The following is a 57,671-nucleotide window of genomic DNA, read 5'->3' as shown; positions in this document are numbered from 1 at the left end:
AATAAAGAATAACGATACCTTTGCAATTTTTTAGATAATATTTTTGCACTTTCTAATTTTTATATAATTTTAGGGGCACTTTATAAAAAGTGTACTAACTAATTAACTATAGCTAATAACATGAGAAAACTAATCAGAACCTTAGCATCCATTTTATCTTTGGGTGTGTTTATGACTTCTTGTACATCTGAGATTATTGAAGTTTCAGATTCTAAATCTTCATCAACTACAAATCAAAGAAGTGCCGCCAGAACAACTGCCCAAAACTTCGAACCAAATGAAGTATTAGTAAAATTTAAAACTGGCGTTTCAGAGTCAAAAAAATCAGAAATTTTAGACAAAATTGGTGGAAAACTGAAAGAGAAAATCTTAACCAAACTCATGGAAAGGTTTGGAGATAATGATGGAATTCAACTCGTACAAATACCAATGAATGCTTTAGAAGCAATTGCACGTGTAAAAGGCCTTGGTGAAATTGAGTATATCGAACCAAACTATATTTACACACACGATGCTGTTTCAAACGACCCATATTTTACTAATGGTTCATTGTGGGGTATGTATGGCTCAACTACCTCTCCTGCCAACCAATTTGGCTCAAATGCTGCTGTTGCTTGGGCAAATGGCAAAACGGGGACTAATACTGTCTATATAGGTATCATTGACGAAGGGTATATGTACACACACGAAGACTTAGCTGCCAATGCTGGAGTAAATCCTGGAGAAATTAGCGGTAATGGTCGAGATGATGATGGTAACGGTTTGGTAGATGATGTCTACGGCTGGGATTTTGATGGAAATAATAATACAGTTTTTGATGGCACTGGCGATGACCACGGTACACACGTGGCAGGAACCATAGGCGGTGTTGGTGGCAATGGAATTGGTGTTGCTGGTGTATGCTGGAACGTTAAACTTTTAAGTGCTAAATTTCTAGGAAGTCGTGGCGGTACAACTGCAAATGCTATCAAAGCTGTTGATTACTTTACTGATTTAAAGATTAGAAGCGGCTTAAATATTGTAGCTACTAATAACTCTTGGGGTGGAGGTGGCTTCTCGCAAGCATTACAAGATGCCATTACACGTGCTAATAATGCAGGGATCTTATTTATTGCAGCTGCAGGTAATAATAGTAGTAATAATGATGCTACGGCTAACTACCCTTCTAATTATAACGTACCAAATGTTATCGCTGTTGCTTCTATTACAAACACTGGTGGATTATCAAGTTTCTCTAATTACGGTGCTACTCAAGTTGATTTAGGAGCTCCAGGTTCAGGAATTTTCTCAACAGTGCCTGCAAGTTCGAAAGGAAAAATAATTTCGAGTTATGCTAGCTATAATGGAACCTCAATGGCTACTCCTCACGTAACAGGAGCAGCTGCTCTATATGCTTCTGTTAATGCAGGGGCATCGGCAGCAACTATCAAAAACGCCATTTTGTCTTCAGTAACGCCTACGGCATCACTTTCTGGTAAATGCGTAACGGGTGGAAGATTAAATGTAGGTTCTTTCTAAATTATTTTGAAATTATAAAATTTAAAAGGCATCAATTATCTATTGATGCCTTTTAAATTTTCACTATTTTACTTTTTCTACTTTCTTTCAATCGAAATAATTTTAAACTCAGTTCGGCGGTTTCTTTGATGCTCCGCTTCTGTACATTGTACACCATCACCACATGAATTTACGGGTTCGGATTCTCCTTTTCCTACCCCACGCATGCGTGCACGAGCAATACCTTTATCTGCTAAATAATCAACTACCTCATTGACTCTTCGTTGTGAAAGCATGAGATTATCAAGAGCATTCCCGCGGGTATCGGTATGTGAACGAATTTCAATAATCATATTCGGATTTCTCTGCATAGTTCGTACTAATTTCTCTAATTCACGTGCAGCATCACTTCGAATCTTATAACTATCAGAATCATAATAGATATTATCCAGTTTTACTATATCGCCAACTTTATACAGTTTCGTATCAAAAAACGAACCCGTGGCAGGTACTACTGGTTTCTTTTTCTTGAAAATACTTGTTATGATACTACGTTTTTCTTCAATTTTGGGAATCGTTTCTGAAGATTTTCCGAAGTTTTCTTTGAAAGACTCTAAAACATAATCACAATTAAGTTCACGTTTGAACTCATAGGAACCATCGGCACCTGTAGTCATTTCTTGAGCAATACCAGTGCATTGATTGATAAATCTTACACGAACACCTGCAATTGGCGTACTATCTTTCCCTGCGGTAACGATACCTCTAAAAATGCTTGAACTTATATTATCGTTTCTTCGAGAAACCAAGGTTTCACTCACAGAATCAACTTTTTCTACTTTCTTATCTAGTTTACTTTTCTCTATAATTATTTCTTTTTTCAAATAAATATCCAACTTTGAAACCTCATAATCTGAGGCATCTTTGTTAGAGAAACTAATACTTTCCGCTTGATAACCATTTTGTTTTATTAAAAAATTAAAGTCGTTATCAGCTTCTAAGCAAAGTTTTATCGTACCAATATCATTTGTTATAGCACTTTCTCTGGTAGTTACATTGTCTTTAATTTCATATTCAAACCTTATTTTATCAAATGGCTTTTTGGTATCATTATCGAAAATATTTACAACCACTTCCCTACAACCATAGAGGGTGCCAAGGCGAGTAAATTTATAGATATCATCATCTATTCCGCCACGTTTTCGATTACTACTAATAAATCCTGTTCGGCGTTCACTATCAGTAATAATACCAAAATCATCTCTACTCGAATTGAGTGGAGCTCCTAAATTTCTAACCTTTCCACTTGGCATACCAGCCGCCGTACTCATCGGAACAAAGAAAATATCTAAATCGCCCAAACCTGGGTGGCCATCAGATGAAAAATAGAGATTTCCTCTTTCATCAACAAATGGAAACATTTCATTGCCTCGTGTGTTGATACTACCCCCTAAATTCTGTGGCTTTGACCATTCGTCGTTCTCATATCGAGTCATCCAAATATCAGTACCACCATATCCCCCCGGCATATCCGAAACAAAATACATGGTTTTATCATCGATAGTGAGGGTTGGGTGGGCACAAGAATAATCATTACTATTGAATGGAATTTCTTTTATCTTACGCCAATCATTATTTTCATAGTCAGCTGTATAAAGCTTCAACCGACTGATTGCTCCGTTCTTCTTCTGACCCAAAACGCCTCCACTCCCAATTAGTGTATTTCTGGTAAAAACTATTTTCATTCCATCATGAAAAAAAGCACACGGACCTTCATGATATTTCGAATTGAGATTCTTGCTAAATTTTTCGGTTTGAATTGAAGGCTCTTCTTCGTAATCTAGGTACTTACTTCCTGTAATATATTCGGTTCCCTTACGACCCACAGTTTTAGCATCGTTGGCTGTAGGTGGCGTGTAATAGTCGGTTCCAAGTTTTTTTGAAGGCTGGGTATTTTTTTGAGTAACCATTTGGCTACTTGAACCAATAGCAGAAGCCCCCGATTCTGTTCCAAGTGCTTTAAGGTCTTCGAGATAAAATAAATCAAGGAAAGAAGAAGCATCCCAATTAAAAACACGGCGTATTTGTGAGTTTTCGGTTCGACCTGAAACAAATACTAAGCCTTTTTTATAATAAACAGGGCTAAAATCAGCACTACTTGAATTGATACCTACGTATTCGATTTTATAACTACCAACATTACGTTCTAATGCTTCGCGGTTGCTGTTGAGTTTGATAAATTCGATTCCTCTTTTATCTTGTTCCTGCAATTCATTAAACTTTTGCCAGTTTTGATTTGCCTCCAAAAACTTACTATTACTGGTAAGCACTTGAGCAAAATGTCGGTAGGCTTTAATATCTTCCCCCTTGAGTACTGGATTTGCACTTAAAGTTTCTCGATATACCCGTTCGGCATTTTGATAATCCTTTACTAACTTATAACTTAATGCTAAATTTAATTTTGCCTTTAGAATTTCCTCATCAGTAGCACCCTTTGGCTTTCTCAATGCTATTTCATACAATTCAATTGCTTTCGCATAGCCTAAAGTTTCGAATTGGGTATTCGCTTTTTGAAAAACCTTTGAAGAACTTTGGGCCACAGAAGCAAAAGTAAATGTTATGAGATATATCAAACTTATGATTATCCTTTTTGGCATTACTTGAAGATTACTGTTTTAAATTAGACATAAGCCTTTGTCAAAAACCATGCCTTTAACTATTATAATAATTTTAATATTTATTTATTGAATTGATAACTAACCGATCAATTCAAATGCAGAGGGTTATTGAAATACCTATTTTAAGCAGAATTGAAGTTGGTTATTTATAATTAGTCAGGCTAGAATTTTTATTGGCTTAGGAAAAAGTTTAAAAATTTGCGAAATTGTAAAGATGTTACCACAAATTTTTAAACTCTAGATATCAAAAAATTTATCAATGCTAATTTTGCTGATATTATTTTACATTTTCTGCAAAACTAATCTTTTTATTATTTGAGTGTCATCTGAATGCCATCAGTTTTTACAGCGAGGGTCTCTTTATAATTTCAAAATTTCTATTCAAAATCGCTCAAAATTGGGCAAAAGATAATTAAGATTTTAACTTAAATACAAAAATTTGTATATAAGTAAAAGATGTCATTTGGGCATAAAGCCCAAATGACAAAGCAATAAACATAAAGTTTACTGCTTTTGTAAAGTACACTCAATAGTAATTGTTTCAGTTTAAAACTTTATAAAACGCTGCTCTAGCAATACTTATTTAATAAATAATTAAATATTATCTGTCTTTCACATTCCATAGAACTTTTAAACACTAATGTTAAGTGGCTTATTTTTTGCCAATACCCGTTGCACTATTTTAAATCTATGCTAGTTTTATTGGATGAAGCTTTTTAATACTTCAAGAAGGTGACTACTCAAACCTTTCTCGTCTTTGCTAAAATATCTTCATTGACACTCAATCATCAGTAATAAACTAAACAAAAATCATGCTAAAAAATTAGTAAGCGGATATATATTTATAAAATACATGGCAACATCTTTATTTTCATGGAAAATCGCCGTTATTTTGTAGCACAATAAAACAAATAAATAAGTGAAGCTCTGGCAAAAGGAAAGCATAAGTAAATCTGGAAAAGAGGCTGCTCTTCGGATTGAAAAATTTACCGTTGGACAAGACCGTGAAATGGATCTGTATTTGGCGGAATTTGATATACTCGGCTCAATGGCACATGCCATCATGCTAGAAAGTATTGGATTACTCAAAAACAATGAATTAGAGCGTATATTGAAGGAATGTCGAAAAATATACAATGATATATTAGAGGGTAAATTTCTAATCGAAGATGGTATAGAGGATGTTCACTCACAAGTTGAATGGCTATTGACACAAACACTGGGAGATGCTGGAAAAAAAATACATAGTGGCCGCTCTCGTAATGACCAAGTTTTAGTTGACCTAAAGCTTTTTATGCGTCATCAGGTACGTGTTGTCGTTGAAAAAATAAATACATTGTTTACGAAATTGGTCGAACTGAGCAATAAACACAAACATGATTTATTACCAGGCTATACACATCTCCAAATTGCCATGCCTTCTTCATTTGGTTTGTGGTTTGGAGCTTATGCTGAAAGTTTAATAGACGATACCATCGTCATGCAATCGGCCTATAAAGTTGTCAATAAAAACCCGCTAGGTTCGGGTGCGGGGTATGGTAGCTCATTTCCATTAAATAGAACACTCACAACAAAACTTTTAGGCTTCGATGAACTTAATTACAATGTTGTTTATGCTCAGATGACTCGTGGTAAAAGTGAGTATGTTGTTCTTTCGGCACTTACTTCATTAGCCAATACCCTTTCAAGAATGGCAATGGATGTGTGTTTATATAATTCTCAGAACTTCAATTTCTTGACTTTACCCGACGAACTTACGACGGGCAGCAGTATTATGCCGCACAAGAAAAATCCGGATGTGGCAGAATTACTCAGAGCTAAAACCAATCGACTAAAAGGTTTGCCTACTGAATTGGCATTCGTGACAAGCAACTTACCAAGTGGGTATCATAGAGATATGCAAATTTTGAAGGAAATCTTAATGCCTGCCTTCGACCAAGTTTTTGAGTGTTTGGATATTGCCCATTTTATGGTTTCTAATATTCAGGTAAAACCAAACTTATTAGCCGATGATAAATACGACCCAATTTTCTCGGTTGAACGAGTAAACGAATTAGTAATGCAAGGTTTACCTTTCCGTGATGCCTACTTACAAGTAAAAGATGAAGTATTTGGAGGAACTTACGTAGCATCGCGTGATTTGAACCATACTCTTGAAGGTAGTATTGGTAATCTTTGCAATGATGAAATTAGCAGATTAATGAAAGAAACATTATCTGGTTTTGGTTTTGAAAAAGTTGATGAAGCTTTAGATAAATTAGTAAACTGGAAATAATTAAAACAGGAGTCTTTCCGAAAGAAACTCATTGCCCTACATTGCCATCAGTTTTACCTTGCCGTCAGTTTTAACTGATGGAATCTAGTAAAATCAACACAAACTTGACTTTAATCTAAATAAATTGTTTGACTAAAGTCAAGTTTGTTAGTTGAAAAGTACCCATCAGTTAGAACTAATGGCAATAAATTAATTTCTATTGATAATTATAAACTATCCAATTCATTCTTTCGAACTTTATGACTTCACTTATAACATACTGCTAATGCAATTTTAGAATCGGCCGTACCGTAGTATAAGTACCACTGCTTCTTGAAATGAACTAATCCTTCTACAAAAACCACATTGTTTACTTGCCCTGTTAATTCGTATGGTTTATCGGGTTCAAAGAAAAATGTTTTCGAACGGTCAAGGATTTTAGTTGGGTCATTTTTATCAAACAACACTTGCCCTGCACGATAAGCATTTTTGGTATCAGTACTTTTGTTCTGAAAACCTTTATTGGCACTATTATAAATCAAAAATATACCTTCATCTTTGATAAAAGCTGCTGGACCCGACTCAACTAACCAACTATCAAAGTTATCATCACGGGGTTTTACAATTGGTTTAGGCTTACCCGTTTCATCTTCAAGAATCTTCCAATCAGTTAAGTTATCCGAACTTGCTAAAAATAAATTGGTGTCTCCCCAATACATCCAATATTTCCCTTTGATTTTTGTGGCCACAAACTTATCTCCTATTTGCTTACAAATGATAGCTCCTGATTTCGACCAAAGCATTTCATTTTTAGGCTCCTTAAAAGCTAAGCCTTCTTTTTTCCATGTTTGTAAATCAGTCGACGAAGCCACACATAAACGTGCCGTTTTTCCATCATATGCGGTATAAGTTAAGATATACTTCCCATCTTCGGTTTCTACCAAACGAGGGTCTTCGCAGCCACCCGGATACTCATATTTTTTCATGAAATCATTATCAGGATAGAAAACTGGCTTTGTTTGACGCTTGAAATGAACCCCATCTTCGCTTACTGCCAAACCCAGACGAGAGGTACCATCTACAACTTTAAGGGTATCTTCTGCACGATAAAGCATATACACTTTACCATCGCGTACAACGGCTGAAGGATTATACACATCTTTGGCTTCCCAGTTTATGCTTTTCTGTAAAATAGGGTCATTAAATGTGGTTGTATCATTAGGTAATAAAATTGGGTTTTCTACATCAGCCTTTATGAATGGCGTAAGCTGCCAGCTTTGCTCGGTTTTATTTTTACACGAAATTGCTAAAACAGCGAGTAGAACAAAGTATTTTTTCATAGGTTTGTATGAATATTTTTGGTTGAATTTTCAGCCCAAAGATATAGATAAATTATCAAAAACTACGCTTATGAAAAATATCAAAAGGTCATTTCAAATATTTCTACTTACCCTTATTTGTTCAAATTTATTATTCGCCCAAAAACAACTTATAATGATTGGGGGCGGCAAACGCACGCCTGATATTCTCACAAAATTTATCGAACTAAGCGGCAATGAAAAAGGAAATATATTGGTGATTCCGTGGGCGAGTGGCGAGCAAGAAGCTGCTTATTCCAATATTAAAAATGAGATTGGAGTTCTTTCAAAAATTGTGGTTGAAAAAGCTCCTTTGGCACCTCTTACCACTGAAAGTAAAGCTTTACTTTTAAATCAACTCAAAGCCGCTAAGGGGGTTTTCTTTTGTGGAGGAGACCAAAATCGAATCATGGATGTGTTGAAAGATGAAGAACTTTTTAAAGCGATGCACGAACGCTATAATAATCAAGTGGTTTTTGCTGGAACAAGTGCTGGAACTGCCATTATGTCGGAAATTATGATTACAGGCGAAGGTGATTTTAAAGTAATTGATGGAACAAAAGTAGAAACTAAAAAAGGGCTCGGCTTAATGAATGAAATCATCGTTGACCAACATTTTATTAAACGCCAAAGACAAAATAGACTTATTGGTTTAATTTTTCAAAATCCTACTTTATTAGGTATTGGTATTGATGAAAATACAGCCCTTTGGGTACAAGATAATCGAAATGCAGAAGTATTGGGCGAAAGTCAAGTGATGATTTTTGAAACAACCAAACAAGCCAAAGAAATGAAGTTTATTATACTCGAAAAAGGAGAAAAATACAATTTGAAAAAACGAAAGAAGAGGTAGTGTTTTTAAGCAAAAACGCACAAATTATCACTAATTTTCATTCTTTTTCGAGAAATTTCTTAATTCTTAATTCTTAATTCTTAATTAAGCCTTACCTTTGTAGCTCAATTATTAGATAAAAAATGACTGACCGTTATATGCAGCGTGGAGTTTCGGCTGCAAAAGAAGATGTGCATAAAGCCATCGAAAAACTCGACAAAGGTCTTTTTCCAAAAGCATTTTGCAAAATTTCACCCGATACATTAGGTGGAGATGCCGAATATTGTAATATCATGCATGCCGATGGTGCTGGAACAAAAACTTCATTGGCATATTTATATTGGAAAGAAACGGGTGATATTTCGGTTTGGCGTGGCATTGCACAAGACTCGATTGTGATGAATACCGATGATTTAATTTGCGTAGGAGCCGTTGGCCCGATGCTTATTTCATCAAGTATCGACCGTAATAAAAATAAAATTCCGGGAGAAGTCATTGCTGAAATTATCAACGGTACCGAAGAATGTTTAGAAATGCTTCGTAGTCATGGTGTGGAAATTTACAGTACTGGTGGGGAAACAGCTGATGTAGGAGATTTAGTTCGTACAATTGCCGTAAACAGCACTATTATTGCCCGCATGAAACGCTCAGATGTTATCTCAAACGACAATATCAAGGCTGGGGATATCATTGTTGGCTTAGCATCTTATGGACAATCAAACTACGAAACTGCCTACAACGGAGGTATGGGGAGTAATGGTCTGACTTCAGCTCGCCATGATGTTTTAGGTAAAATTTACGCAGAAAAATATCCAGAAAGTTTTGATGGGGAAATCAATAAAGATTTAGTTTATAGTGGAGCAAAACTTCTAACAGAAGAAATTGCAGGTGTTAATGTAGGAAAACTTATCCTTTCACCTACGCGTACGTACGCTCCAGTTGCGAAAGCATTTTTGGCCGAACTTCGTCCGCATATTCATGGCATGGTTCATTGCAGTGGTGGGGCTCAAACAAAAGTCTTACATTTTATCGAAAACTTACACGTAATTAAGGATAATCTCTTTCCAATTCCACCCTTGTTTAAACTTATTCACGAACAAAGTGGAACTTCATGGCAAGAGATGTATAAAGTATTTAACATGGGCCACAGACTTGAGGTTTATCTCGAAGAAGCATATGCTCAAAGAGTTATCGAAATAGCTAATTCTTTTGGCATCGAAGCTCAAATAATTGGTCGAGTTGAAGCTGCACAAAGTAAGAAGGTAAGCATCAATAGCGAATTTGGTGAATTTACCTACTAATCAAGACCTTCATTAAGAATTTTTCTAAATTTATTTGAATATAGCAAAGGAAGTGCAACTCGCACTTCCTTTTTTTTCGTCCTTAGAATTACAAAACCTATTTATTTATTAAACCGCATTTTCTTATAGATAGATTCTTTACAAATTTTCTATTATTCACTTTAAAAGATTCTATTTATGAAGAATTCAGAGGCTATCTCACGCAAAGATTTTTTGATGCAAATTGGTTTTAGTGGTGCTGCATTAATGGCTGCACTTACCTCATGCGGAGGTACGGATACTGTCACCCCAATTTCTGCTTTTACAGTAGATTTATCTACCACTACCGCCCTTAATAATGTTGGTGGGTACATCAAAACAAATGGCGTAGTTTTAGCTCGAATCGCCTCAGGTAACACAAGTTCAGCGTTTGCTGCCATTGCTCGTACTTGCCCACATGAAAAGAAAGACCAAATAGTTTATAATTCCGCAAAAGGTCAATTTCAGTGCACCGCACATGATTGGTATTTTAAAACTAATGGTACGGGGGTTGGCAATGGAAGCATTACAGCCTATACAGTTACCTTGTCGGGTACTACTTTGAGTATTGCTTAAGAAGCACAAAAAACGTCGGCAAAGTTTTGAGCCTTGCCGACGTTATATTATCAAAATACTTAAACACAATCAGAAACCGCCACCTGCATACATTTTCACATCATCGAGTGTAATAGTTGGTCCACACATAATGACCAATCGCTCAACTACGTTGCGTAATTCACGCACGTTTCCTGTCCAAGGGAGGCTTTTCATATATTCCATTGCTTCGGGAGCAAATTCTTTCGGATTATCGCCATACTCATCAGCCACATCGCACAAAAACTTCTCTGCTAATAACGGAATATCATCTTTACGGTCAGTCAAAGCAGGAACATGAATCGGAATGACATTTAAGCGGTGGAATAAGTCTTCACGGAAGTTACCTTCGGCAATTTCTTTACGCAAATCTTTATTTGTAGCCGCAATCACACGCACATTTATCTTTATTTCCTTATCACCACCCACACGTGTAATCTTACTTTCTTGTAAAGCACGAAGCACTTTTGCTTGGGCAGAAAGGCTCATATCGCCAATTTCATCTAAGAAAAGTGTACCGCCATCGGCTTGTTCAAATTTACCGATACGTTGTTTTATCGCCGAAGTAAATGCCCCTTTTTCGTGGCCAAAGAGTTCACTTTCAATTAATTCAGAAGGTATAGCCGCACAGTTTACCTCAATCGAAGGCTGATTACATCTATTACTTTTCTCATGAATTTGCTTAGCAACCATTTCCTTACCCGAACCATTTGGTCCAGTGATAAGCACACGAGCTTCTGTTGGTGCTACTCTATCAATGGTTTCTTTAACCTTTCTAATAAGGTCTGATTCTCCAACGATTTCGTTAATTTTATAAATTCTGCGTTTGAGTACTTTGATTACTTCAACGTCTTTGCTCTTTTCGATGGCGTTGCGTACAGTAACCAGCAAACGATTCAAATCAGGTGGTTTCGTAATGAAGTCAAAGGCACCACGTTTAGTGGCTTCTACTGCATTTTCAACATTACCAAAGGCCGAAATCATAACAAATTGGGTCATTACTCCTTCTTCTTTGGCTTTCAACAGCATTTCTAGACCATCTAATTTGGGCATCTTGATATCACAAAGAGCAACATCATATTGTGTTTTTAGCACCATTTCGAGGCCCTCTTCTCCATCTTTTGCTTCATCTACTTCGTACTCTTCATATTCTAGAATGTCACGAAGGGCATCTCGAATACTTTTTTCGTCATCAACAATCAATAATTTTGCCATTGCTTGGTTTTACTCTTAGTGAGCTTAATTGATTTTATGATTTAAGGGGAAATTTTAATTGTGACGCAAAATAATGAAAAAATCTCAACATCACTGATATTTTTAATATTTAAAAAAGCTCTAGGTATATATTTTTAGGAATTTTCTTAACACTAAACCGCTGACGCGTGTTGTTATGATAAAACTAAGAAATCGTATTTGCAATGAAAGCAGCAATTATAGGAGCGGGTATCGGAGGCATCGCAACAGCCATCAGATTGGCTAATAAAGGATACTCGGTGGAAGTATTTGAGGCCAACGACTATGCCGGGGGAAAATTAAGCGAATTTCAGCAAGGAGAATACCGCTTTGATGCTGGGCCTTCGCTGTTTACGATGCCGCAGTTTGTGACTGAACTATTTGAACTTTCAGGCAAAAATCCTGAAAACTATTTCCAATATTTCAAATTACCCGAAGTTTGTAAATATTTTTGGGATGATGGAACTAGACTTAGCGTTTCGGCCGATATTGAAGCTTTTGCTCAGGAAGCAGAATACAAACTTGGCGAACCAGCACAAAATATAATCAAATTTTTAAAAGATGCCGCTTTTAAATATGAAGTTTTGAGTGGCCTTTTTTTAGAAGATTCTCTTCATAAAGTATCGACTTGGACCTCAAAAAAAGCATTCAGAGGTTACTGGAATTTGCCTAAAATGGGCATTTTTGGCACTATGAATAGAGCCAATGAACGGTTTTTCAAAACTGAAAAGGCCGTTCAATTATTTAACCGTTATGCAACTTACAATGGTTCTGACCCTTATCAAACTCCAGCGACGCTTAATATTATTCCACATTTGGAATATAATGTTGGAGCTTTTTTTCCTAAAAATGGCATGTATGGTATCACCCAAAGTTTGGTCGATTTAGCTAAAGATTTGGGTGTAAAATTCAATTTTGGGGTAAAAGTTGAAGAAATTATTATTGAAAATAGTTCGGCAAAAAAAATAAGGGTAAACAACCACGAACTTGCCTTCGATAAAGTCGTCTCGAATATGGATGTAACGCCTACCTACCGTAAGTTACTTCCTAAAGTAAAGCATCCTGACAAGATTTTAAATCAGGCAAAAAGTGGTTCTGGCTTGATTTTCTATTGGGGAATTAAACAACAATTTGCTCAATTAGGCTTACACAATATATTCTTTTCGAATAATTACAAAGCCGAATTTGAACACCAATTTCAAAAAAAGACAATTTATCACGACCCTACGATTTATCTTAATATTACCTCTAAATGCAAAGCTGATGATGCTCCTGAAGGTTGTGAAAATTGGTTTTTGCTAATCAACGCTCCTGCCAATGAGGGGCAAGATTGGGAAAAAATAATTGCTTCAACTCGCCAAAATATTATTAATAAATTGAGCAAAAATTTAGGTGTGAATATTGGTGAATTAATTGAAAACGAATCAATTCTAGACCCAAGAACCATCGAATTACGCACTTCTTCGGCACAAGGAGCATTATATGGCAATAGTTCGAATAATAAGTTTGCCGCATTTTTAAGACATGCCAATTTCTCTTCTGAAATTAAAAATCTATATTTTGTCGGTGGAAGTGTCCATCCCGGAGGAGGAATCCCGTTGGCTTTGTCTTCGGCAAAGATAGTTGCGGATTTGATTGAATAGTTATTAAGATAGATGGTTTGATTGTTTTTCTAGGATTCAACAGAAGTCCATACTTATTCATTTCTGTACTTTTCAAAGTTTAAACATAATTGTTTTTATTTTATCTATTTTTTCAGGAATCATAGAAACTTTTTTAACAACCAATTAGTTGATTAATCAACAATATCAAAGTCAACTTTCATGGAATTAGATAAAGATTCGCTTCAATTCGTTTTTGGTAGTACTATTCGAGCTTTACACAAAGCAACTGCCTTAGAATTTGACAAAAGCGGTTTGGAGATTTCTCCAGAACAATATCATTTACTTAAAATTATCGCCTCAAAAGAAGATTCAATTCAAGCAGAATTAGCCGAAATTATGCAACTAGATAAATCGGGAATTATGCGACACATTGACCAAATGGAGGCAAGAGGTTTCGTACAACGTGTAAATGATGCCCAAGACCGCAGAAAAAAATACATCGTACTTACCGAATCGGGCATTCAAAAATTAGATAATTGCAAAATAGCATTAGACAAAATGGCCAATACAATATTAAAAGGTGTTTCGGATGCCGAGCTACTAATATTTAAACAAGTATTAACAAAACTCAAAGAAAACGCTGGCGGGTAAAATTTTTTACCCATATAGTTGACAAATCAACTATATTAAAATCAACTTTTTCAAAGAAAAATTCAATTTAGATACCAATGAAAAAAACGAGTCTGTTTATTTACATGATTTGGCAAATCAGTACCCTTACAGCCAATGCTCAAGGCAATGCTACACAGCTTTCGCTCAAAGGATGTGTTGATTATGCACTCAAGAATCATTTAAGTAATACGATTGCCAACAATGAAATTTTGGCAGCGAAAGAAAAAGAGAGAGAAGCATTATCGGGCTATTTACCACAAGTAAATGCCAATATAGGCTTTGATGATAATTTAAAACGTCAGGTTTCGGTTATTCCTGCGGGTGCGTTTAGTCCAACTGAAATTCGTATCCAGTTTGGTAATCAGTATAATACCAATGCTGCTGCCCAAGTTGACCAAGTGATTTATGATAAATCTATGCTATTAGGTTTGAAAGCAGCAGAACCGAACAATCAGTTAGCGGCCCTCAAAAAAGAGCAAACACAAGAAAATCTTATTTATAATACGGCAAATGCTTACTTTCAAGTACTTGTTTATTTAGAGCAAGAGAAACTTACCCTCGAAAATGAGAAGAAGTATCGTGAATTGGTTAATATCTTAAAATTAAGATTAGAAAAAGGGGTCATCAAGAAAACTGATTTAGACCGCACGCAATCAACACTTAATAATATTCTTGCTCAAAAATCAATCATTCAGGCCAATAAAGAAGTTTCATTGAATCGCTTGAAAAATGTAATAGGTATGCCATTGAGCGAAGAAATAAGTATTAATGAAAGTATTAATTATGAAAGTTTCACACAGTTAATCAGAGAGAACTCGCTGGATGTAAATAACATAATTGACTACCGAGTACAAAGTAATAGCATCGCACTTCAGGAAATTGACGTAAAGCGTAAGCAAGCTGCTTTTTTACCAACCGTTTCGGCATACGGACGCTACGGAGCACAGAGTTTTGGCAATGACTTCGGTAAATCGTTTACTAATTGGTTCGATTATTCTTCGGTCGGCTTGAAAGTAAACGTGCCAATTTTTAGTGGTTATCGCAAAAATAGCCAGCTTAAACAAAGCGAAATTAGCCTATTAAATGCACGCACAAATTTGAAGCTAAGCACCGAAAGTATGCAGTTAGCATTTCAAAATTCAGCCTCTCTCCTGCTAAAATCACAATCCGACTTAAAAATTAATAAAGAGAATTTAAACTTCGCTAAAGAAGTATTTGAAAGCAGCACATTTGAATACCAAAAAGGGATTTCAACACTTTCTGACTTACTCAATGCCGATTATTCTTACAAAGAAGCACAGAGTAATTATATGAATTCGCTTATCAACTTTTTAAGCACACGCCTCGAATACGAAAAATCGAAAGGAAATCTAAAAAATTACATCAATCAGTTTTAATAAAAATATTTCAATGAAAAAGTCAATCATCATTATCATATCAGTTGTTGCGGTATTGGGAGCTATCGGCTTTACTCTTGCCAGAAACAAGAAAAAAATAGACGCCAATAAAGTAGTTGTTGACCGCACGAAAATTCCAGTTTCGGTGGCTACAACGCCAGTTGCTTACCAAGATTTTGACGGAAAAGTAGTTTTACCTGCCAACTTAGAACTTAATAGTGAAGCCACTATTGCAGTAGGTATTCAAGGAAAAATAGAAAAACTTGCCATTGAAGTTGGTTCAAGAGTGGCCAAAGGACAAGTTATCGGAACATTAGATTCTCGACTCAAACAGTTGAATTTGAAAGCAAATGAGCTAACACTTGCCAAATTAGAAAGAGATTTACAAAGAAACGAAGACCTTTTTAAAGGTAATGCGGGTACAGAATTGAGTGTAGTAAACGGAAAATACGATATTGAAAATACACGTATCCAGATTGAGCAAGTAAAACAACAAATTACCGATGGTAACATTATTTCTCCAATCAGTGGGATTGTTACTTCTCGTAAATTAATGGCTGGTGAATTTGTAAGTCCTGGAACGGTAATCGCAACGGTTGTAGATGATGCACACTTAAAAGCAGTGGTATTCGTCAACGAAAAAGATGTTTATCAATTACGTTTAGGGCAGAAAGCAAGTATAACTACTGATGTGTTTCCAACAAAAAACTTTACAGGAAATGTGAAGTTTATCTCTCCGAAAGGTGATGAAAATCATAATTATCGCGTAGAACTACAACTCAATACCAACGAACTTAAAGCTGGCACTTACGTAATGGTAGCATTTGATTTAGGCGGTAAAGCTCGTGTATTACAAATACCAAAATTAGCTTTGGTTGAAGGCATAAAAAATCCTTATGTATATGTTGCTGAGAATAATGTAGCAAAAATTAGAAAAATTACTGTCGGTCGAGAAATCGGAGAAAACATTGAAGTTGTGGGTGGTTTAGTAGCAGGTGAAGAGGTAGTAATCAGTGGCCAAATAAACCTAACAGATGGCAGTAGTATTGTAAAAACATCAAATAAGTAATTGGTTATTGGTCTACTGTAGTGGATTTGTTACTGGTAAATTAGTTATGCGGGGATTTGTGATTTAATATAAATTTTAAAAATCATGCACTCAACCAGTAACTTTTAAGAAATAAACAAATAAGCAGTTTCTCAGTAGACCAGTAACTAATCAACAAATAACTATTAAAAAAATGTCAATAACCGAAATATCAATCAAACGCCCATTGCTGATTACGGTATTTTTCGTAACGCTGATTTTGTTTGGTGCGATTAGCTATAAGCAATTGAATTACAATCTTTTGCCAAAGTTCGAAGCCAACGTAATCATGGTTCAAACCGTATATCGTGGTGCTTCTTCTGATGAAATTCAGAATACCCTCACCAAACCCATCGAAGAAGCCATTTCGGCCATCGAGGGTGTAGATAAGATTGCTTCTACTTCATCAGAAGGGATTTCTATCGTAACTGTTCAGCTTAAAGCAGGTATCAACACACTTGATGCACAGCGAGATGCCGAACGTAAAATAAATCAAATAAAATCGACATTACCTGATGATGCCGACGACCCCGTTGTCAATCGTTTTAATACTGATGAAATTCCTGTACTTAGAATAAGTGCTTCGGCAAATATCTCGGAACCAGCTTTGTATGATTTAATCGAGCAAAAAATCAAGCCTATTCTCTCAAATGTAGCAGGTGTAGGTACAGTTAGATTAATCGGTGGAAATGAGCGTGAAATTCAAGTAAATCTTGATAATACTAAATTACAAGCCTACAATATTTCATCTGCCCAAGTAAATCAAACCATTGCCAATAGCAATAGTTCGTTTCCAGCAGGTAGCGTATTAAGCAATGATAATCGTACATCAATCAGATTAGATGCGAAACTTATAAAGGTAGATGAACTTCGTAACCTTATTATTCGACAAAATAATGATGGAAGCAGAGTTTTATTAAAAGACATTGCTAATATTACAGATGGTCAAACGGAATCTAAAACCATTAATCGAAATAATGGAAAGGCTGGTATTGGTATTGAAATTGTAAAGCAAGCAGATGCGAATGCTGTAAATGTGAGTAAATCAGTCAAAGAAACATTACAGAAAATTAAGCAATCTTATGCCTCTAAAAACTTCAACTACGAAATTGCGGCCGACCAATCGATTTATACACTTGCCTCAGCCGACGCCGTAGTACATGATTTGTTCTTGGCTATTGTAATTGTAGCAGGCGTAATGTTGTTCTTTTTACACAGTTTCCGAAGCTCAATGTTCGTATTGGTTGCCATTCCTTCGGCCATGATACCAACATTCATTCTGATGTATGTTTTTGGCTTCTCGCTCAACCTAATGACCCTCATGGGACTTTCATTGGTAGTAGGTATCTTGGTTGATGATAGTATTGTGGTTTTAGAGAATATCTATCGCTACCTCGAAATGGGTAAGAATAAGGTGCAAGCGGCTCTTGATGGTAGAAACGAAATTGGTTTTACTGCCCTTGCCATTACGCTTGTCGATGTGGTGGTTTTCCTACCTTTATCTATGAGTGGCGGCTTGATTGGCAATATCCTACGTGAATTTTCTTTAGTTGTAGTATTCTCAACCCTCATGAGTTTATTGGTTTCTTTTACACTTACGCCACTTTTGGCATCAAGATGGGGCAAGGTTGAGATTTTGAGTAAATCAAGTCTTTGGGGTAAAATCAACCTTGCTTTTGAGAATTTCCTCAATAATTTAAGAGATGAATATGGCCGAATGTTATCTTGGGCATTAAACCATAAACGTTGGGTATTATTAGTAATTTTTGCCCTATTCTGTGGTTCAATTGCTCTATTACCTGCTGGCTTTATTGGTACTGCTTTTACAGGTGCTGGTGACCGTGGAGAATTGACCATTCAGCTCGAAATGTCGCCTCAAACGCCATTGAACCAAACCAACCTTATGACTCGCCAAGTAGAGCAGTTATTACTTCAAAAACCAGAAGTTACTAAAGTTTTTGCCAATGTAGGTACTCAAACTGGTGCAATGGGTTCAGGAAATTCAAACTCAAATATTTCTGAAATTGCGGTAACACTTGTTGACAAAGAAAAACGCAGCATTTCATCAGATAAATTTGGTGACATGGTTCGTAACGAAATCTCACAGATTCCGGGGGTAAAAGTAGTCATTCGTCCCGCTAATATCACTGGTAATAGTGAAGCACCTATTCAGATTGCCGTGAAGGGTGTTGATATGAAGCAAATCCGAGAGGTTGCTCAATCGGTTAAGAATATTGTCCGTAAAACTCCCGGAACCGATTACGTAGAATTTAGTACGAAAAGTCCTAAAACCGAAATTGCCATTCAATTAAATCGTGAGAAAATCGCTCAAGCTGGCTTAAGTGTTCCTGAAGTTGGTGGAGCTATTCAGTTGGCATTCAGAGGAAACGACCTATCGAAATTCAAACAAGAAGGAGAAGAATATCCTATCAATATTTCGTTGGAAAAGTCAGATAGACGCTCGATTGAAAATATCAGAGCACTTACTTTAAGAACAAATCGTGGAAGCATCGTAAAACTTAACGAGATAGCCGATATTTCAGAAGTTGTTGGTCAAGCAGTTCTTGAGCGTTCTGACCGAATGAATTCAATCAAAGTTACGGCTTCATCCGTAGGTCGTCCAACGGGTACAATTGTAGCTGATATTGAAAAGGAAATTGCCAAACTTAAAATTCCCGATGGCATTACAATTGAATTTCAAGGAGAAGCCCAACGCCAAAAAGATGCCTTTGGTAGTTTAGGATTAGCATTCGGGCTAGGTATTCTATTGGTTTATCTCATCATGGTGGCCCTCTACGAAAGTGTGGTTTATCCATTTGTGGTATTATTCTCTATTCCAGTGGCTTTGATTGGTGCTTTATTGGCACTTGCACTAACTATGGAATCACTTACTATTTTTGCCATCGTTGGTCTAATCATGCTCTTGGGCTTAGTAGCTAAAAACGGTATTCTAATTGTAGATTTTACCAATCACTTAAAAGCTGAAGGACTTTCGGTCAAAGAAGCTCTTATTGAGGCTGGTAAAGAGCGTTTGCGTCCAATTCTCATGACAACCATAGCCATGATTGCGGGTATGTTACCAATTGCATTGGCTTCCGGCTCAGGTGCAGAAGTAAAAAATGGAATGGCGTGGGTAATTATCGGTGGCCTTACGAGTTCACTCCTTCTTACACTTTTCTTAGTACCTTCTATGTATATGATTATCGAATCATTGAAGAATCGAATACTAAAACTATCAAACAAAAAGAATGCTAAGAAAACCGCCGAACTTGTACACGAGTAAGCATTTAAGATTGATATAAAAAAAGTCGAGAGTCATGCCCTCGACTTTTTTATTTAAAGATATATTCTTAAGCCAAAATAAAACTGCGTTCACTAAAAGCTGGTAAATTTGGCTTTCCTTCATAAAAATACTTCAACTCATCTTTAGGGTCTATTAGGCCTAAACTATAAAGTACAGGCACAAAGTGGTCAGGAGTTGGAGCTGCTAGTTTGCCTAATTTGTGGCTTGTTTCATAATTAACCACATTCATAAAATTACGCTCATCAATTTGTTTTTTTATCCAAGCATCATATTCGGGCTCCCATCCAAAAGGAGTCATATCACCAGTACGAAACTTTTCACCTAAAATTTGCAGATTATGAATCAAAGAGCCACTTCCGATGATTAAAACCCCCTTTTCACGAAGAGATTTTAATTGTTTACCTAATTCATAATGATATTGAGGCGATTCGTAATAACTAATACTCATCTGAAAAACAGGAATATTAGCCTTCGGAAATAAGTGCATCAACATTGGCCAAGCACCATGATCGAGCCCCCATTCGGTAGTTTCATGTACTGACGGGATAATTTTTGTTACTTCTTTTGCAATTTCTGGTGCACCTTTAGCGTGATACTTCGGGTCGTAATAATGTTTGGGAAAACCATAGTAATCATAAATTTGTTGCTGCTCAGGCGAGATATTCACAAAGGTTCCACGCGAACACCAGTGTGCCGATACCACCAAAGCTGCTTTTACCTCATATTTTTTTTGTAATTCATTACCCAAATGAAATAGTGCATTCCAAAATGGACGATCTTCTTTTGATAAAGGAATATCCATTGGATTTCCATGTGAGGTAAACAACACTGGCATTCGTTTGCTTTGTGTTGGTAAGGTATCGGTAAATTGCTTGAAGCTACTGAGTGTTCCCATTGCCGAGAGTGATAAAATTGATTGCAGAAACTCTTTCCGTTCCATGATTTTCTAAATTTTCAGGTATTCAAAGTTAATAAAACTTCGAGAAGTATTTTAAACTCCATAAGCCACCTTCAAAAAAGTTTTCAAATCTGTTGGCTTACGACCCAATAATTCTTCTAAAGCAGAATAAGTAACATCAAAATCTCCATTTTTAATCCCAGCTGCAAATAAAACCGACATAATAACAATTCCTTCTGGCAAACCAAATTGTTTGAGTGAAGTTTCAAAAGCTTCTGATTCTGGACTTACATACCCTACCGTTTTTCCCGAAAGATTCGATAACTCAGCAGCAATATCAGCAAACGAATGAGCTTCGGCCCCTGTCAGATTGTAAGTTTTATTTTCGTGGCCTGTTGAAGCAAGAATATTGGCAGTTGCTTCGGCTAAATCTATTCGTGAAGCAAAAGCAACTTTTCCTTCACCACCTGCAAAGAAGATACCAGTTTCGAGAGCAGTTGGCCCAGCAAACATTGGGATTACCTCCTGATAAAGACTATTTTGTAAGAAAGTGTAAGTAAGTCCGCTCACCTTGATATAATCTTCGGTTTGATAATGGTCGCCTAAAAGTGGTTTCAAAGGTGAAGTTTCAATATTTTTTAGTGTTACACCTGTATAAAAAATATGTTGAACTCCAGCAGCTTTTGCAGCATCAACTACATTTTTATGCTGTCCTAAACGGTCATTAAAATCATTAGAGGAGACCAACAGTACTTTTTCAACACCTTCAAAAGCTTTTGTTAATGATTCCTTATCAAAATATGTTCCTACTCTTACATCTACACCTTTTACTTTTAAATCTGCCGCTTTACTGGCATCTCTTACCAATACCGCTAATTCACTTGCTGGCATTTTTTTCAATAGATTTTCTACTACTAAACCACCTAGTTGTCCGGTTGCACCTGTTACCAATATCATATCTTTAAAATTTTTGTTAATAATTTGTTTTCGATGGCACAAAAGTATATTAACTTTGCTATATAAAATATATCAGTATACTTTTGTATAGTAGTATCAAAAAGTATAGTATTCTAATAATCAACAAGATGCAGATACTAAAATTAGAAAATGTAAAGAAATGTCCAGTTTCTTACGTATTGGCTATTCAAGATACACTCAACGCTTTTCAAGGGAAATGGAAAATGCCAATTATTGGCACTTTATTATTTGGGAAGAAACGTTTCAAGGAAATTGAGCGAGAAATTACAAAAATTACTCCCCGAATGCTCTCACAAGAACTAAAAGATTTAGAAGCCAACGGAATTATTAGTAGAAGTGTTTACAATACCACACCTGTAACGGTAGAATACGAATTGACTGAATCTGGGAAGCAGTTAAGCAGTGTTTTAGAAGCGATGATTACTTGGGGCTTGCAACACCGTGAAGCTAATATGGTACAATTACTACCCGTTTTTCAGGAAAAAAAAGAAGCGGTTTAATATTTTTATCAAAAAGTATGACACACCTGTATTCGATAAGATTTTGCAGGTGTGTCGTCTACATTATTTTTCAATTTTCCTCCAAATTTCTTCTAACTCCTTATTTTTTTCTCCCTTATGCCCTTTTGATTCTTTATTGATATAATCAATACGTTCTTTGGTCATTGGGTGCGAATTTAGATATGCGGGCATTTTATCAACGCCATATTTTTTTTCTTCTTCATGCAGGCGTTCCATAAGTCTAGTCATGCCTTTGGGGTCAAGTTTATTATGAAACATGATTTCGAGTCCTTCTAAATCTGCTTCTTTTTCCATCTCGCGAGTAAAACCCAATTCATAAATATTATTGGCTTGGCTCACCATGATATTCCCGATTGAATTCATATCACCAACAATCACCGAAACCACCATCGAACCAGCCAAACTTCTCGAAAGCCCTTTTAAAGAATGGCGTTCTTTCACGTGTGTTACTTCGTGCGATAGCAAAGCGGCTAATTCTTCAGGCGTTTTAATTTTCTCAAGAATGGCATCAAATACTACTACATTGCCGCCAGGTAAAGCAAAAGCATTTATTTGTTTGTCCTTTACTACCGTAAATTTGAGCGGATATTTAGTCTGGAAATCTATTTTCTTAGCAAATATTTGTAGCTGTTTGGTTCGTTCTTGGTCAATTTCTTTTCCCCCAACAAAACTATCATAAAACTGTTTTCCTAACTCAACTTCGGTCTCAACTGGAATCTGAGCAGCAACATATTCAGCAATTTTAGGTAACAACAAGAAGTAAAAACCCACAGTAATAGCTACAAAAATTGCTATCGTAATTAATAAACCCCTAAAACCCGCTCCTGCCAATTCATTAGCAAATGCCCAAAATCCCTCTCGGCGTTTAGGCAAATAGTTTTCTAGTGCTTTGTTTAAAGGAGAATCTAACAAAAATTCAAGGTATTGATGCGGAAAGTCTCCGTATTGTAGCATCGTTTTCCCTTTTCCCGTAAATGAACTATATTCAATTTTAGGTATCTGCCATTCTACCTCTCCATTCCCGTACTTAATAATCAACCTATCTCCTACGAAACTCACTTGAGCTTCGTAGGGTTGGCTGGTTTTACCATCGTAATATATTGCTACGTATTCCATGATTATAGTATTTTAGATATGGTGTATTAGGCCAAATCAATATCTAACCAATCGCCGAGGTCTTCGCCAGTGGCATCTCGATAATTGCTTTCTGTTTGAGTTAAAGCGTCAGGGTCAAACGAGCCATCAATTGCTAAACGCGGCATAATAAAATGCAATGTACGGATTTCAACAAAAGGCGTAGCAATACCCAAAGTAAACACAATTAGGAGCATATTAGTGATACTTAAAACAAATAAATCGCTAAAAGTCATATTCAATTTTACCCCGTGCCATTGCTTGTTTTGATACAAGTAGGTATTATCGGCGTAATATTGAAAAATTTCTCGCTGACGCATCAAAGCCAATGCACCTATAATGGCAATAACAAAGAAATAAGTAAGAATTAACCATATAATAAATCCAAATGAAGGAGTACTCATTTTTTCTAAACTATCTCGATTGATGAAGCTTGACATACTAACGCCAAAAATTCCAAACATCATCATAACTACAAAAAATGCAGCAAACATAAATGCGAAATATTTGAGCTTGATAAGGAATAAATCTCCCCCTTTGCCCACAAAATCAAATTCAGCACTACCAAAACGAACATTTTGGGTAACATACTTGCGTAAATCAATTTCCAGCCAAGATAAATAAATTCCAAATGTGAAAAGAGTGAGCAATACACCTATAAAAAATTTAGCGAAAAGTTCACCTAATTGACCACGATATCCAAAGAATATCCCACGCCATGTGGTTCGAGACAAACGGTATTTAGCTGTACCATGAATGGCTAAAGGATAAACCAAAATCAAACCGCCATATAACAGTAAAAAGCCCAAAATGAAGCGATTATCACCTCTTGCCCACCAAAAACCGCCATATATTACAATCAAAATTAGAAGAAGTTTTAAGTATCCTATAAACATTTCTCGGCCTGTACCGTGAAACTTGAAACGACTTCCAGCAAATTCTGTTTGCTCATATAGGTAGTTTAGCTTGGCTGCCTTCGCCCATGGATAATAAAAGTTGAAAGTAACCACTTGTAAAATGGCATTTATTAGCCTAATAACAAAGTACTGTGTTCCTTCACCATGAAACGATAAAAACCACGGAGCATGAAAGATTGGTTGTTTGGGCTCCGCTTGAACTGGGGGTTCTACCTGAGGTGGGGTTTCTTCAACAGGTAAATCTTGTGTTCCTTCCGTTGCTTTATTCTCATTTTCAGAAGAAGTTTGTAAGCTTTTTAAGTTATCATCAGTAGTTTCTAAAGAATTGTCTTCAGGTAAATGTTCAGTCATTGAAGTTGAATAATTGATGTGAATAATGGTAAGCGTAACATATTTTGTGGGGAAATATACATATACTTTGGCTATTATTGAGAAATACACGCGTATTATTTATTGAATGTAGTTTAAAATAAAAAAGGTTGTGGGCTTTGCTCACAACCTTTTTTATTTTAAAAATTCAGGCTAAACCTTCTTTCAACAAATCATGAAGATGAACAAAACCAATTAATTGCCTGCCTTCAACGACTACTAATTGCGTAATACTTTTTTCTTGCATTATTGCCAATGCACTAGCGGCATATTCATCTGGTGAAACTGCTTTCGGAGTAGCATTCATGATATCTTTTGCTCTTAGGTTTGAAAAATCCTGCTGTTTATTTAACATTCTTCTCAAATCTCCATCAGTAATGATGCCTTGTAGCTCGTTATTGTCATTTACTACCGCTGTTGCTCCCAAAAGTTTTGAAGTCATTTCAAGAATTACTGCATGCACATCTGCCAATTCATGCACTTTAGGAACAGCATTATGTGGGAAAATATCTCTTACTTTTAAGTAAAGTTTCTTACCCAAACTTCCTCCCGGATGATATTTAGCGAAGTCTCTACTCGTAAAGTCACGTGCTTCGAGCAAACACATGGCCAAAGCATCACCTAATGCCAAGGCTACTGTTGTAGAAGTTGTTGGAGCTAAATTAAGTGGGCAGGCTTCACGGACTATGTGAGCATTTAGGATAAAATCAGAATTTTTGGCCAAATATGAGTTTACATTACTCACCATCGCAATCAATTGATTTCCGAATCTTTTCAAAAGGGGCACCAATACTTTTATTTCAGGGGTATCTCCACTTTTCGAAATACAAAGCACAATATCATCATTTTGAATCATTCCTAAATCTCCATGAATAGCATCTGCTGCATGCATAAAAATAGCAGGGGTGCCTGTAGAGTTCATGGTTGCTACAATTTTTTGACCAATAATTGCACTTTTCCCAATTCCTGTTACAATTAATCTACCCTTTACACCAAGAATTGCTTCTACACAAGCCTCAAATTCATCGTTAATATAACTTTTCAAAGAAAGAATTGCCTCCGCTTCATCTTGCAAAACTTTTTTAGCAACGCTTTGTATTTTTTTTTCTAACTTCGTATTCACTTTATTAATCCTTGTTTTAATAACAAAAGTACTTGATGTTTGCTCAGCTAACAAGATAAAGCTAAGCAAAAGATATTTGTCTGAAAAATAAAACTTGGTTGATTTAGTATAGAATTCTAAGTTTAATTACGCCTAACTCACAAAAATAATTCAATCGTTAATTGAAAAATAAATACTAACTTAGCGTAATTACTCACCTATTATAATTATTCCGTACAGCAATATTGCATTTATGGTAGACGCAGCGATACAACAGACCTTAAAAGAAAAACTAAAAGAAATCTTTGGCTTTGACGCCTTCAGAGGCGAACAAGAGCCCATTATCCATAACATTGTGAGCGGTAAAAACACATTTGTGATTATGCCAACTGGGGCAGGAAAATCACTTTGTTACCAGCTACCAGCAATGGTTTTGGATGGGACTGCTATTGTTATTTCGCCACTGATTGCTCTCATGAAAAACCAAGTTGACCAAATGTCAGCTTTTGGAATCAATGCTCAGTTTTTAAACTCGACTCTCAATAAGTCGGAAATGACCCGTGTTAAGAATGATGTAATGAGCGGCGATTGTAAATTATTATACATTGCACCCGAATCATTAACCAAAGAAGATAATCTTACATTCTTGAAAAAAGCCAAGCTTTCGTTTATTGCGGTAGATGAAGCTCACTGTATTTCAGAATGGGGCCACGATTTCAGACCTGAATACCGTAGAATCAGAGGTATTATTGATGATATCGACCCAAATCTTCCAATTATTGCCCTTACAGCTACGGCCACCCCGAAAGTCCAGCAGGATATTCAGAAGAACCTTAGTATGGAGCAATCGCATATCTTCAAGTCTTCATTTAATCGTAAGAATCTCTATTACGAAATCCGACCGAAGATTGACTCTAAGAAGCAACTTATCAAGTATATTGCCAACAACAAAGGTAAATCAGGTATTATTTATTGCTTGAGCCGTAAGAAAGTTGAGGAAATTGCTGGGTTATTAAATGTCAATGGTATTAAGGCCTTGCCTTATCATGCAGGTTTAGATGCCGATACTCGCATGAAAAACCAAGATGCATTCTTAAATGAAGAATGTGATATAATTGTTGCTACGATTGCTTTTGGAATGGGTATTGATAAACCCGATGTTCGCTTCGTAATTCACTATGATGCACCGAAATCGCTCGAAGGTTATTATCAGGAAACTGGCCGAGCGGGTCGTGATGGCCTAGAGGGCAACTGCTTGATGTTCTATGCTTATGATGACATTCTGAAGTTAGAAAAATTCAATAAAGATAAAACAGTTACTGAAAGAGATAATGCTCGTGCATTGCTTATGGAGATGGTGGCTTATTCAAACTTAGGTGTTTGCCGTCGTCGTCAGTTACTCAGCTATTTTGGTGAATATACAGATAAAGACTGCGGTTTCTGCGATAACTGTATCAAGCCAACCAAAAAAATAAAAATCGAAGATGAAGCCGTACTCGGCTTGAAAGCAATCATCCAGTCGGGCGAAAGATTTGATGTTCAACACATTGCCGATATCTTAACAGCGAATACATCAAACCCATATATTCGCAGCTACGAACACGATAAACTAGAAGTTTATGGTAAAGGAAAAGGCATGTTTGTTTCCCATGATGAAGATGACGAAGACGATGAGGAAGAAGAAGAAGAGGTAGAATTAGAATTGTCAGAAGAAGATGAGGAGGATGAAGAAACAAAACCTGTTGCTGCAAAATCTTCGAAACCAAGCAAAAAAGCCGAAAAGCCTACTAAGAAATCCGATAATAAGCGTACTGCTAATGATTATTGGGTATCAATCCTTCGCCAAATGATGGTGCTGGGCTATATTGAAAAAGATATTGAGAATAGCTACGGTGTAGTAAGAGTTTCCGAAAAGGGTCATAAATTCATCGAAGATTCTTATCCAATCACTATTGCAGAAGACCATAACTACGAAAATACTGAAAGTAGTGATGATGACGATATTACAACCAATAATAGTTCTTCGGGCGGAGGTGCTTTCGATGCGGCATTATTTGAATTATTAAAAGCTCTTCGTAAAAAAATTGCCAAAGAGAAAAACGTACCACCTTATGTAGTATTCCAAGACCCTTCGCTTGAAGAAATGGCTACTACCTACCCTACAACTCAACAAGAGTTAGCCCAAATAAATGGCGTAGGTATGGGTAAAGTACAGAAATTTGGCAAACCTTTCCTCGACTTAATAACGAAGTATGTTGATGACAACGAGATTGAAACCACTCAAGATTTAGTGGTAAAATCAGCTGTAAATAAATCGAAGATTAAGATTTATATTATTCAACAAATCGACCGTAAGATTAACCTCGATGAAATTGTTGAGGCAAAAGACCTTACGATGGCTGAATTAATTGAGGAAATCGAACATATTTGTTATTCGGGCACACGTCTGAATCTCGACTACTACATTAATCAAGTCATTGACCCAGAACGCCAAGATGAAATCTACGATTACTTCATGTCGGCAGAAACAGATAATATCGCAGTGGCTTTGAAAGAATTTGAAAGCGATGATATTACAGAAGAAGAACTTCGATTGATGCGTATTAAATTCTTATCAGAAATGGCCAATTAAGGGGAATTATTGACCCTAGAAAAGAGGCATAAAATAGAGTTTTAGTAGATAAAGCTCTGTTTTATGCCTTTTTCATATAAAAAATTCAAACTATTTGCTAAATAAATCGAACATTAATAGCTTTTTTGGAAAATAAAACCAACATTTGTAAAAATTTACCATTCTAATTATTTACATATCATGAACATTTTTGTTGGAAGTCTGCCTTTTAAAATCCAAGAAAGCGAATTAAAGCAGTATTTTGAAGAGTATGGCGAAGTATCATCAGTCAAAATTATCACTGACAAATTCACTGGAAGAAGCAAAGGTTTTGCATTCGTAGAAATGCCAGACGATGCAGCAGCACAAAAAGCAATTAATGCGTTAAACGGCTCAGATATTGGTGGACGCTCAGCAGTAGTAAACCAAGCTGAAGAAAAAAGAGATAACCGCGGTGGCGGTGGTGGCGGTTACAATCGTGGAGGCGACAGAGGTGGCTATAACCGTGATAATAACCGAAACAGATATTAATTCGAGAAAAATAGACGAACGACTCTTTAGGCTTTCTAAGGAGTCGTTTTTTATGCCCTCCCCAATAAAAATAGGGAAGCTTCTTGGTAGAAACTCCCCTATTTCAGTATTCACTTACATATTATAAGTTGATTCTAAATCCTAACTTTTTATAATTTTCATTAGGTTTAATATCACTTCCGTTTCCTTCTAATACCAACACCAACACTACGCTTGTTCCGGCAGCAGCTGGAGCTTTTAAGATATTAATTTTGCAATCGCCAAAGCTAGATTTTGCAGGAATTTTCACTGAGCCACCTTCAAGTGTATAATGTACACCTTCTTTAGCTGTTGTTTCATTTGGGTCAACCGAAAACTTGATTGATTCCTCATTTTCACGCTGACGACCTACTAAATTAATACGACGAGTTTGTACACCCGCACCATTAGCAACTGCAATGATTGGAAATGTTTTATTCAATGCAGGGGCAGTTACAACGGCATCTTGAAACTCTACCAAATACATCGAATCGAATACAGGTTGGTTGTCTTTAAAGCATGATGACATGATGATTGTACTCATCATTACTAATGCTATACCTAATATTTTTTTCATATTATGATTTACGTTTTTTAAAATTTAAGCATTCAAAATAATGGAATTCTTGAGGAATTAATATCCAGCATTTTGTTTCAAATTAGGGTTCGCCTGAATTTCACGTACTGGAAGTGGTGCCAACATACGGAAATCTGTGAATCCTATACTTTGTACTGGAGCCGCTTTAGAAATATCTAATCCCAAGCGTTTCAAATCAAAGAAACGATGTCCTTCAAATGCTAACTCTAAGCGACGTTGCTTCAATATCTCGTTGATTAAAGCTGCTCCTGCAAGATCTTTAGCTGCTGGTAAACCTGCACGTGTACGAATCACGTTTAAATCAGCTAATGCACCTGTTACATTACCAGTTCTAGCAAGAGCTTCAGCACGATTTAAGTACATTTCCGAAACTCTGATTACAGGAATGTTATCAAGGTTTACTTGGCCACTTCTTCCTAAGAATTTCGTACATTCAATTTCAGCAGTTCCACGACCTGCAGTACCTAACTCATACATTGAACGACGTACATCAACAATAACTTTACCTGTAGAATCTCTCTCCGACTCATAAGCATCTAAAAGTGCTTTGGTTGGTACTAAATCTCCAAAACCACCTGTAGTTGTACGGTTTCCTGAAGCAATCAAAGTAGTATAAGTAGTTTGTAGAGAAGTATTTACACCAATATTCTCATTTGTCTGATACTGAATTTCAAAGATAGACTCTGGGTGATTTGCCGAACGCCAAGCAGAAACATAATTATCCCTTGCTTGGAAACGACCAACACTACCAGCAGCCAAAGCATCAGTTGCGTATTTCGCAGCATTTGCATAATCACCACGGTATAAAGCTACACGTGATAACATTGCTTGAGCAGCAGTTTTATTAGCAAAAGCAGCAGATGCCGCCTTATTTGCACTTGTAAACTTAGCGATTGAGTTATTCAAGTCAGCATAGATTGACTCATATACATCATTGATTGACGCACGACCTTCTAACTTGATTTGAGTCGCATCAACAACTCCAGATTTCAATAAAGGCACACCACCTTTACTTACTTCTTTAAGCTCAACTGATGGCTCATAAGCATAAGCACGCATCAATTCAAAGTAAAGCAAACCTCTGATGAACAAAGCCTGTGCTTCAACAAAATCTTTGTTTGCTTGAGTCATTTTTTCAACCTTTGGCAACGCATCTAATACAAGGTTTGCTTGGTTGATAGCAAAATATGAAGTTTGCCAGTGAATAAAATGAGCATTTACCTGATTTTGATATTCAGCATTCAAACGACCAGATTTATTGGTTGCTCTTCCGTTATCGGCCAAAGCCTCAGGAATAGCTACTAAATCTCTACCATAAAGGTTGGTTGATTGTAATCTATCGTAGATACCATTTACTGCTGCATTGATAGCATCTTCAGTGGTAAGGGCAGTCACAGAATCAATCGAAGCACGTGGCTGCACATCAAGTAGATCAGTACAAGATGCAAACGTCAGCACTAAGCTTAAGACTGCTATTTTCAATGAATATTTTCCTTTCATGTTTGTATCAAATTAATTCTTTCTTGATGTTTGAAATTATAGACCAAGTTGTAAACCAAATGTTAAAGTTTTAGGCTGAGGAATAGTTCCGTTGTTTCCACTTCCTAAGTTGATAAACTCAGAGTCGAAACCAGTCCATTTGCTCCAAGTATATAGGTTATATCCTTGAACATATAATCTTGCTCTGTCAATTTTCACACGCTTCAATAGAGCAGTTGGGAAAGTATAACCAAACGTAGCAGTTTTCAAACGAATGAATGAAGCATCTTCATAGAAACGAGAACCTGCTGTGATACCTGAGCCTAATACTTCTGCATTACCATTGAATGGGCGTGGTACAGTTGTAATTTGGCCTGGGGTAGTCCAACGATTATCGTACATTGATTGTAAAGTATTGAAAGTTCTACCACCATTTTCAGCCATAAATGCTGATTGGTTATTAAATACTGTTCTTCCAAATTCGTAGTTGAAGAATACTTCTAAATCAAATCCTTTGAATGAGAAAGTGTTTGTTAAACCACCATAATATTTTGGAATCTGACTACCAATAATTTTCGAGTAAGAATCAGGGTTACCAGCTAAACGATAAATGATATTACCATTGTTATCATACCACATCGCACGACCAGTTGCTGGGTTTACACCTGCATACTCAGCTGTATAGATTGAGTTAACAGGGTATCCAATCTTAATCCATGCATCAGCCGCACGACCTGGTAGTACAGTAAGTGTATCATAAAGTTTTGTAACTTTATTATCAATTTGGGTGAAATTGAAAGAAGTAGTCCACTTAAATCCTCTATTATTAGCTGATTTATCAATATTTATTGTCTTGATATCAAACTCTAAACCTCTATTTTCTAATGAACCAACGTTTTCAGAGATAGTGCTATAACCACTCAACCAAGTTACAGGACGGTCTAGAATCAAATCCTTACTCGTACGAATAAAGTATTCTACCGAACCTTGTACTTTATTATTGAATAAACCATAATCTACTGCAAAGTTTGTAGTAATATTTTTCTCCCATTTCAAGTTAGGGTTGCTAAGCTGAGTTGGAGCAATACCACTCACACCATTGTAGTTGAAACCACCACCATACAAACCTCTTGAATCAAAATTACCGATTTGGTCACTACCTAATGCACCGTAACTAACACGAAGTTTTAACTGATTTACGTAAGCATTGTTTTTCAAGAATGCTTCTTGCGATAAATCCCAACCAGCCGAAACTCCTGGGAAGAAACCCCAAAGGTTGTTTGCACCGAAACGTGATGAACCATCATAACGAGCTGTTAACCCAAATAAGTATTTACCAGCATAATCGTAGCTCACTCTACCAAAAACACCTGCTTTTTTGTAACCAGACCAAGAAGCAAAAGTCGTGATTGGGTTAGCGGCAGCACCTGCTACAGTAAACTGTGGCGTAGGTACACCTTCTGCTGATTGCTGTACGTTTTCAGATTGGTCGCTTCTATATTCACCACCTACGAGTGCATTCAAATTATGAACTGTGTTGAACTGTTTGTCGTAGTTCAATACTGCATTCAACAAAATGTTAATGTTCTCAGTATTTTGGTTTTGAATTCTACCTTTCACGTTAAACGCATCGGCAGTACGTGGGTCTTGGAAATTATAACCTTTAATATAACGGTAGTCAATACTTGCAGATGGGCGGAATGAAAGCCCTTGCATGATTTTGTAAGTAAGTGTAGTCGAAGCGATTGCCTGATTAGTACGTGATTGAATTTTGTTCAAATCACTAACCATTAATACGTTTTGGTTTAGGATACCTGCAATACCACCTTCAGCTGGTGTACCGTTATAAGTTCCATCATCTTTATAGATTGGATTATGCGGCAGAATCAACGGTGAAGAGAACGTTGGCGAGCCTAAGAAGCTACCACCACCAGGACCACCAAATTGACCACGTTGTACGAACGAGCTCAAATTAATTGAGTTATCAATCGATAAGCGAGAAGTAATTTTGTTGCTGATTTTAGCGTTGATATTTCCACCTTTATAATCAACATTACGAACGTTTGCGTCGTTAGTATTATATGTTCCAGAAAGATAGAAAGTAGATTTATCGCTACCTCCGCTTAAACTTACGCTATAGTTATTTGTTCTTCCTGATACATATGCTTCTTTTTGCCAATCATAAGTTGGTAAAGCTGCGATTTGGTCAGCCGTTAAATTTGGGTCAAGACGAACACCACTTAGAGCGTTTCTTAAAGCGGTAGTTGGCTCTGTACCTTGATTAACCAACGCTTCTGTACGCACTTTAATCCAATCTTGCGTATTCAATACATCTAAATACTTTGTTGGTTGTACAAATCCACTGTAATAATCAACATTTACTTTTGTTGCACCAGATTTTCCTTTTTTAGTGGTAATCAAAACAACACCATTGGCAGCAGCAGCACCATAAATAGCCGCAGAAGCTGCATCTTTCAATACTTCGATTGATTCGATGTCATTTGGATTAAGATAGTTTAAAGGATTAGTACTTGTAAAGGCAGCCGAACCACTGTTAGAGTTGATTTGTACCCCATCAACCACATATAGTGGGTCTGTACCACCCTTGATAGTACCAACACCACGTACACGTACTTGTGCAGCACCACCAGGCGTACCGTTTGCCCCTAAAATCTGAACCCCTGCCGCACGTCCTTGGAGTGCTTTGTCAAAAGAGTTAGTTGGCATAGTTGCAATTTCAGAACCCTTTACTGACGCCTGTGAGCCTGTCAATGTTCTACGAGACTGCGTACCATAGCCTACAACAACTGCTTCTGAAAGTTCAGTTGCATCTGGTACTAATTGTAAATCAACAATTGTACGGTTGTTCACTCCAACTTGCTGTGAAGTAAAACCAATGAAACTAAAAATAAGAGTGGCATTGCCTGGAACTGTTATTTTGTACACACCAGAGGCATCAGTTGTTGTTCCTCGGCTAGTTCCTTTTACTGAAACACTTACTCCCGGAAGTGGAGCACCATCATCTGAAGATGTAACCTTACCCGAAACAGTTTTATCTTGTGCAAATGCTTGCAAACCCATAAAAACTGCAATAAGGAGGCATAGTAGATTTTTCCTCATCATTTGTTTTGTTTTAGTTAGTTTGTTAATAGTTAAACTTGCAATAATTAAATTTATAATAATTAGGGTGCAAAATTAATGTTGTTACACACACAATACAACATTTTTAAAAACAATCTAAAGAGGGTTTTTGTTTTAATATAGTTTTAATATTTTCAAAACTATATTTGGTAAAACCTCAAAAACTCCCAAAAACAACAATTCACGTAGTAAAAGAAAATAAATTCGGATACTATCGCCTAGGTAAAACAAAAAAGGCAGCCTAAAGGCTGCCTTTTTTGTTCAAGAAAAATTTTTCTTAATTAGTCCACATCCCAGAATAATCTAGTAGTAAAGTAATCAATTGTTCCTTGAGCAGATACGTTTGCAGAGTTTGAACCAGATTCAGTATTTGGATACAATACCCTAACAGGACGCTTGTTATCAACTACTTGAATACTTTGTGGAATGCTCGGAATACCTGTTTTACGGTATTCAGCCCAAGCTTCAAACCCATTTAAGTTCGAATGTGCAATCCATTTTTGGTAGGCAATTGCATTTAGCTTATTAGTTGATGCAACGTAATCGTAGTTATTGATACCACTTCCTTTAAATGCTGCGGCATCAGCTGCTTTAGCTCCCAAAGCACGGTATGACTGAGCTATTCCTTCTTCAAAATAAGATTGAGCTGTTCCTGGAAGTGTTACATCTGGATATCTTTCCTTAGCTTCAGCCAAATTTAATTGTACTTCGGCAGCAGTTAAGACAACATAAGAACGATTAAACTCACCTTTTACCAAAAGACTTGGACCAACAGCCGATGTATTGGCAGGTAAATAACCAGAACTTGCACCAAAAGGAGTTCCTGTATAGTTTGAAGCAATTTCTGCTTTGGCACTTACACCCGGAGTTGCACCTTCATTACCAACTGCGTAAGCAATTCTTTTCATACGAAGTGTATCTTTATTGGCTTTCATTTCATCAATCAAGAATTTCGTAATACGTGGGAAGTTATTCAATGCTCTTCTTGCACCAGTTGCATCATATCCCCAACGATCATATACTGGGTTTAATTTACCGGCAGTTGCTAAGAAGAAGCTTGTTCCACCCACGCCAACATCTTCACCAGTTATAAAGCCAGAGCCCTCTGAAACGATTTTATTAATTTCAGTTTTGATATACGAATCTCTACCTGAAACTCTTGCTTGACGCATCAAAATTCTCATCTTCAAAGAATTTGCAAACTTAATCCATTTAGTATTATTTCCTTTAAATACTATATCAGAACCTGTATATGCACTTGCAAAAGCATTCGCTTTAATATCTACAATTGCTTCATCTAAAGTTTTGATAAGCTCTTCATATACAGCTTTTTGGTCATCAAACTTTGGTGCTAATGAACTTACCCCTTTCAAAGCATCAGAGTATGGAACGTTTCCGTACAAATCAACTAATTGTTGGAATAACAATGCTTTCATAATTTTCGCAGGCCCTTTCAAGAATTTTTGGTTGTAAGAATCTGCATTATTAATTACAAACTGATAATCATTCAAATTATCATAATAACCATCCCAGTAGTTAAAATCACCATTGGTAAAGTTATACGCAAAGGTAGTTGTCGAAATGATATAACCATTTGACTGTGTCCATTGTCCTGACCAGTAAGAACCCGTTTCACTTGGCGAGACCATGTTAGCTGCCGATGTATTCAACGCATTCGTAAACACGTAGTTTGGCGAAGCTGTTGGCAATGTATTTGGATTTGTGTTGATGTCTAAGAATTTCTCGTTACAAGCACTCCCTAACAACGTCACAAATGCTAATGCTAATATTGATTTAATTTTCATTTGAGAGTTTAGTTTTAGTTTGCAATTAGAATGATAAATTTAAGTTCACACCATACTGACGAACAGGAGGTGTTTGGGTTGTATTGTTGATACCCAAACCATTACCAGTTGTATAACTAAATTCTGGGTCAGTATAGTAGTTCTTTTTATCAACTATTGTAAGCAAGTTACGACCATAAATTGCAATACTTGCTGTTGAGAAAACTTTAGTTTTAGCGAGTAATTTTTCTGGAATGCTGTATGAGAAGTTGATATCACGTAATTTGATGAACCAACCTGGACTTACGAAGTTTTCAGAAATTAAACGATAGTTATCTACCCAAAGAGCATATTCTGCTTCACGTACATTTACTGTAGTATTAGGTGTAACAGTCTTACCATCTGCATTTAAGATTGCAGAGTTAGGGTAGATATGTGGAAGACGGTCTGAAGTCCATCCACCTGAACCTGTAAATGTCATCTGACGACCTAAGTCACTAAACATTACGTTTCCACCACGATATTCGAAGTTGAAGTTGAATGCAAAGCTACCATAAGCTAATTTAGAACCTAAACCAATAATATGACGCGGAAGTGTACCACCACGTGAAGTAAGCGTAGTGTTTCTCAATGGATAACCAGTAGTTCCATTAACTAATACATAACCCGAGCCATCTGGAGCATATTGATAACCATCTGTCTTCAACATTGGGAATCTCATACCTTTGATTACGTTTGTATTTGCATAAGAATATCCACCATATTGGAATTCATTTACACCTGGATACAAGTCGATTACTTTATTATCGTTAAACGAGTATCTTACGCCAAAATCCCAATCTAATTTTCCACGCTTCAAAAGAAGGTATTTCAAATCTGCTTCATAACCCCAGTTCTTTGTTTCACCAACGTTAATCAACAAGTTACTGAAACCAGTTGTATTTGGAATCTTAACTGTGATTACCTGTCCTTTTGAAGTTTGAGAATAAGCTGAAACATCTAAAGTTACTCGGTTATTGAATAATTGGAATTCACCACCCACTTCAGAAGAATAAACAGTTTCTGGCTTCAAGAACGCATCAGGAAGCGTATTACCAACAGTCAAACCAACAGTATTTCCGTAAGGGAAGTTAGCACCATTGTTATACACTAGGTCAAGACCATACAATGGAATATTATCATTGGCGTTTTTATTGTAGTTCAAACGAAGTTTAGCATAATTCAAGATATTACTCTTGATTGCCGGAATGGCATCTGTTGCAATAAACGAAACACCTGCACCATAATAAGGATAAGCATAATAGCTTTTCGGACGTGTAGGCTTATAGAAACGAGAAGTATTATCATAACGGAAAGTACCATTCAAAATCAACCAGTTCTTATAATTAGTTGTTAAATCGGCATAATAACCAAATCTACGTTCCATTGTATTTGATTCACCACCCGTTAATTCTCCCTGACGGTTTGCTACGTTATAAACTTCAGGTACTACAATTGAGCTTGAACCAACAGAAATTGATTTTGTATAACGTTGATAAATCGAACTACCTAAAATCAATTTATTGGCAAATGCACCGAAATCTTTCGTTAATTGAGCTTGGAATTCGTTGTTGATAACGTTTTCTGTAGTTGAATAATCAGAAACACTACCTTGAATATCAGAAATTGCACGATAGATACCTTCGCCATCACCATCAAAATACCAAGGTGAAGGAATATTAGCTTTTGATTTCGCCCAGTCAGAGTACAAGAACTTACCAGTTGTATTTTTACCAGTTCTTGAATTATTCATAACACCCAAACGGTTTGTAAATTGTAACCAGTTCGTAGTCTTATGAATCAATGTGAAGTTACCGCTAATATTAGCATCTTTATATTTTTGGCGGTTATTATCTGCATTGAAATATGGGTTATTATAATAGTCGTTATAATATCCATTCGGATTCGCTTGAGGATTTGTTTGCCAATCTCTCAAATCGCTCAATGGCAAGTTTGCTGGCTGGTTGATAACATCATTATAGAAATCTGAAGAAGTTCTATCATAAGCGGCTTGTGTATAACTTGCATCGAAGTTCGACTCTAACTTGTTGAATCTTCTAGTCGCAGAAGCTCTCACACCTGTTCTTTCACTTTTATCATGAGGAACAATACCATTGATTTTTTGATTTTCAACTGATAAGAAGTAAGAACCATTATCATCTCCACCTTGGAAACTCATCTGATTATTAGTAGAAACTCCAATATCAAATGCTTTTCTTCTTGCATTCGGAATAGCCGAATAAGGAATTAATAATTTACTACCATCTTCAGCTACACGTCCTTGAATTCTCATTGTGCCATCAAATGGGTCACCAAATTGTTGGTTTTCGTAAGCTCTCCAGTTTTCTTTCATTCTCACAAGTGGGTCAGTGCTGTAACCCGCTGTTCCAAAAGATTGATAGTAGTGAGAACCCGAACCAAATTTATCTTGAAAATCTGGCAAGAAGTTAATTTGCTCGAAGTTGGTGCTATTCGAGTAATTAACTCTCATTTTTCCTTTTGAACCTTTCTTTGTAGTAATTACTAAAGCTCCGTTAATACCAGCCGAACCATACAGTGTAGCAGCCTGACCACCTTTCAAAATCGAAACACTTTCGATATCGTTAGGGTTAATTAAAGCTAAAACCGTAGAGGTTGTTTGCATACCGTTCAATACTACTAAAGCTTCGTTATTACCAGTTAATGAACGGAAACCACGTAATACGATTTTTACCGATGGGTCAACGCTATTGTTTACGTTATACACTGCCAAACCAGTTACTTTACCTGAAAGTGCCTGTGCTAATTGTGGCGAACGACCAACAGTAATATCATCAGTACTTACTTTAGAGTATGCGTAAGGAATTTCTCTTAAATTTTTACGGATACCTTGTGCAGTCACTACGATTTCTTGTAATTGAGATGCATCTGTTTTCAATTGCACATCAACTACCGTACGATTGTTTAACTCTACAGTTTGAGTTGCAAAACCAATAAAGCTAAATGTAAGGGTTGATTTACCAGAAGTGTTGATTTTGTAAACGCCATTTACGTCAGTGGTTACACCTTTCGAAGTACCTTTCACAATTACACTTACACCTGGGAGTGGAGAGCCATCTTCAGAAGAAGTTACCTTCCCCGAAACTGTTTTGTCTTGGGCAAAAGCAAAGCCAGCCCAAACCAGCATGATGCTGGCAAGTAGAAGTTTCCTCATACAGTTTGTTGTTAGTTTTTAGTTTAGAATATTTGGCATTTCTGCCAATTTGACAATAAAGTTATGGACAAAAACAATATTTTGCAAAGAATATTAGCGAAGTTTTTATAACCTATTATAAAATATTAAGTATAAATACGTGTATAAAATGCAACAAACAAAAAGAAAACTCATTGATTATAAACACTTTACATACAAATAAGTATTATTAAAATAAAATAATAAATACTTCTCTGCAAATAGTGGGTTTGCATAACATTTTATGATTTTTTTTTGAATTCCATTTACGTATACACCATGTATTAAATAAAAGTTAGAATATTAAAAAAAGCGAGAGAGGATTTTTAACATACCTCTCTCGCCTGCAAATATCTACTAATCAGAGTACTACTTCTTATCCCACCATACACGAGTATCTTGTGTATCTGGGCCTTGAGCAGCAACTACTTTATCGTAGTTTATTTTATTCAAAGTTCCTTCTGTAGCTACATAAGCCATACGACGAGGTATTTGTCCACTGGCATTCAATGGTTTTGAAGCTGGTTTCAATGCAGGGAAACCAGTACGACGCCATTCGGCCCATGCTTCATTTCCTTGGTAAAACAAAGCAACCCATTTCTGAGTAGCAATTTGCTCTAATGCCGTTGCTTCTTTGTAAGCAATTCCATCTTGTTTCAACAAATCAGCTACAGCCGTGCTAGTTGCTGCAGCTCCTAACCATTGTTGCATTGAAGCAGTGATAGCCGCTTCATAAAGAGCCTTTGCATCGCCTTGAATCCAACCTAATTTAGCCGCCTCAGCCTGTGAAAATAATACTTGTGCATAAGTTAGCACGTTAGCCGCCGAATTTTGCTGACGCATCGAAGCAGCTGCCAACGATACATCTTGAGCTTTAGATGCCGCAGGAAAAACCCCATAAGGTACACCAGCATATTGCTGATTGATATTTTTATCTGCCATAGCCACAATACGTGGGTCATTTGTTTTCAACAAATAATTCACAAAAACATCACTTACTGCATAATCTTTACGGTTTGTAGTAATATAATTGTTATATAATGGGTGTTCATTATTTGCTTCTGACAAGTAAGTATATTTTACGTTGTCCGCATTTGATGTTAAGACACCATCAGCCAAAGCAGCAGTAAACTCTGCTTTACCCTTTGCAGGGTCAATTTTCGATAAACGAAGAGCCATGATTAATCTTAGAGAGTTAGCAAATTTCTTCCAACGAGCAGCATTTCCGCCCAAAAGAATATCGCCAACTACCGACTTACCTCCGTCAAATTGAGCTTGGGCTTCTTTCAATTCTTTAAATAAATCATTGTAAACGGCTTGCTGAGAATCAAAAGCTGGACTAAAATCAGCCTTGCCTTTCAAGGCTTCCGAATAAGGAATATCTCCCCAACGGTCAGTAATCCAAAGGTATGTGTAAGCCTTCGCAATACGAGCCAAAGCAATTTGGTTATTGTTTGAACCATTGGCTGCAGCAGTTGTCTTTGTTTCAGCATTTGTATTCAAATTAATAATTGTCTGGTATGCATTTAAAGGCCCCGTATAAAAACCATTATAACTAAAGTTGATAGTTTTATAACGAGATTCTTCGATGTAAGTTACGTCTCCGAATTGTTGCGTATAAAGTGCTGGAACCATATCAGTTGTCATAGAGCCTACATTACGTAATGCCCCCGTAAGAAGCCCCGCTGTATTTGGTGAAGAAGGACTATTTGGGCTGACATTCATGTCACCAAAATCGCCTGGGTCACAAGCTGTGTTGGTAACACCCAATACAGCTGCAATAGCTAAAGTTTTATATATTGATAATTTTTTCATACTAAATGTCTGTTTAAATAAAAGCAGTGAGATAAATTAGAAGCCTAAGTTTAGATTAACACCAAACGAACGAACTGGAGGTAACTGACCACCCTCTGTCCAGAAAACTTCTGCTTCAGAAATATCAATACCACCACCAGCTGCACTGTAAATCAACACTGGGTTACGAACGATGAAAGCCACTTTCGCTGATTTGAAAACTTTACTACCTATGATGCTCTTAGGTAAGTTATAGCCAAGCGAAACCTCTCTTAACTTCACATAAGTTTGGTCATAAATCCATCTTTCGTTGAAAGCAAACATTTTGTCTTCGTAGTATTCTTGTGTTTCAACACGAACGGTGTTTGGTTTACCATCTTCCGTTACACCCGGTAATAAAATACCACCACCTTGAGAAACTGGGTCACGCTTAGGATTGCCTAATTCGTTTAAGCCTGCCGTTTCTGCCGCTAAACCTGCATAAGCATTAAACATTTTTGTTGTAGAGAAGAATTTACCCCCAACAATAAAGTCGATATTAGCACGGAATGAGAAGTTTTTATAGGTGAGCGTATTTAATAAACCACCTTTAAACTTAGGAAGTACCGAACCTAATACTTTATTATCTTGTGGAATGTAGTGGCCATCTGTACCGATAAGTCTTTCTCCTTTATCGTTTAATTTATAGCCTCTACCTACTAAAAGTCCCCATTGCTCACCAACACGTGCATTCACCGTCAATGTTCTCCAAGTTGGGCCACCTAATTGGTAATTTGTTAAGCCTTCTGCCAATTCAACAACCTTAGAACGGCTACGGTCAAAGTTTACATCAACATCCCATGTAAATCCACCTGCAGTTTTTACTGGAGTTGCTCCAATATGAATTTCAAAACCTTGTGTTTGAATCAAACCAGCATTAATAAGGGCTGACGAGAAACCACTAGTAGATGGTACTGATAAACCAATAATTTGGTCTTTATTATTATTACGGTATGCCGTGAATTCTAATCCTAAGCGGTTGTTAAAGAATTTCAAGTCAATACCACCTTCATAAGCTGAAGAAAGCCCTGGTTTAAGGTCTTGGTTTGGTAATTGAGTTGGTAAATATTGCGTTGGATTTGAACCAAATGGGTTGCCCGTTGAATAAGTAAGACCAATCGCATAAGGCCCCACATCAGTACCCACTTGAGCGTAACTACCTCTTAATTTAGCATAAGTCAATACATTGTTCTTAGGAAGAATCTCTGATAAAACAAAGCTACCACCAAGAGAAGGATATAAATATGAATTATTAGCCTTTGGTAAAGTAGAAGACCAGTCGTTACGAATTGTTCCTTCGATAAAAGCAATGTTATTATAGCCTAAACTTACGTTTCCGTAAATACTATTTACACGTCTTTCGTAAGTAAGTGTTTGAACAGATGGACGGTCTTTTGAGGCTGCAATATTATAGAAACCTGGTGTTGTTAAACCACCCACCGTAGATTGTGAATATACCCCCGTTTTTGAATAACGAATATTTCCACCTGCATTAGCCACAACCGATAACTTATTGAAGTTTTTGTTAAATGCTAATAAAGCCTCGTGGTTATTTTCGTAGCCAGTTGTTGCATAGTTTGCATAAGCACCTAAACCACCAGCATTCAATGTACCGTAAGCGATACGTCCTTCTCCGTAATAATTTCTCCAATCTCTACGCGAAGTTACTGAAGCTGTCAAGTAATCAGTAATTTTATAAGCCAAGCCTAAGCTACCATAAATACGGTCATTGTTATTAAGGTTTGTACTCTCATACATTTGTGTATAAGGGCTATCCCAGTACTTTGGTTTAGCATCACGTGGGCCACCGATATTCCAGCTACGGTAAGTACCATCTGGATTTTTATAGTTTCTTAAATCATCAATGCTCAACTGGCGTTGGAACCATTGGTTGAATGAACCAATCGTTTGGTTATAACCAGTTACAGTAGCACCTGGAGCTACGCCCGTAAAACCACTTGCGGCAGTACCACCCGATGAACCATAGTTATCTGCTGGAACGTTTCTTGCACGTGTCGCTGAATAAGTTACATCTAGAGTAGCTGAAAACTTACTTGTAAAGTTGTACGTATTTTTTGAACTAACGAAGTCACGTTTTTGGCTACTATTAGGAACGATACCTTTAGTATCAATATGAGTAAAAGAAATACGTGATTGGAAGTTATCTCCACCTTTGGCAAAAGCAAAGTTTGTGTTATTGCTTACAGGCTTCTCGAAGAAATCTCTTACGTTATTCGGGTTTGGAGAAAATGGTGTCAACTGTCCAAATTCAGGGCCTTGTTGCCAAGAGAATGCCGAACGGTGTAATGTTCCATCTAATTTAGGCCCCCAGCTTTCATCGGCAGAATAATCCAAGATTTTTTGTCCATCAAAAGCCTTCCAATCAGCTGGGTCAATCGCAGGATTGTATTTGAAAGTTTCCCAATCTTGCGAATAACCACCACCATATTCATTCTGATATTTTGGCAATAAGCCTACCATATCAAGCGTAGTACTGTGATTTACGTTGAAAGTTGTTTCACCTGCTTTTGCTCTTTTGGTTGTAATTACAATTACACCACCCGAAGCACGATTACCATAAAGTGCAGTTGCTGAAGGCCCCTTCAATACTGATAGATTTTCAACATCATCCATATTTACATCACCGATACTTGCCACTGGCGTACCATCAACTACATAAAGTGGGTCTCCCCCAGTCAATGAGTTGATACCGCGAATTCTAATATTTGGTGAACCAAATTTAGCCCCTGACTGTCCTAATACCTGAACACCTGCAATCTTACCCGCAAGGGCATTACCAACATTGGCATCACGAGCTACCGTAAGCTTGTCAGCTTTTAGTTCTTGAACCGTATAATTCAAAGACCTTTTATCACGCGAAATACCTAATGCCGTTACTACAACTTCATTGAGTTGTCCCACATCCGACTTCATCTGTACATCAATAATTGTTCTGTTTCCGATATTTTCAGATATCGTCTCAAAACCAATAAAGCTAAAGCTTAGTGTCGCGTTAGCGGGAGCAGAAATTTTGTAAACCCCGTTACCGTCAGTTGTGGCACCTTTAGTAGTTCCTTTAATTATTACACTCACACCCGGAAGTGGAGAGCCATCTTCAGCGGAAGTAATCTTCCCTGAAACGGTCTTGTCTTGGGCGAATGCAAAGCCAGCCCACACCAGCATAATGCTGGCGAGTAGAAGTTTCCTCATACAGTTTGTTGTTAGTTTGTAAAAATTAAGTTATGTATTTATTTATACTGGAATAAAAGTATTGATAAAAATAGATATTTTGCAAAGGAATGCGATGAACGAAAACAAAAGTATGACCAAAATCAAAGTTTGTGCGATATAATTTAATTTTTCATGAGTATTTTAGTCTAAAAAATCAAAAAAAAAGGGCTTATGAAAGCCCTAAAATGATAAAAAATAACTAATTTATTTCAATTTTTAAGCCTCATTTAGGGCTTTGTTTTCGCACAATCTTGGCTAATAATTTCGGAAAAAATCTTTTTAAATACACGCCTAAAACTTCTTTTCCACCCATATAAACCTCATCTTTATTCTTGTAAATAGCATCCACAATCTGGCGGGCACATTCTTCAGCAGGCATTCCATTTGCTTGGTTTTCATCCATTTTTCCAAACTTACTGCCATCAGCCGCAACTGCATTTAAGGAAATATTCGTTTTGATATAACCCGGACATATCAAAGTCACGCCTATTTTATCATCGAAAACTTCAGCACGAAGGGCATCAAAAAAACCATGTAAAGCATGCTTTGAAGCACAATAACCCGAACGCATTGGAGTTGCTAATTTCCCAGAAAGACTACTTGTTACGGCAATATGTCCACTTTTTTGAGCTTTCATTGCGGGCAATACCGCCTTTGTAAGGGCTACAACTCCAAAAAAGTTTAGGTTCATAATTTTCTGATACACCGCCATATCAGTTTCGAGGACTGAACTTCTCTGCGAAATTCCTGCATTATTGAAAAGTACATCTATTCGCCCAAAATGACTAATGGCTTGCAGGGCTTTAGGCTCGATTTCGTCCGCCTTCTCAACATCAATAGGTAAAATAAATACATCGGCATCAGTCAAACCAGTAGCCTTTTTCACTCTTAAAAGTTCTTCTTCTCTTCGAGCCGAAAGAATTAATTTCGCACCTTCATTCGCAAATGCATAGGCAGTGGCTTCGCCTATTCCTGAAGATGCTCCTGTAATCCAAACTACTTTATTTTCAAATCTTTTCATTTTTTACGAATTTCTGTCTCTTTTTTTTGTTAGGTAATTAAGGCAAATGTAAGGTTTTTCAACGATAAAACTCATATTCTTGGCAAAACCAACGATTATTTCGGAACTTTGCACCATGAAGTGAAAAATAGATTCGCTTCGACTAAAAATAAAAAGCATTCGAACAAAGCATATATGAGCAAACAAGATATAAGAAAGCTATCGACCGAACAACTCAAAACTTGGCTCACAGCCAATGGAGAACAAGGTTTTAGAGCCAAACAAATTTCGGAGTGGCTGTGGAAAAAATCGGCTTGGAGTTTTGATGATATGACCAACTTATCATTAAAAACCCGTGATTTACTGAAAGAACATTTCGAAATTCGAGCTGTTTCAGTACTCAAAAAACAAGTCAGTAATGATAAAACCATTAAATCAGGTTTTAAGCTATTTGACGGAAATTTAGTAGAAGGCGTTTTGATTCCTGCTGACGACCGCATGACAGCCTGTGTATCATCTCAGGTGGGTTGTTCGCTTACTTGTAAATTTTGTGCAACGGGCTACATGGCAAGAAAACGCAACCTTGATGCTGCCGAAATCTACGACCAAGTAGTACTCATCAAACAACAAGCCGAAGAGCATTATCAGCAACCACTTACCAATATAGTATATATGGGAATGGGCGAACCCTTGCTCAATTATGCGGGTATGATGGAGTCGGTCAATCGTATTACTTCGCCTGATGGACTTAATTGGTCGCCCAAACGAATTACTGTAAGTACCGCAGGTATCGCAAAAATGATTCAAAAGTTGGGCGATGATGAAGTTAAGTTTAATTTAGCACTTTCATTACACGCTGCCAATGATACTAAACGTAATGAAATCATGCCGATTAATGAGAGTAATTCATTACAAAACTTAGCAGCAGCATTGAATTATTTCTATAAAAAAACTGGGAATCGTATCACTTTCGAATACATTGTTTTCAACGATTTCAATGATTCTTTACAAGATGCCAAAGAACTCTGGGAGTTTACGAAGAAAGTACCTGCCAAAGTAAATATTATAGAATATAACCCAATCGCTGAGGCAAACTATATCAATACAACGGAAGATAAACTTAGTAAGTTTGCGAAGTTTTTAGAAGATAAAGGCGTGGTTGTCAATGTACGTAGAAGCCGTGGTAAAGATATTGATGCCGCTTGTGGACAATTAGCGATTAAAGAACCAAGCAGCGAAGCTACAATATAACTCAGATAATTATAAAAAGAGTGTTTTAGTCAGACACTCTTTTTCATTTCCTCAGAACTAATTTTTTAAATTCTAAAGGACTTTTGCCTTTTATCTCCTTAAAAACCTTACTGAAATACGAATTATTCGTAAATCCACATTCGAAGCACACATCTGTTATACTCATCTCGGTCATGAGCAACTGGCAAGCCTTATTAATTCGATATTCGTTTACAAAATCAGTGAAAGTCTGGTTAACTACTTTTTTGAAATAATTACAAAAAGCTGGAACTGTCAGATGGGCTATATTGGCTGCTTCACGAATATTGATTGGCTGTTGATACGTTTGCTCTACATACTCATAAATTCGTTTTAAACGAAGTTGGTCTTTCTGATTAAAATCATAGCGGGTATCATAAGAATTCAGAAGATGATATTCGGTTGATTCAGCTAAAGCTTGAAAAATATTCAGTAAACCTATCAAACGTTCGAAATGCGACAAATCAATGAGTTTTATTAAGGAATCTCTCACTTTTTCATACGTTTCTCCATAAAACTGAATACCTTGCTGTGAACGTTCGAAAAGTTTTTTAATGAGGTTCATTTCAGGTTTTTCAAAAAACTTTTCTCCTAAAAAATCATCTTTAAACTGAATCACAATTTCTTCATGCACGCCTAATGCATCATAGCCGAAGCCTGCATGAGGCAAATTAGAACCTATCAGAACCAAATCTCCATCTTCATAATAACTCAAATGATTGCCCACATGTCGCCTACCAGTTCCCTCAAAAACTAATACCAGCTCAAACTCTGGGTGGTAATGATAATTCCAAGGAAATTGTTGGGCAATTACTTTTTGATGTAAAAATCTAAACGAACTTCCTTCGTCATTCTGAATTTGCTCAAAGGGGGTTTTCACTCTATTAATATTTGATTTATATATTTTTTTATAAAAATAATAATACAGAACAAAAGAATATTAATATAAGTATATTTTTTATAAATCAGACTTCCGAAATTTGTTTCATAAACTAACGCAAAAAACGTAGTTTTTGATTAAGGAGAGCAAAACCTATGATGGATTATAAAAGCGAGCTAATTGCTCGCTTTTTTTGATAAAAAAACAAGTTCTGCTGAAACTTCAACCCTAAAAACAATCCTCTATGCAAAACTGGAAAATCAAGCTATCATTATACCTCAACTATTTTGTCTTTGCAATATTGCTCAATAGTGTAGGTGCTGTAATCTTACAAGTACAACGCAATTTTGATGTTTCAAAATCAGACGCCTCAGTTCTTGAAGGTTTCAAAGATTTACCTATTGCCATTTGTTCATTTATTTTAGCCTCTTTTTTACCCAAAATTGGCTATAAAAAAGCCATGCTTATTGCTTTGGCATTGGTTAGTGCTATTTCTTTCACGATTCCCTACGCCAATGGTTTTTGGCATTTTAAACTCTTATTCTTAGTAGTAGGAATTTCATTTGCTTTGATTAAGGTTTCAGTTTTTGCCACAATCGGCCTTATTACGAAAAATATTAAAGAACATTCAAGTTTTATGGGTTTACTTGAAGGTACATTCATGATTGGGGTTTTGTTAGGAAATATTCTTTTTAGCTTATTTATTGATAACGATAATCCCAAATCAGCAGCTTGGCTAAGTGTTTACTGGATTTTAGGAGGTTTATCACTACTGGCATTTATACTCTTAATGACCGCCAACTTAGATGAATCAGAGGCTAAAGTTGAGGGTTCGTCTTTGAGTAGCGATTTCTTGGCAATGCTTCGCCTAATTGCACTTCCTCTTGTAATTGTATTTATTATCAGCGTGTTTTTATTTGTGCTAATCGAACAAAGCTTTCAGACTTGGACGCCTACTTTTTATAAGGATATTCTAAAAGTTCCGGCGAGTATGGGAATTCAGGCGGGAGCTATTTTAGCGGGAGCGTTTGCCGTTGGACGTTTTGCTTCGGGCGTAATTCTTCGTCGATTTAGCTGGATTTTAGTTTTAACTATCTGTATAATTACTTGCGGTTCGTTGGTACTACTTACGCTTCCGCTCACGCAAGGCATTATGGCTTCGCCTGATACAAATTGGACAAACGCACCTATTGTAGCCTATATTTTCCCAATTATGGGTATATTTTTAGCCCCAATATATCCTACGATCAACTCTGTTATTCTTAGCTCATTGCCAAAACATCTACACAGCCCAATGTCGGGTTTAATTGTTGTATTTTCTGCCTTAGGCGGTACTACTGGTTCTATCATAACAGGACACGTTTTTGAAGCATTCACAGGGCAAACAGCTTTTTACTTATCATTAATTCCGATGAGCATTCTGATGGTTTGCTTGTTTATACTCAATTCTTTACAGAAGAAATCTAATACTGAAGTTTCGTTTGGTAATCATTCTAGCGGACATTAATACTTTTATTTACCTATTATCTTAAAATGGAGCGTACGATAAAAAATATCTATGAATTAGGGCTTTTATTCGAAAAAGTGCAGTTAGAAAATGTTTTCCCTGATAATAAAACCTTTCCTGACTGTATAGCTAAAGAAAGTTTAGAGGTCATTAACAAGAAATTTTTTAAAGAAAAAAATCAAGCAAATTTTGATTTAAAAGCTTTCATTAAGGCACACTTTGATATGCCTGTCAATCGAACAGCGGCTTATGAAAGTAATAAAGAACATTCGATTGAAGAACATTTAGATACCCTTTGGAAAGTTCTAACGCGTGAACCCGAACATGAAAATAGTTCACTTATTCCACTACCTAAACCTTATGTTGTGCCGGGTGGGCGTTTTGGTGAAGTATATTATTGGGATAGCTATTTTACGATGCTTGGTTTACGTGCTTCAGGCAGAATAGATATGATAGAATCAATGATTGATAATTTTTCATATTTACTCGAAACAATCGGGCATATTCCGAATGGAAATAGAAGCTATTATATAGGGCGTTCTCAGCCACCATTTTATGCACAAATGGTAAAACTTTTAAGTGAAGAAAAAGGCTTAGAAATACTTGTAAAATACTTACCATATCTTGAGCAGGAATATCATTTTTGGATGAATGGCAGAAACGAACTATCACCCCATCAAAGAGCAGTTCACCGAGTTGTATTAATGCCTGATGGTAATGTTTTAAATAGATTTTGGGACGAAAATAATACTCCTCGCCCTGAATCATTCAAAGAAGACCTTGAACTTTCTCACCAATCAAGTCAAAGTCCAAATGATTTATTTCGCCATATTAGAGCCGCAGCCGAATCAGGCTGGGATTTTAGCAGCCGATGGTTTAGAGATACCCACGATTTTTCGAGTATCCATACGACAGAAATCATTCCGATTGACCTAAATTGTCTATTATATAATTTGGAAGATACTCTTTCTAGTACTTATTCCTTAATGAATAATAGTTTGAAAGCAGACGAATTTCAACAATTAGCTCAAAAAAGAAAAAATACAATACAAAAATACCTTTGGAATGAGACAGAGGGGTTTTACTTTGATTACGACTTTATTTCAAATACCCCAAAAACACACCAAACATTGGCGGCTGTCTTCCCACTTTATTTTAAGATTGTGGAAGCACAGCAAGCCGAAAAAATTGCGGATAATATAAAAAATAAATTCTTGAAAAGTGGTGGATTACAGACTACACTTGTCAATACAGGTCAACAATGGGATTCGCCCAATGGTTGGGCTCCTCTACAATGGATAACTTATAAAGGTCTATTAAATTATCAAATTGAAGATTTGGCCTACGAAATTCGAAGTCGTTGGTTAGCTCTAAACCGTAGGGTATATCAAAAAACAGGCAAAATGACCGAAAAATATAATGTTGTAGATGAAAGATTAATGGCTGGAGGGGGAGAATATCCCAATCAAGATGGATTTGGTTGGACAAATGGTGTATTTTTGGCTATGAGCACAACATAGTTTATACAATAAGGAGAAGAAATTGCTATTTTCTCCTCCTTATTGTATTTCGCTCAAAAAAACTCATTTAAGCCACTTCAATGCGTTTACATTTTGACCAATCTTACGCCCTTCAGCTAAGCCTGTGTCATTATCGCTTCTATTATGAATTCCACCTAATAATCTTGAATAAGCTGATTCTTGAGCAGCCTCCCAAAATGAACTATACGAACGATTCTTATAGAAAATGAAAGTGAGTGGGTCTTGTCCACGTCCTTCATGCGAGTTATCCACGTATTTAAACTCATCACCATACAGCTTGGTAAGTACCGTAGCCGAAGCGGCCGATTGCACTGAATGGCCTGAATAAAACGCTGGAAATGGAGGCTCTGGCCAAAAAGGTAACCATGATGCATCTATATATGTGCGAATAAAAGTCGATGGGCGTTCTGCATGATATGTATATTTTGCCTTCCAACAGTTTATAAAAGCATCTCCGATTGCCATTCCAACCATAGCAAAAGTTTGTGCTGCTTTAATCAATGGTGGCTTGGCTGTTCTAACTACAATTCTTGCGATGCTATAAGAGTGACCCGGTGGCGTAAATGTTCGGCTTGGGTCATCGCCCCAAAATAGGGCAATTTCTTTTTCTTCTTGTGTCAATACTTGATTTTTGGCGTAAACTTCCAAAAACTGTGCATAATATTGTGAGTATGAACTAGAATTAAAAGTAATAGGCCTAGGTACTGCTAAGCTGCTATTTGTTGATACAAAAGTACGGTTTTTACCCCAGTAAGGATGTAAAGGTAAAGTACTAGGAGATTGACTAAATTGTGGACTTTTCCAATAACCAGGCCCTACGGGTAATACATAATCTGTTGTAAAATTACGATTATAACCTTGATATCCTCCATCTGTTTTTGACCATTCAAAAATAGCTTTTGCCACTTCTTGCCCGTACTTCACCGAACGCTCAATAACCGCCTGATTTTCAGCCTTATATTCAGATAAAATCTTTGCTTCAAGTGAATCTATAGTTCTTTTATTGGCTTCAGAAGTTTGTTCGTAAATATTTTTATGAATCCAAGATTGTCCGGCATTTAAGCTCAGTACCCAGTTGTATCTTTGGGTTGAATCTATCTTTGGTAAAGTAACTAAACCATTTAACTGCCCAGCAAGCGAGTTATATGCCTTAAAACCACCAACTATGCTCTCATACATAGTTAGACCAATATATCCAAAACCCCTTGAAGCATACGTGGGAGAGTTTCCAGGTGTTTTTTCTGCAATAAATAAAGACATCTTTCCCCATCGAATAGCAGCACTGGCAGTAGTTGTATCAGTAGCAGCCACTGGTATTGGGTTGTCTCCATTATTGCTTTCACAACCATTCATTATAAGTAGTGTGCATAGTACTAAGGTCAGTAGCCCTACCTTAATACCTTGTGGGTAGATATTTTTCATTCCCTCAATAATTTATCAATTTGTAGAATTGGTTCAAAAACTATACCATTTTGGGTCATTTTTTTAAAAATGTTAATTCAAAATTACATTATTTCGGAAAATATACAAATCAAATCCGCATTAATGGAATACTTTAGTTTTCTAACATTCAGTTGCACTCAATGCTAGACCTGCCTGAGAAGTTTCTTTATATTTCTTCGACATATCTCGGCCCGTTGCACGCATAACTTTTATAACACTATCAAGTGATATTTTCTGTGCCGAGGCATTACCCGATGCGGCTAATAAGTAAGCATTATACGCCTTTATTGCACCCATGGCATTTCGTTCAATACAAGGTATTTGCACATACCCCCCGATTGGGTCACAGGTCATTCCTAAATGATGTTCGATGGCAATTTCGGCCGCAGCTTCTACAATTTCAATACTTTTTCCTGCACAATAGGCCAACATGGCAGCAGCCATTGCAGAAGCTGACCCGATTTCGCCCATACAACCCATTTCTGCACCCGAAATACTCGCATTATGCTTGATTAAGTAACCCACCGCAGCAGCAGCTAGCATTCCTTCTCTCAAACGTTGTTTGTCATAATGATAATGATTTCGCAATAGGAAAAATACACCCGGAATCACGCCTGAAGCTCCCGATGTAGGGGCAGTAACGACAATATTTCCAGCCGCATTTTCTTCCGAAGCTGCCATACAATAGGCGTTCAAGAAAACCATAAAACTATCGGTAGTTGAGGCCGTATTTTTAGCTTGTGCATATAATACTGGAGCTTTTCTACGCAGTTTGATAGTTCCCGGCAAAAGACCTTTCTGACGCAATCCTCGCTTTACAGCCTTGTGCATAGCTTCGAGTATATCATCAATTTTCTGAAAAATCTCTTTTTTACTCAAACCCGTCAATGCCATTTCATTGGCTATCATTAATTCAGTAAGCGTGATTTTTTGCTTGGCTAAATGTTCTTTTAATTCTTTCATCGTTGTGAATCCAAACACAGGCTCTTTATCATTTTGTGCCTGAGCGTCTTCTCCTTTACGTTGAATAAAACCACCCCCTACTGAATAATACTCTTCTTCAAGCACAATTTGTTCATTCTCAATCAACTTAAAAACCAACGTATTAGGATGTGGCGATTCATAGCGTTTACGTTCAAACACAATATTTCTAGCTGTCAACGACACCTCATAATTACCTACTTGTGTTATGTACAAATCATCGGGATTTTTGAGTAATGCTGTAAAGGCCGTAGGCTCGCAAGTATCTGGCAACCAACCCAATAATCCAGCAATTACCGCACGATCAGTTCCGTGTCCTTTACCAGTAGCACTCAAAGATCCATACAAATGAATCATTATTTTAGGCTGATGTAAAGTTGTACTTTGAGCTGAAGCCTTCGCTCTCTGCAAAAAGTCATAAGCTGCTTTCATTGGCCCGATAGTATGTGAACTAGATGGCCCTGGACCAATTTTAAATAAATCAAAAATAGAAGTTTTAATTGCTTCTTGTGTCATTGTTTTGTTGTAGTTGATGAAGTTGAGATAAAATACAAACTTTTAATTCTTTGAAATAAAAATTCGATTTTTACTGCAAAGTAAGTATTTTCACAAAAAACTCAGCACATCAACACCATTAAACATGAAATTTTGTAAAACCTTCTTTTTGATTTTAGCCCTCCCATTCCTTGTTTCAGCTCAAACCTACATTAGAGTCAACCAATTAGGATATTTACCCAAGGCTGTTAAAGTTGCCGTAGTTCTGAGTAAGCACCAAAAGCCATTGCAATCATTTACTATTAAAGATGCCATTACGGATAAGGTAGTTTTTAGTTCTAATAAAATCAAAAATCATGGAGCATTTGGCAATTTTACTTCTACTTATCGCTTAGACTTCTCCAATTTTCAAAAAAAGGGAGCTTATTATATTCAAACCAATGATAGTAAATCAATTAAATTTCGAATTGATGAGGAGGTTTATGCCGGTTCTGCCGATTTTTTGCTAAAATATATGCGTCAACAACGTTGTGGATATAATCCCTTCTTGAAAGACTCATGCCACATACACGATGGATTTAGAGTTTATCACCCTGACCCCAAAAAAGATTCTACCCATATTGATGTAAAAGGTGGCTGGCACGATGCTTCTGATTATTTGCAATACACCACCACTTCGGCCAATGCGATTTATCAAATGTTATTGGCCTATAAAAATAATCCGACTGTATTTAAGGATTTTCATCAAGCAAATGGCTTGGAAGGCAGCAATGGTATTCCTGATATTATTGACGAAATCAAATGGGGAATCGACTGGCTTGTAAAGATGAATCCTGCTTATGGAGAGATGTATAATCAGATTGCTGATGACCGCGACCACATCGGCTTACGTTTACCCAACAACGACCCTAATTCTTATGGGAAAGGAACTATGCGACCCGTATATTTTTGTACAGGTAAACCACAAGGAGCTTTCCAAAATAAAAGTAGGGCAACGGGAATTGCGTCTACTGCTGGTAAATATGCTTCAACTTTTGCGTTAGGCTCGGAAGTTTTACAGAAATTTTATCCTGATTTTTCTAAAACACTAAAAAAGAAGGCTATTGATGCCTATGATTGGGGTAAAAAGAATCCAGGGGCTTGTCAAACGGCTCCTTGCCGTGCACCCTACTTTTATGAGGAAGACAATTGGACTGATGATATGGAATTGGCCGCCGCCGAGCTGTCTAAAATCACAAAGAATAAAGATTATCTTCAAGATGCCATCAATTTTAGTAAACAAGAAACCGTTACACCTTGGATGATAAACGATACCGCTCGACATTATCAATGGTATCCATTCATGAATGCAGGCCATTACCAAACGGCTTCTCAAATGACCAATAATAATGAGTTAAAATCTTATTATCAACAAGGTTTGAGTGCTATCGAAGCGAGAGCGAAGAAAAATCCTTTCTTGAATGGCATTCCATTTATTTGGTGTTCAAATAACTTAGTAACGGCAACCCTCACGCAAATCAATTTATATAGAAAATTAGGAGGAAAAGGCTTCGAAGAAATGGAAGCTGCTCTTCGTGATTGGCTTTTTGGTTGCAATCCGTGGGGAACAAGTATGATAGTTGGTCTTCCTCTTGCGGGCGATTACCCTCAAGACCCACATTCTGCCTTTACTTACTTGAAAAATTATCCAATAGATGGCGGATTAGTTGATGGACCCGTAAGAACATCTATTTTTAAAGGCTTAAAATATGTTGCCCTTCGCTTTCCTGACGAATATGCTGATTTTCAGTCAAATATGGCAGTTTATCACGATGATTTTGGCGATTATTCAACCAACGAGCCAACCATGGACGGTACCGCCTGTCTGACTTACTATTTATCAACTTTAGAAAATGCTTCTAAAACTACCGAAAAACTAAGTATTTACAAGGGAGCGATTACTCGATTCGATGCTAACAAAAAAATAATTCGATTGGCTTTTACAGGGCATGAGTTTTATGAAGGAGGTGAAAAAATTGCCCAAACTTTAAAATCTGAAAATATTAAAGGCTCATTTTTCTTTACTGGTGAATTTTATAGAAATCCAGCAACCTATTCGCTCATTCAAAAACTTATCAGTGATGGGCATTACTTAGGCGGACATTCTGATAAACACCTACTTTATAATGACTGGACAAAACCAGATTCTCTACTCATTTCCAAACTACAATTTGATGATGACTTAAAGTCCAATTATTTGGCTATGAGTAAATTTGGCATTACTCCTGAAAAAGCACCGTATTTTATGCCTCCTTTCGAATGGTATAATGAAACAATTGCTGAATGGACCAAGAATAATGGCTTACAGCTCATCAACTTTACTGCTGGAACAGGTTCGAACAGAGATTATACTTACCCAGAAATCGGCAATAAATACGCTAATAATCAAACTATTATGCGTGACATTTTAAAGTATGAAAAGAATAATAAAGATGGACTAAATGGATTTATTTTACTCATTCACTTAGGCACTGACCCAAGAAGAAAAGAAAAGTTTTACGACCAATTATCCAAATTAATTAAACATTTGAAACAAAAAGGCTATCAATTTAAACGTCTATGACACGAGTTTTTTTGAGCTATCCAAACTTTCTACTTAATTTGTGGGTTATTATTTTAATCTCAATAACTTAATAAATTCAAAATTATGGCTGTTAAAGTAGGCGAACTAGCACCTGACTTCAAATTATTTAATACTGATAAAGCAGAAGTGAATCTTTCTGATTATCGTGGAAAAAATGTAGTAGTATTATTTTTCCCATTGGCATTCACAGGCGTTTGTACGGCTGAACTTTGTCAAATGCGTGATGACATTGCCACTTACGCTGGCCTAAACGCAGAGATTTTAGGTATTTCAGTAGATTCTATCTTTACTTTGGGTAAATTCAAAGCTGAGCAAAATCTTCCATTCCAATTACTATCTGATTTCAATAAAGAAACAGCTCAAGCTTACGGAGCTTATTACGATACATTTGTTTTTGGAATGCAAGGAGTAGCTAAACGTTCGGCTTTTGTTGTTGACAAAGAAGGAGTTATTAAATATGCCGAAGTACTTGAAAGTGCAGGTGATTTACCAAACTTCGCAGCAGTAAAAGAAACTTTAGCGAGTCTCTAATTATACTTTCTGTTTATAAACGAAGAGTCCATTGTGAGATATACATCAAACAATGGACTCTTTAGTTTTATAGCATTTAGCCTAATCCTGAAATGCTCCCACTAAGCTATTTACAATCGAAAGTACAAAACCAAAAATAAGTGGTTGTAAGAATCCACCAACCCTAAAGCCTTCTACCAAATAGGCAGCTAAATAAACAATACCCACATTGATAACTAAAGAAAATAAACCTAAAGTTAGCAGTGTAATTGGCAATGAAAGCAACTTTAAGATGGGTTTAATAAATGTATTCAAGAAACTCATCACAAAAGCTACCATCAACGAAGTTGTGATGGAATCTACCTTGATTTCACTCAAAAATTGGGGCATGAAATAAACCGCAGCCGCACAACATGCCAAACGAATTAAATAATTTATCATAATAAATATGAATGAGAATATGGGTGAATGATTACGTATAAAAGTAATGAATTCATTGAGAAAATTCAAAGAATTCGAACGGAATTCTATCATTTTACACTCAAATTTTCAAATTAACATTTATTTATGACGCTTAATCAATACATCTAAAACCTCATCAAAAGTATAGTTTTTCTGCTCTAAAAGCACCAAATAATGGAAGAATAAATCAGCTGCTTCACCTAAAAACAAATCTTTATTTTCATCTTTCGCTTCAATTACTAACTCTACGGCTTCTTCTCCTACTTTTTGGGCTACTTTATTTACGCCTTTCTTAAACAGTTGTGCCGTGTAAGAACTATCAGAAGGATTTAGCTTACGGTCTCTTATCACTGAGCGTAAATGATTGATAAACATTACTTTCCCATCGTTTACCTCCTGAAAACAAGTGTCATCTCCAGTATGGCAAGTAGGGCCATCTGGCGAGGCGTTAATCAAAATTGTATCTCCATCGCAATCAATTAATACTTTTTTTACGTGAAGAAAATTATTCGAAGTCTCTCCTTTTGTCCAAAGTCTTTGTTTACTTCTACTAAAAAAAGTTACGATTCCCTCGGCCATAGTTTTTTCATACGCTTCGGCATTCATATATCCAAGCATTAAAACTTTACCGGTGATTGAATCCTGAATAATTGCAGGCACTAAGCCATCGACCGATTTATCAAAAGCGATTGTTCTTTCCATTTTGGTAAGCCTAAATATCTTTAAAATAATATTT

The 57,671-nt window shown here is 36.6% G+C and carries 39 protein-coding genes; 18 read left to right on the top strand and 21 right to left on the bottom strand.

Going from position 1 to position 57,671, the window contains the following annotated elements; translation table 11 throughout:
• The first annotated feature begins 120 nt into the window (after positions 1 to 120).
• Positions 121 to 1,518 (top strand): S8 family peptidase, encoded by a 1,398-nt coding sequence (locus A6M55_RS01250; protein ID WP_064196193.1) that lies wholly within the window; start codon positions 121 to 123, stop codon positions 1,516 to 1,518.
• Between the two features lie 77 nt (positions 1,519 to 1,595).
• Here the strand turns inward: A6M55_RS01250 and A6M55_RS01245 are convergent, their stop codons facing one another.
• Positions 1,596 to 4,130 carry an OmpA family protein gene (locus A6M55_RS01245; protein WP_197491643.1) on the bottom strand — a complete coding sequence of 845 codons (2,535 nt, stop codon included), beginning with the start codon at positions 4,128 to 4,130 and terminating at the stop codon, positions 1,596 to 1,598.
• A 964-nt stretch (positions 4,131 to 5,094) separates the two neighbouring features.
• On the opposite strand from A6M55_RS01245, the gene argH reads away from it, so the two are divergent.
• The gene (argH, locus tag A6M55_RS01240) at positions 5,095 to 6,450 is read left to right on the top strand and encodes an argininosuccinate lyase (protein WP_064196191.1); all 1,356 of its coding nucleotides are present in this window, start codon (positions 5,095 to 5,097) and stop codon (positions 6,448 to 6,450) included.
• Between the two features lie 245 nt (positions 6,451 to 6,695).
• On the opposite strand, the gene A6M55_RS01235 is transcribed toward argH, so the two are convergent.
• Entirely contained in the window at positions 6,696 to 7,769 is a 1,074-nt protein-coding gene (locus A6M55_RS01235) for a glycoside hydrolase family 130 protein (protein ID WP_064196190.1), read from the bottom strand.
• A 70-nt stretch (positions 7,770 to 7,839) separates the two neighbouring features.
• On the opposite strand from A6M55_RS01235, the gene A6M55_RS01230 reads away from it, so the two are divergent.
• From A6M55_RS01230 to A6M55_RS01220, 3 genes are all read left to right on the top strand, one after another.
• Positions 7,840 to 8,640 (top strand): cyanophycinase, encoded by an 801-nt coding sequence (locus A6M55_RS01230; RefSeq protein ID WP_197491642.1) that lies wholly within the window; start codon positions 7,840 to 7,842, stop codon positions 8,638 to 8,640.
• A 122-nt stretch (positions 8,641 to 8,762) separates the two neighbouring features.
• Complete coding sequence (locus A6M55_RS01225) at positions 8,763 to 9,920, top strand: AIR synthase-related protein (RefSeq protein WP_064196189.1); 1,158 nt, start codon at positions 8,763 to 8,765, stop codon at positions 9,918 to 9,920.
• A gap of 177 nt (positions 9,921 to 10,097) precedes the next feature.
• A complete protein-coding gene (locus A6M55_RS01220) occupies positions 10,098 to 10,514 on the top strand; it encodes a Rieske 2Fe-2S domain-containing protein (protein ID WP_064196188.1) in 417 nt (138 codons plus the stop codon).
• Positions 10,515 to 10,583: 69 nt separating this feature from the next.
• On the opposite strand, the gene A6M55_RS01215 is transcribed toward A6M55_RS01220, so the two are convergent.
• Entirely contained in the window at positions 10,584 to 11,747 is a 1,164-nt protein-coding gene (locus A6M55_RS01215) for a sigma-54 dependent transcriptional regulator (protein WP_015029490.1), read from the bottom strand.
• Between the two features lie 203 nt (positions 11,748 to 11,950).
• Here A6M55_RS01215 and crtD point away from each other — a divergent pair, with 203 nt between their 5' ends.
• The 5 genes from crtD to A6M55_RS01190 all read left to right on the top strand — a co-directional run bounded on the left by crtD (position 11,951) and on the right by A6M55_RS01190 (position 19,808).
• Complete coding sequence (crtD, locus tag A6M55_RS01210; protein WP_015029489.1) at positions 11,951 to 13,408, top strand: 1-hydroxycarotenoid 3,4-desaturase CrtD; 1,458 nt, start codon at positions 11,951 to 11,953, stop codon at positions 13,406 to 13,408.
• A gap of 180 nt (positions 13,409 to 13,588) precedes the next feature.
• Positions 13,589 to 14,020: a MarR family winged helix-turn-helix transcriptional regulator gene (locus A6M55_RS01205; protein WP_015029488.1), complete on the top strand. Its 432-nt coding sequence runs from the start codon at positions 13,589 to 13,591 to the stop codon at positions 14,018 to 14,020.
• 77 nt (positions 14,021 to 14,097) lie between these two features.
• A complete protein-coding gene (locus tag A6M55_RS01200; protein ID WP_015029487.1) occupies positions 14,098 to 15,438 on the top strand; it encodes a TolC family protein in 1,341 nt (446 codons plus the stop codon).
• A gap of 13 nt (positions 15,439 to 15,451) precedes the next feature.
• Positions 15,452 to 16,507 carry an efflux RND transporter periplasmic adaptor subunit gene (locus A6M55_RS01195; protein WP_015029486.1) on the top strand — a complete coding sequence of 352 codons (1,056 nt, stop codon included), beginning with the start codon at positions 15,452 to 15,454 and terminating at the stop codon, positions 16,505 to 16,507.
• A gap of 172 nt (positions 16,508 to 16,679) precedes the next feature.
• Complete coding sequence (locus A6M55_RS01190; protein ID WP_064196187.1) at positions 16,680 to 19,808, top strand: efflux RND transporter permease subunit; 3,129 nt, start codon at positions 16,680 to 16,682, stop codon at positions 19,806 to 19,808.
• A 67-nt stretch (positions 19,809 to 19,875) separates the two neighbouring features.
• Here A6M55_RS01190 and A6M55_RS01185 read toward each other — a convergent pair whose 3' ends face one another.
• Both A6M55_RS01185 and A6M55_RS01180 read right to left on the bottom strand, forming a co-directional pair.
• Entirely contained in the window at positions 19,876 to 20,769 is an 894-nt protein-coding gene (locus tag A6M55_RS01185; protein ID WP_082892888.1) for a dioxygenase, read from the bottom strand.
• Between the two features lie 51 nt (positions 20,770 to 20,820).
• Complete coding sequence (locus tag A6M55_RS01180) at positions 20,821 to 21,684, bottom strand: SDR family oxidoreductase (RefSeq protein ID WP_064196186.1); 864 nt, start codon at positions 21,682 to 21,684, stop codon at positions 20,821 to 20,823.
• Between the two features lie 128 nt (positions 21,685 to 21,812).
• Between A6M55_RS01180 and A6M55_RS01175 the strand changes: the two genes are divergently transcribed.
• Positions 21,813 to 22,205: a helix-turn-helix domain-containing protein gene (locus A6M55_RS01175; protein WP_015029482.1), complete on the top strand. Its 393-nt coding sequence runs from the start codon at positions 21,813 to 21,815 to the stop codon at positions 22,203 to 22,205.
• Positions 22,206 to 22,268: 63 nt separating this feature from the next.
• Here A6M55_RS01175 and A6M55_RS01170 read toward each other — a convergent pair whose 3' ends face one another.
• From A6M55_RS01170 to A6M55_RS01160, 3 genes are all read right to left on the bottom strand, one after another.
• Complete coding sequence (locus tag A6M55_RS01170) at positions 22,269 to 23,342, bottom strand: M48 family metallopeptidase (protein WP_064196185.1); 1,074 nt, start codon at positions 23,340 to 23,342, stop codon at positions 22,269 to 22,271.
• A 26-nt stretch (positions 23,343 to 23,368) separates the two neighbouring features.
• Positions 23,369 to 24,628 (bottom strand): YjgN family protein, encoded by a 1,260-nt coding sequence (locus A6M55_RS01165; RefSeq protein ID WP_064196184.1) that lies wholly within the window; start codon positions 24,626 to 24,628, stop codon positions 23,369 to 23,371.
• A 166-nt stretch (positions 24,629 to 24,794) separates the two neighbouring features.
• Entirely contained in the window at positions 24,795 to 25,769 is a 975-nt protein-coding gene (locus A6M55_RS01160) for an SIS domain-containing protein (protein WP_064196209.1), read from the bottom strand.
• Positions 25,770 to 26,001: 232 nt separating this feature from the next.
• Here A6M55_RS01160 and A6M55_RS01155 point away from each other — a divergent pair, with 232 nt between their 5' ends.
• Together A6M55_RS01155 and A6M55_RS01150 are read left to right on the top strand one after the other, a co-directional pair.
• Positions 26,002 to 28,380, top strand: coding sequence for an ATP-dependent DNA helicase RecQ (locus A6M55_RS01155; RefSeq protein ID WP_064196183.1), 2,379 nt, complete (start codon positions 26,002 to 26,004; stop codon positions 28,378 to 28,380).
• Between the two features lie 180 nt (positions 28,381 to 28,560).
• On the top strand, positions 28,561 to 28,890 hold the full coding sequence (locus tag A6M55_RS01150; RefSeq protein ID WP_015029477.1) for an RNA-binding protein: 330 nt from the start codon (positions 28,561 to 28,563) through the stop codon (positions 28,888 to 28,890).
• A 121-nt stretch (positions 28,891 to 29,011) separates the two neighbouring features.
• On the opposite strand, the gene A6M55_RS01145 is transcribed toward A6M55_RS01150, so the two are convergent.
• From A6M55_RS01145 to A6M55_RS01110, 8 genes are all read right to left on the bottom strand, one after another.
• Positions 29,012 to 29,485, bottom strand: a complete 474-nt coding sequence (locus tag A6M55_RS01145; protein WP_015029476.1) for a DUF4843 domain-containing protein — start codon at positions 29,483 to 29,485, stop codon at positions 29,012 to 29,014.
• 57 nt (positions 29,486 to 29,542) lie between these two features.
• Entirely contained in the window at positions 29,543 to 31,006 is a 1,464-nt protein-coding gene (locus tag A6M55_RS01140) for a RagB/SusD family nutrient uptake outer membrane protein (RefSeq protein ID WP_015029475.1), read from the bottom strand.
• Positions 31,007 to 31,042: 36 nt separating this feature from the next.
• Complete coding sequence (locus A6M55_RS01135) at positions 31,043 to 34,108, bottom strand: TonB-dependent receptor (protein ID WP_015029474.1); 3,066 nt, start codon at positions 34,106 to 34,108, stop codon at positions 31,043 to 31,045.
• Between the two features lie 299 nt (positions 34,109 to 34,407).
• Complete coding sequence (locus tag A6M55_RS01130; RefSeq protein ID WP_015029473.1) at positions 34,408 to 35,931, bottom strand: SusD/RagB family nutrient-binding outer membrane lipoprotein; 1,524 nt, start codon at positions 35,929 to 35,931, stop codon at positions 34,408 to 34,410.
• Between the two features lie 25 nt (positions 35,932 to 35,956).
• The gene (locus A6M55_RS01125) at positions 35,957 to 39,142 is read right to left on the bottom strand and encodes a SusC/RagA family TonB-linked outer membrane protein (protein WP_015029472.1); all 3,186 of its coding nucleotides are present in this window, start codon (positions 39,140 to 39,142) and stop codon (positions 35,957 to 35,959) included.
• Positions 39,143 to 39,529: 387 nt separating this feature from the next.
• Positions 39,530 to 40,975, bottom strand: a complete 1,446-nt coding sequence (locus A6M55_RS01120) for a SusD/RagB family nutrient-binding outer membrane lipoprotein (protein ID WP_064196182.1) — start codon at positions 40,973 to 40,975, stop codon at positions 39,530 to 39,532.
• Positions 40,976 to 41,011: 36 nt separating this feature from the next.
• Entirely contained in the window at positions 41,012 to 44,203 is a 3,192-nt protein-coding gene (locus tag A6M55_RS01115; protein ID WP_015029470.1) for a SusC/RagA family TonB-linked outer membrane protein, read from the bottom strand.
• Between the two features lie 244 nt (positions 44,204 to 44,447).
• Positions 44,448 to 45,245, bottom strand: a complete 798-nt coding sequence (locus A6M55_RS01110; RefSeq protein ID WP_064196181.1) for an SDR family oxidoreductase — start codon at positions 45,243 to 45,245, stop codon at positions 44,448 to 44,450.
• 174 nt (positions 45,246 to 45,419) lie between these two features.
• Between A6M55_RS01110 and rlmN the strand changes: the two genes are divergently transcribed.
• Positions 45,420 to 46,475, top strand: a complete 1,056-nt coding sequence (gene rlmN, locus A6M55_RS01105; RefSeq protein ID WP_015029468.1) for a 23S rRNA (adenine(2503)-C(2))-methyltransferase RlmN — start codon at positions 45,420 to 45,422, stop codon at positions 46,473 to 46,475.
• A 43-nt stretch (positions 46,476 to 46,518) separates the two neighbouring features.
• On the opposite strand, the gene A6M55_RS01100 is transcribed toward rlmN, so the two are convergent.
• Positions 46,519 to 47,373: an AraC family transcriptional regulator gene (locus A6M55_RS01100; RefSeq protein ID WP_015029467.1), complete on the bottom strand. Its 855-nt coding sequence runs from the start codon at positions 47,371 to 47,373 to the stop codon at positions 46,519 to 46,521.
• Positions 47,374 to 47,617: 244 nt separating this feature from the next.
• Between A6M55_RS01100 and A6M55_RS01095 the strand changes: the two genes are divergently transcribed.
• Together A6M55_RS01095 and treF are read left to right on the top strand one after the other, a co-directional pair.
• Positions 47,618 to 48,880 (top strand): sugar MFS transporter, encoded by a 1,263-nt coding sequence (locus A6M55_RS01095; RefSeq protein WP_015029466.1) that lies wholly within the window; start codon positions 47,618 to 47,620, stop codon positions 48,878 to 48,880.
• Positions 48,881 to 48,906: 26 nt separating this feature from the next.
• Positions 48,907 to 50,400: an alpha,alpha-trehalase TreF gene (treF, locus tag A6M55_RS01090; protein ID WP_064196180.1), complete on the top strand. Its 1,494-nt coding sequence runs from the start codon at positions 48,907 to 48,909 to the stop codon at positions 50,398 to 50,400.
• A gap of 63 nt (positions 50,401 to 50,463) precedes the next feature.
• Here treF and A6M55_RS01085 read toward each other — a convergent pair whose 3' ends face one another.
• Positions 50,464 to 51,843: a vanadium-dependent haloperoxidase gene (locus tag A6M55_RS01085; RefSeq protein WP_015029464.1), complete on the bottom strand. Its 1,380-nt coding sequence runs from the start codon at positions 51,841 to 51,843 to the stop codon at positions 50,464 to 50,466.
• 141 nt (positions 51,844 to 51,984) lie between these two features.
• A complete protein-coding gene (locus tag A6M55_RS01080; RefSeq protein ID WP_064196179.1) occupies positions 51,985 to 53,361 on the bottom strand; it encodes an L-serine ammonia-lyase in 1,377 nt (458 codons plus the stop codon).
• 124 nt (positions 53,362 to 53,485) lie between these two features.
• On the opposite strand from A6M55_RS01080, the gene A6M55_RS01075 reads away from it, so the two are divergent.
• Positions 53,486 to 55,942, top strand: coding sequence for a glycoside hydrolase family 9 protein (locus tag A6M55_RS01075; protein WP_064196178.1), 2,457 nt, complete (start codon positions 53,486 to 53,488; stop codon positions 55,940 to 55,942).
• 84 nt (positions 55,943 to 56,026) lie between these two features.
• Positions 56,027 to 56,494, top strand: a complete 468-nt coding sequence (locus A6M55_RS01070) for a redoxin domain-containing protein (protein ID WP_015029461.1) — start codon at positions 56,027 to 56,029, stop codon at positions 56,492 to 56,494.
• Positions 56,495 to 56,575: 81 nt separating this feature from the next.
• On the opposite strand, the gene A6M55_RS01065 is transcribed toward A6M55_RS01070, so the two are convergent.
• On the bottom strand, positions 56,576 to 56,914 hold the full coding sequence (locus A6M55_RS01065; protein ID WP_041694090.1) for a phage holin family protein: 339 nt from the start codon (positions 56,912 to 56,914) through the stop codon (positions 56,576 to 56,578).
• Positions 56,915 to 57,034: 120 nt separating this feature from the next.
• A complete protein-coding gene (gene hisIE / locus A6M55_RS01060) occupies positions 57,035 to 57,637 on the bottom strand; it encodes a bifunctional phosphoribosyl-AMP cyclohydrolase/phosphoribosyl-ATP diphosphatase HisIE (protein WP_015029459.1) in 603 nt (200 codons plus the stop codon).
• Positions 57,638 to 57,671 lie beyond the last annotated feature (34 nt).

It is taken from the genome of Emticicia sp. MM, from assembly GCF_001649495.1.
This window is presented reverse-complemented; position numbering and strand designations above follow the sequence as displayed.

Coding starts and splice junctions, on each gene's coding strand:
- A6M55_RS01080 (WP_064196179.1), bottom strand. CDS start 53,361: ATGACACAAGAAGCAATTAAAACTTCTATTTTTGATTTATTTAAAATT.
- A6M55_RS01215 (WP_015029490.1), bottom strand. CDS start 11,747: ATGGCAAAATTATTGATTGTTGATGACGAAAAAAGTATTCGAGATGCC.
- A6M55_RS01095 (WP_015029466.1), top strand. CDS start 47,618: ATGCAAAACTGGAAAATCAAGCTATCATTATACCTCAACTATTTTGTC.
- A6M55_RS01225 (WP_064196189.1), top strand. CDS start 8,763: ATGACTGACCGTTATATGCAGCGTGGAGTTTCGGCTGCAAAAGAAGAT.
- A6M55_RS01130 (WP_015029473.1), bottom strand. CDS start 35,931: ATGAAAATTAAATCAATATTAGCATTAGCATTTGTGACGTTGTTAGGG.
- A6M55_RS01065 (WP_041694090.1), bottom strand. CDS start 56,914: ATGATAAATTATTTAATTCGTTTGGCATGTTGTGCGGCTGCGGTTTAT.
- hisIE (WP_015029459.1), bottom strand. CDS start 57,637: ATGGAAAGAACAATCGCTTTTGATAAATCGGTCGATGGCTTAGTGCCT.
- A6M55_RS01170 (WP_064196185.1), bottom strand. CDS start 23,342: ATGGAATACGTAGCAATATATTACGATGGTAAAACCAGCCAACCCTAC.
- rlmN (WP_015029468.1), top strand. CDS start 45,420: ATGAGCAAACAAGATATAAGAAAGCTATCGACCGAACAACTCAAAACT.
- treF (WP_064196180.1), top strand. CDS start 48,907: ATGGAGCGTACGATAAAAAATATCTATGAATTAGGGCTTTTATTCGAA.
- A6M55_RS01145 (WP_015029476.1), bottom strand. CDS start 29,485: ATGAAAAAAATATTAGGTATAGCATTAGTAATGATGAGTACAATCATC.
- A6M55_RS01235 (WP_064196190.1), bottom strand. CDS start 7,769: ATGAAAAAATACTTTGTTCTACTCGCTGTTTTAGCAATTTCGTGTAAA.
- A6M55_RS01250 (WP_064196193.1), top strand. CDS start 121: ATGAGAAAACTAATCAGAACCTTAGCATCCATTTTATCTTTGGGTGTG.
- A6M55_RS01070 (WP_015029461.1), top strand. CDS start 56,027: ATGGCTGTTAAAGTAGGCGAACTAGCACCTGACTTCAAATTATTTAAT.
- A6M55_RS01140 (WP_015029475.1), bottom strand. CDS start 31,006: ATGAAAGGAAAATATTCATTGAAAATAGCAGTCTTAAGCTTAGTGCTG.
- A6M55_RS01135 (WP_015029474.1), bottom strand. CDS start 34,108: ATGATGAGGAAAAATCTACTATGCCTCCTTATTGCAGTTTTTATGGGT.
- A6M55_RS01185 (WP_082892888.1), bottom strand. CDS start 20,769: ATGGAACGGAAAGAGTTTCTGCAATCAATTTTATCACTCTCGGCAATG.
- A6M55_RS01150 (WP_015029477.1), top strand. CDS start 28,561: ATGAACATTTTTGTTGGAAGTCTGCCTTTTAAAATCCAAGAAAGCGAA.
- A6M55_RS01155 (WP_064196183.1), top strand. CDS start 26,002: ATGGTAGACGCAGCGATACAACAGACCTTAAAAGAAAAACTAAAAGAA.
- A6M55_RS01120 (WP_064196182.1), bottom strand. CDS start 40,975: ATGAAAAAATTATCAATATATAAAACTTTAGCTATTGCAGCTGTATTG.
- A6M55_RS01200 (WP_015029487.1), top strand. CDS start 14,098: ATGAAAAAAACGAGTCTGTTTATTTACATGATTTGGCAAATCAGTACC.
- A6M55_RS01165 (WP_064196184.1), bottom strand. CDS start 24,628: ATGACTGAACATTTACCTGAAGACAATTCTTTAGAAACTACTGATGAT.
- A6M55_RS01075 (WP_064196178.1), top strand. CDS start 53,486: ATGAAATTTTGTAAAACCTTCTTTTTGATTTTAGCCCTCCCATTCCTT.
- A6M55_RS01190 (WP_064196187.1), top strand. CDS start 16,680: ATGTCAATAACCGAAATATCAATCAAACGCCCATTGCTGATTACGGTA.
- A6M55_RS01125 (WP_015029472.1), bottom strand. CDS start 39,142: ATGAGGAAACTTCTACTTGCCAGCATCATGCTGGTTTGGGCTGGCTTT.
- A6M55_RS01230 (WP_197491642.1), top strand. CDS start 7,840: ATGAAAAATATCAAAAGGTCATTTCAAATATTTCTACTTACCCTTATT.
- A6M55_RS01220 (WP_064196188.1), top strand. CDS start 10,098: ATGAAGAATTCAGAGGCTATCTCACGCAAAGATTTTTTGATGCAAATT.
- A6M55_RS01115 (WP_015029470.1), bottom strand. CDS start 44,203: ATGAGGAAACTTCTACTCGCCAGCATTATGCTGGTGTGGGCTGGCTTT.
- A6M55_RS01085 (WP_015029464.1), bottom strand. CDS start 51,843: ATGAAAAATATCTACCCACAAGGTATTAAGGTAGGGCTACTGACCTTA.
- A6M55_RS01180 (WP_064196186.1), bottom strand. CDS start 21,684: ATGATATTGGTAACAGGTGCAACCGGACAACTAGGTGGTTTAGTAGTA.
- A6M55_RS01175 (WP_015029482.1), top strand. CDS start 21,813: ATGCAGATACTAAAATTAGAAAATGTAAAGAAATGTCCAGTTTCTTAC.
- crtD (WP_015029489.1), top strand. CDS start 11,951: ATGAAAGCAGCAATTATAGGAGCGGGTATCGGAGGCATCGCAACAGCC.
- A6M55_RS01205 (WP_015029488.1), top strand. CDS start 13,589: ATGGAATTAGATAAAGATTCGCTTCAATTCGTTTTTGGTAGTACTATT.
- A6M55_RS01110 (WP_064196181.1), bottom strand. CDS start 45,245: ATGAAAAGATTTGAAAATAAAGTAGTTTGGATTACAGGAGCATCTTCA.
- A6M55_RS01195 (WP_015029486.1), top strand. CDS start 15,452: ATGAAAAAGTCAATCATCATTATCATATCAGTTGTTGCGGTATTGGGA.